This is a genomic window from Sporosarcina sp. FSL K6-1540, assembly GCF_038620285.1.
GTDB classification, from domain to species: Bacteria; Bacillota; Bacilli; order Bacillales_A; family Planococcaceae; genus Sporosarcina; species Sporosarcina psychrophila.
The window spans coordinates 230,686-288,356 of sequence record NZ_CP152018.1 but is presented as its reverse complement, the minus strand read 5'-3'; the positions used below and the strand labels follow the sequence as shown (position 1 = coordinate 288,356).

General features: G+C 42.2%; 56 protein-coding genes and 1 other annotated feature (2 of these 57 only partly in view). Of the genes, 51 read left to right on the top strand and 5 right to left on the bottom strand.

All coding sequences use genetic code 11. The annotated features are described in order from the left end of the window. The 33 genes from ftsA to MKY15_RS01210 all read left to right on the top strand — a co-directional run. Positions 1-471, top strand: the 3' end of a protein-coding gene (ftsA, locus tag MKY15_RS01370; protein ID WP_067211461.1) for a cell division protein FtsA. The gene continues 813 nt to the left of window position 1, outside the view; the window shows 471 of its 1,284 coding nt (coding positions 814-1,284); its start codon lies off the left edge, out of view; its stop codon occupies positions 469-471. 41 nt (positions 472-512) lie between these two features. Beyond that, positions 513-1,691, top strand: coding sequence for a cell division protein FtsZ (gene ftsZ, locus MKY15_RS01365; RefSeq protein WP_067211458.1), 1,179 nt, complete (start codon positions 513-515; stop codon positions 1,689-1,691). 668 nt (positions 1,692-2,359) lie between these two features. Continuing rightward, a complete protein-coding gene (locus tag MKY15_RS01360) occupies positions 2,360-3,214 on the top strand; it encodes a sigma-E processing peptidase SpoIIGA (protein WP_342538786.1) in 855 nt (284 codons plus the stop codon). Beyond that, positions 3,204-3,914, top strand: a complete 711-nt coding sequence (gene sigE / locus MKY15_RS01355) for an RNA polymerase sporulation sigma factor SigE (RefSeq protein ID WP_082786644.1) — start codon at positions 3,204-3,206, stop codon at positions 3,912-3,914. The genes MKY15_RS01360 and sigE overlap by 11 nt, the downstream gene beginning before the upstream one ends. Positions 3,915-4,008: 94 nt before the next feature. After that, complete coding sequence (gene sigG, locus MKY15_RS01350) at positions 4,009-4,788, top strand: RNA polymerase sporulation sigma factor SigG (protein ID WP_067211453.1); 780 nt, start codon at positions 4,009-4,011, stop codon at positions 4,786-4,788. Between the two features lie 82 nt (positions 4,789-4,870). After that, positions 4,871-5,116, top strand: a complete 246-nt coding sequence (locus MKY15_RS01345; RefSeq protein ID WP_067211451.1) for a YlmC/YmxH family sporulation protein — start codon at positions 4,871-4,873, stop codon at positions 5,114-5,116. A gap of 69 nt (positions 5,117-5,185) precedes the next feature. After that, positions 5,186-5,878: a YggS family pyridoxal phosphate-dependent enzyme gene (locus tag MKY15_RS01340; protein WP_067214021.1), complete on the top strand. Its 693-nt coding sequence runs from the start codon at positions 5,186-5,188 to the stop codon at positions 5,876-5,878. Then, the gene (locus tag MKY15_RS01335; protein ID WP_067211448.1) at positions 5,875-6,324 is read left to right on the top strand and encodes a cell division protein SepF; all 450 of its coding nucleotides are present in this window, start codon (positions 5,875-5,877) and stop codon (positions 6,322-6,324) included. The genes MKY15_RS01340 and MKY15_RS01335 overlap by 4 nt, the downstream gene beginning before the upstream one ends. A gap of 25 nt (positions 6,325-6,349) precedes the next feature. Further along, complete coding sequence (locus tag MKY15_RS01330) at positions 6,350-6,625, top strand: YggT family protein (protein ID WP_340740442.1); 276 nt, start codon at positions 6,350-6,352, stop codon at positions 6,623-6,625. Positions 6,626-6,679: 54 nt separating this feature from the next. Then, the gene (locus MKY15_RS01325; protein ID WP_342538785.1) at positions 6,680-7,456 is read left to right on the top strand and encodes an RNA-binding protein; all 777 of its coding nucleotides are present in this window, start codon (positions 6,680-6,682) and stop codon (positions 7,454-7,456) included. Between the two features lie 357 nt (positions 7,457-7,813). After that, on the top strand, positions 7,814-8,323 hold the full coding sequence (locus MKY15_RS01320; RefSeq protein WP_067211441.1) for a DivIVA domain-containing protein: 510 nt from the start codon (positions 7,814-7,816) through the stop codon (positions 8,321-8,323). 52 nt (positions 8,324-8,375) lie between these two features. Then, positions 8,376-8,593: a binding site (T-box leader), on the top strand. A 129-nt stretch (positions 8,594-8,722) separates the two neighbouring features. Next, the gene (gene ileS / locus MKY15_RS01315) at positions 8,723-11,485 is read left to right on the top strand and encodes an isoleucine--tRNA ligase (RefSeq protein WP_342538784.1); all 2,763 of its coding nucleotides are present in this window, start codon (positions 8,723-8,725) and stop codon (positions 11,483-11,485) included. A 368-nt stretch (positions 11,486-11,853) separates the two neighbouring features. Next, positions 11,854-12,330: a signal peptidase II gene (lspA, locus tag MKY15_RS01310; protein ID WP_067211436.1), complete on the top strand. Its 477-nt coding sequence runs from the start codon at positions 11,854-11,856 to the stop codon at positions 12,328-12,330. Continuing rightward, complete coding sequence (locus MKY15_RS01305; protein WP_067211434.1) at positions 12,330-13,256, top strand: RluA family pseudouridine synthase; 927 nt, start codon at positions 12,330-12,332, stop codon at positions 13,254-13,256. The genes lspA and MKY15_RS01305 overlap by 1 nt, the downstream gene beginning before the upstream one ends. A 429-nt stretch (positions 13,257-13,685) precedes the next feature. Beyond that, the gene (gene pyrR, locus MKY15_RS01300) at positions 13,686-14,228 is read left to right on the top strand and encodes a bifunctional pyr operon transcriptional regulator/uracil phosphoribosyltransferase PyrR (RefSeq protein WP_067211431.1); all 543 of its coding nucleotides are present in this window, start codon (positions 13,686-13,688) and stop codon (positions 14,226-14,228) included. 83 nt (positions 14,229-14,311) lie between these two features. Beyond that, a complete protein-coding gene (locus MKY15_RS01295) occupies positions 14,312-15,598 on the top strand; it encodes a solute carrier family 23 protein (protein ID WP_342538782.1) in 1,287 nt (428 codons plus the stop codon). 188 nt (positions 15,599-15,786) lie between these two features. After that, positions 15,787-16,665, top strand: coding sequence for an aspartate carbamoyltransferase catalytic subunit (locus MKY15_RS01290; RefSeq protein ID WP_342538781.1), 879 nt, complete (start codon positions 15,787-15,789; stop codon positions 16,663-16,665). A gap of 1 nt (position 16,666) precedes the next feature. Continuing rightward, on the top strand, positions 16,667-17,944 hold the full coding sequence (locus MKY15_RS01285) for a dihydroorotase (RefSeq protein WP_342538780.1): 1,278 nt from the start codon (positions 16,667-16,669) through the stop codon (positions 17,942-17,944). Beyond that, on the top strand, positions 17,944-19,044 hold the full coding sequence (locus MKY15_RS01280) for a carbamoyl phosphate synthase small subunit (RefSeq protein ID WP_067214020.1): 1,101 nt from the start codon (positions 17,944-17,946) through the stop codon (positions 19,042-19,044). The genes MKY15_RS01285 and MKY15_RS01280 overlap by 1 nt, the downstream gene beginning before the upstream one ends. Continuing rightward, entirely contained in the window at positions 19,037-22,234 is a 3,198-nt protein-coding gene (carB, locus tag MKY15_RS01275) for a carbamoyl-phosphate synthase large subunit (RefSeq protein WP_342538779.1), read from the top strand. The genes MKY15_RS01280 and carB overlap by 8 nt, the downstream gene beginning before the upstream one ends. Then, positions 22,231-23,007: a dihydroorotate dehydrogenase electron transfer subunit gene (locus MKY15_RS01270; RefSeq protein WP_342538778.1), complete on the top strand. Its 777-nt coding sequence runs from the start codon at positions 22,231-22,233 to the stop codon at positions 23,005-23,007. The genes carB and MKY15_RS01270 overlap by 4 nt, the downstream gene beginning before the upstream one ends. Continuing rightward, complete coding sequence (locus MKY15_RS01265) at positions 23,004-23,918, top strand: dihydroorotate dehydrogenase (protein WP_340767416.1); 915 nt, start codon at positions 23,004-23,006, stop codon at positions 23,916-23,918. Before MKY15_RS01270 ends, MKY15_RS01265 begins: the two co-directional genes overlap by 4 nt. Continuing rightward, positions 23,915-24,625: an orotidine-5'-phosphate decarboxylase gene (gene pyrF, locus MKY15_RS01260; protein WP_342538776.1), complete on the top strand. Its 711-nt coding sequence runs from the start codon at positions 23,915-23,917 to the stop codon at positions 24,623-24,625. Before MKY15_RS01265 ends, pyrF begins: the two co-directional genes overlap by 4 nt. 2 nt (positions 24,626-24,627) lie before the next feature. Next, positions 24,628-25,257, top strand: a complete 630-nt coding sequence (pyrE, locus tag MKY15_RS01255) for an orotate phosphoribosyltransferase (protein ID WP_342538775.1) — start codon at positions 24,628-24,630, stop codon at positions 25,255-25,257. A gap of 706 nt (positions 25,258-25,963) precedes the next feature. Then, positions 25,964-27,784: an HTH domain-containing protein gene (locus MKY15_RS01250; protein ID WP_342538773.1), complete on the top strand. Its 1,821-nt coding sequence runs from the start codon at positions 25,964-25,966 to the stop codon at positions 27,782-27,784. 14 nt (positions 27,785-27,798) lie between these two features. Then, positions 27,799-28,953: an amidohydrolase/deacetylase family metallohydrolase gene (locus tag MKY15_RS01245; protein ID WP_342538772.1), complete on the top strand. Its 1,155-nt coding sequence runs from the start codon at positions 27,799-27,801 to the stop codon at positions 28,951-28,953. Next, positions 28,910-29,248 carry a PRD domain-containing protein gene (locus MKY15_RS01240; RefSeq protein ID WP_067211395.1) on the top strand — a complete coding sequence of 113 codons (339 nt, stop codon included), beginning with the start codon at positions 28,910-28,912 and terminating at the stop codon, positions 29,246-29,248. Before MKY15_RS01245 ends, MKY15_RS01240 begins: the two co-directional genes overlap by 44 nt. Before the next feature lie 18 nt (positions 29,249-29,266). Then, positions 29,267-29,626 (top strand): SFCGS family glycine-rich protein, encoded by a 360-nt coding sequence (locus tag MKY15_RS01235; RefSeq protein ID WP_067211393.1) that lies wholly within the window; start codon positions 29,267-29,269, stop codon positions 29,624-29,626. A gap of 4 nt (positions 29,627-29,630) precedes the next feature. Continuing rightward, positions 29,631-29,981, top strand: coding sequence for a DUF4312 family protein (locus MKY15_RS01230; protein WP_342538771.1), 351 nt, complete (start codon positions 29,631-29,633; stop codon positions 29,979-29,981). A gap of 13 nt (positions 29,982-29,994) precedes the next feature. Continuing rightward, positions 29,995-30,780, top strand: coding sequence for a DUF4311 domain-containing protein (locus tag MKY15_RS01225; protein WP_067211390.1), 786 nt, complete (start codon positions 29,995-29,997; stop codon positions 30,778-30,780). A 24-nt stretch (positions 30,781-30,804) separates the two neighbouring features. Further along, a complete protein-coding gene (locus tag MKY15_RS01220; RefSeq protein ID WP_067214019.1) occupies positions 30,805-31,440 on the top strand; it encodes a DUF4310 family protein in 636 nt (211 codons plus the stop codon). Between the two features lie 10 nt (positions 31,441-31,450). After that, on the top strand, positions 31,451-32,560 hold the full coding sequence (locus MKY15_RS01215) for a DgaE family pyridoxal phosphate-dependent ammonia lyase (protein WP_342538770.1): 1,110 nt from the start codon (positions 31,451-31,453) through the stop codon (positions 32,558-32,560). Further along, a complete protein-coding gene (locus MKY15_RS01210) occupies positions 32,560-33,279 on the top strand; it encodes a KDGP aldolase (RefSeq protein ID WP_342538768.1) in 720 nt (239 codons plus the stop codon). Before MKY15_RS01215 ends, MKY15_RS01210 begins: the two co-directional genes overlap by 1 nt. Positions 33,280-33,984: 705 nt before the next feature. Here MKY15_RS01210 and MKY15_RS01205 read toward each other — a convergent pair. Both MKY15_RS01205 and MKY15_RS01200 read right to left on the bottom strand, forming a co-directional pair. Then, on the bottom strand, positions 33,985-34,662 hold the full coding sequence (locus MKY15_RS01205; RefSeq protein WP_342538767.1) for an MOSC domain-containing protein: 678 nt from the start codon (positions 34,660-34,662) through the stop codon (positions 33,985-33,987). A gap of 144 nt (positions 34,663-34,806) precedes the next feature. Then, a complete protein-coding gene (locus tag MKY15_RS01200) occupies positions 34,807-35,721 on the bottom strand; it encodes a glycine betaine ABC transporter substrate-binding protein (protein ID WP_187045430.1) in 915 nt (304 codons plus the stop codon). A 609-nt stretch (positions 35,722-36,330) separates the two neighbouring features. Between MKY15_RS01200 and MKY15_RS01195 the strand changes: the two genes are divergently transcribed. Next, positions 36,331-36,561: a hypothetical protein gene (locus MKY15_RS01195; RefSeq protein WP_342538766.1), complete on the top strand. Its 231-nt coding sequence runs from the start codon at positions 36,331-36,333 to the stop codon at positions 36,559-36,561. A gap of 725 nt (positions 36,562-37,286) precedes the next feature. Here MKY15_RS01195 and MKY15_RS01190 read toward each other — a convergent pair. Beyond that, positions 37,287-37,547: a helix-turn-helix transcriptional regulator gene (locus tag MKY15_RS01190; RefSeq protein ID WP_342538765.1), complete on the bottom strand. Its 261-nt coding sequence runs from the start codon at positions 37,545-37,547 to the stop codon at positions 37,287-37,289. 156 nt (positions 37,548-37,703) lie between these two features. Between MKY15_RS01190 and MKY15_RS01185 the strand changes: the two genes are divergently transcribed. Then, a complete protein-coding gene (locus tag MKY15_RS01185; protein WP_342538764.1) occupies positions 37,704-38,357 on the top strand; it encodes an XRE family transcriptional regulator in 654 nt (217 codons plus the stop codon). Between the two features lie 656 nt (positions 38,358-39,013). Here the strand turns inward: MKY15_RS01185 and MKY15_RS01180 are convergent. After that, positions 39,014-40,705: an NFACT RNA binding domain-containing protein gene (locus tag MKY15_RS01180; RefSeq protein ID WP_067211365.1), complete on the bottom strand. Its 1,692-nt coding sequence runs from the start codon at positions 40,703-40,705 to the stop codon at positions 39,014-39,016. 157 nt (positions 40,706-40,862) lie between these two features. Here MKY15_RS01180 and gmk point away from each other — a divergent pair, with 157 nt between their 5' ends. The 12 genes from gmk to MKY15_RS01120 all read left to right on the top strand — a co-directional run bounded on the left by gmk (position 40,863) and on the right by MKY15_RS01120 (position 53,542). Beyond that, positions 40,863-41,480: a guanylate kinase gene (gene gmk / locus MKY15_RS01175; protein WP_067211363.1), complete on the top strand. Its 618-nt coding sequence runs from the start codon at positions 40,863-40,865 to the stop codon at positions 41,478-41,480. A gap of 3 nt (positions 41,481-41,483) precedes the next feature. After that, on the top strand, positions 41,484-41,708 hold the full coding sequence (rpoZ, locus tag MKY15_RS01170) for a DNA-directed RNA polymerase subunit omega (RefSeq protein WP_067211360.1): 225 nt from the start codon (positions 41,484-41,486) through the stop codon (positions 41,706-41,708). Between the two features lie 253 nt (positions 41,709-41,961). Next, complete coding sequence (gene coaBC, locus MKY15_RS01165) at positions 41,962-43,179, top strand: bifunctional phosphopantothenoylcysteine decarboxylase/phosphopantothenate--cysteine ligase CoaBC (protein ID WP_342538763.1); 1,218 nt, start codon at positions 41,962-41,964, stop codon at positions 43,177-43,179. Next, entirely contained in the window at positions 43,169-45,580 is a 2,412-nt protein-coding gene (priA, locus tag MKY15_RS01160; protein WP_340740425.1) for a primosomal protein N', read from the top strand. The genes coaBC and priA overlap by 11 nt, the downstream gene beginning before the upstream one ends. A gap of 104 nt (positions 45,581-45,684) precedes the next feature. After that, positions 45,685-46,206 carry a peptide deformylase gene (gene def, locus MKY15_RS01155; RefSeq protein ID WP_067211352.1) on the top strand — a complete coding sequence of 174 codons (522 nt, stop codon included), beginning with the start codon at positions 45,685-45,687 and terminating at the stop codon, positions 46,204-46,206. Then, a complete protein-coding gene (gene fmt / locus MKY15_RS01150; protein ID WP_342538761.1) occupies positions 46,203-47,144 on the top strand; it encodes a methionyl-tRNA formyltransferase in 942 nt (313 codons plus the stop codon). Before def ends, fmt begins: the two co-directional genes overlap by 4 nt. After that, positions 47,141-48,505 (top strand): 16S rRNA (cytosine(967)-C(5))-methyltransferase RsmB, encoded by a 1,365-nt coding sequence (gene rsmB / locus MKY15_RS01145; protein ID WP_067211347.1) that lies wholly within the window; start codon positions 47,141-47,143, stop codon positions 48,503-48,505. The genes fmt and rsmB overlap by 4 nt, the downstream gene beginning before the upstream one ends. Positions 48,506-48,538: 33 nt before the next feature. Then, entirely contained in the window at positions 48,539-49,297 is a 759-nt protein-coding gene (locus tag MKY15_RS01140) for a Stp1/IreP family PP2C-type Ser/Thr phosphatase (RefSeq protein ID WP_067211345.1), read from the top strand. After that, positions 49,294-51,309: a Stk1 family PASTA domain-containing Ser/Thr kinase gene (pknB, locus tag MKY15_RS01135; RefSeq protein ID WP_342538759.1), complete on the top strand. Its 2,016-nt coding sequence runs from the start codon at positions 49,294-49,296 to the stop codon at positions 51,307-51,309. Before MKY15_RS01140 ends, pknB begins: the two co-directional genes overlap by 4 nt. Positions 51,310-51,337: 28 nt before the next feature. Then, positions 51,338-52,231 (top strand): ribosome small subunit-dependent GTPase A, encoded by an 894-nt coding sequence (rsgA, locus tag MKY15_RS01130; protein ID WP_187045423.1) that lies wholly within the window; start codon positions 51,338-51,340, stop codon positions 52,229-52,231. Continuing rightward, positions 52,224-52,892, top strand: coding sequence for a ribulose-phosphate 3-epimerase (gene rpe / locus MKY15_RS01125; protein WP_067214018.1), 669 nt, complete (start codon positions 52,224-52,226; stop codon positions 52,890-52,892). Before rsgA ends, rpe begins: the two co-directional genes overlap by 8 nt. Next, positions 52,889-53,542, top strand: coding sequence for a thiamine diphosphokinase (locus MKY15_RS01120; RefSeq protein ID WP_342538756.1), 654 nt, complete (start codon positions 52,889-52,891; stop codon positions 53,540-53,542). Before rpe ends, MKY15_RS01120 begins: the two co-directional genes overlap by 4 nt. Positions 53,543-53,774: 232 nt before the next feature. Here MKY15_RS01120 and rpmB read toward each other — a convergent pair whose 3' ends face one another. Continuing rightward, on the bottom strand, positions 53,775-53,963 hold the full coding sequence (rpmB, locus tag MKY15_RS01115; RefSeq protein ID WP_067211334.1) for a 50S ribosomal protein L28: 189 nt from the start codon (positions 53,961-53,963) through the stop codon (positions 53,775-53,777). 217 nt (positions 53,964-54,180) lie between these two features. Here rpmB and MKY15_RS01110 point away from each other — a divergent pair, with 217 nt between their 5' ends. From MKY15_RS01110 to sdaAA, 4 genes are all read left to right on the top strand, one after another. Beyond that, positions 54,181-54,543 (top strand): Asp23/Gls24 family envelope stress response protein, encoded by a 363-nt coding sequence (locus tag MKY15_RS01110; protein WP_067211331.1) that lies wholly within the window; start codon positions 54,181-54,183, stop codon positions 54,541-54,543. 18 nt (positions 54,544-54,561) lie between these two features. Next, positions 54,562-56,229, top strand: a complete 1,668-nt coding sequence (locus tag MKY15_RS01105) for a DAK2 domain-containing protein (RefSeq protein ID WP_338655836.1) — start codon at positions 54,562-54,564, stop codon at positions 56,227-56,229. Between the two features lie 138 nt (positions 56,230-56,367). Further along, a complete protein-coding gene (gene sdaAB, locus MKY15_RS01100) occupies positions 56,368-57,030 on the top strand; it encodes an L-serine ammonia-lyase, iron-sulfur-dependent subunit beta (protein ID WP_187045421.1) in 663 nt (220 codons plus the stop codon). 28 nt (positions 57,031-57,058) lie between these two features. Continuing rightward, positions 57,059-57,671, top strand: the 5' portion of a protein-coding gene (gene sdaAA / locus MKY15_RS01095) for an L-serine ammonia-lyase, iron-sulfur-dependent, subunit alpha (protein ID WP_067211327.1). 296 nt of this gene lie beyond the right edge of the window; 613 of the gene's 909 nt are visible here — the first part of the coding sequence; the start codon lies at positions 57,059-57,061; its stop codon lies beyond the right edge, outside the window.

Below are 57,671 nucleotides of genomic sequence, written 5' to 3'. Positions count from 1 at the left end.
TTGTTTGAAGTACCTGTCATTGGTGCTGATTCAAAAGATCAGTACAGCCAAAGATACATATCGGAAATTATCGGTGTTCGGCTTGAAGAACTTTTTGATCTCGTTCTGGAAGAGCTGTACCGCATGGGCGTACATGATTTACCAGGTGGAGTCGTATTGACCGGTGGTATAACGAAGATGGATGGTATCCTACAATTAGCAAGACATGTGTTGAAAACAAGGGTCCGTATTCATACACCAGAGTATATCGGGGTTAGAGAACCGATGTATGCAACTGCGGTAGGACTTATACGCTATGCACATATGCAAGATTCTTATTTTGGTCATGTCCCTGAGTCAGCGACAGTTTCGGCTTCTGATAATCATACGCCGGCTCCGGTCAACAAGAAAAAGTCAGTAGACCGGAACAAAGAAAAGAAACCTGGTATTTTAGATAAAGCAAAGAAAGTCTTTGACAATTTCTTCGAATGATTCAATGAACAACTGTATGAAATGGACTAGGAGGAGAGACGATGCTAGAATTCGATACGAATGTTGACGCGTTAGCAGTCATCAAAGTAATTGGTGTAGGTGGTGGCGGTAATAATGCTGTAAATAGAATGATTGAACATGGTGTGCAAGGTGTGGAATTTATCGCAGTTAATACAGATGCTCAGGCACTAAACCTTTCGACTGCTGAAGTGAAGTTACAAATAGGTGGCAAATTGACACGCGGACTTGGGGCAGGTGCGAATCCGGAAGTTGGTAAAAAAGCTGCCGAAGAAAGCAGAGAACAAATCGAAGAAGCATTGCGCGGATCTGATATGGTGTTCGTTACTGCAGGTATGGGCGGTGGAACAGGTACTGGGGCTGCTCCAGTCATCGCACAAATTGCGAAAGATTTGGGTGCACTGACTGTTGGTGTTGTTACTAGGCCGTTCACTTTTGAAGGACGAAAACGCCAGACACAGGCAATCGGCGGTATAACATCTATGAAAGAATCTGTGGATACACTAATCGTCATACCAAATGATAAATTGCTTGAAATTGTAGATAAAAATACGCCAATGCTCGAAGCTTTCCGTGAAGCCGATAATGTGCTACGTCAAGGGGTTCAAGGTATTTCCGACTTGATCGCTGTACCTGGACTTATCAACTTAGACTTTGCAGACGTTAAGACAATCATGTCCAATAAAGGCTCTGCTCTTATGGGAATCGGGATGTCTACGGGAGAAAATCGTGCGGCTGAAGCGGCGAAAAAAGCCATTTCAAGCCCACTACTCGAAACGTCAATCGACGGTGCAAAAGGTGTACTTATGAATATCACAGGCGGTTCAAACTTGAGCCTATTCGAAGTACAGGAAGCTGCAGATATCGTTGCTTCAGCTTCAGATGAAGATGTGAATATGATTTTCGGTTCTGTCATCAATGACAACTTGAAGGATGAAATTATCGTAACAGTCATTGCAACAGGCTTCAGCGAAGAGCAGCTTACCGTATCTCGTCCTGCAAGAAGCCCGGGCTTCGGTGCAAGTCGTACACAACCGCCAACGCGTGAGCAGCAACCGCCAACTCAACAGCCACCAACACGTGAGCGTAGCAGAGAGGAAGCGCCACAGTTCCAACAACCGGAACCAACACGCCAACCTCAAGGTAATCAACAAGATGACACGCTCGATATTCCGACGTTTTTACGCAATCGTCGTCGTTAATAATGATGTAAGACCAAAAGCTTTCCAAAAAGTGCAACCGCGCTTTCTGGAAAGCTTTTTTTACGTTTAGTTAGCTATGAAGTGGATTAGGTGATGTCTGATTATTGTTGGCATGCTGCCCGATTATATAACGGGCTAAGTGATCAAAAAGCATGACTGACCGATCATATAACGGGCCAAACAATCAAAAAGCGTGGCCGACCGATCATATAACAGGTCAAGCAATCAAAAAGTATGGCCGACCGATCATATAACAGGCCAAGCGATCAAAAAGCATGTCTGCTCGATCATATAACGGGCCAACCAATCAAAAAGCATGTTGACCGATCATATAACAGGCCAAGCAATCAAAAAAAATGCTAACCAATCATATAACGAGCCAAGCAATCATAAAGCATGCTGCCCGATCATATTACGAGCGAACCGATCAAAAAGCATGTCTAGCCGATCATATAACGTGCCAACCAATCAAAAAGCATGTCTAACCAATCATATAACAGGCCAACCAATCATATACCCCGATTAACCGATCATATCTCTTCATTCAACTAACTAAAACGCTCGATATCTAAAATCGAATCCTGTCGATTTCTTTTTTTTGTCTGCCCCTAGTTCCGACAAACATTTTACGCCATAGGTGCTATCGTTGTTGTCAGGGAGGGCGGCTTATGTATGGGGAACTCATTGTAGGAGTGAATATGCTATTCAATTATGCAATTCTTTCATTCGCCAACAAAGTAGGAAACGTACAAGCCGCCCGCGGACGATTATTGTTCGCCTCTTTTGCGGGTGCGATGCCTGTCGTTATTTTTCCATCATCGGTGAGTGTTTTGGTTTTATCTTTTATTTGCATGACTGTTTGCGCTTTTGGAAAGGCTTTTGAGCTGTGGAAAAAATCTGCGACAATGGTTTTGATAGGGGCGGTATTTGCTGGTGGTTTACTAACGGCTTTTCAATATCGCATCCATATGTCCAGTTCAGCGTTTACAGTTCTTGCCTATGCAGTTGTCGCATACATTTCTCTTTATTTCATGAGGAAAAAATGGCTTGATGTCAGAACTGCACGCCATGTTTCCGAGCTTCGTGCTTCTTCAGTTCTCTCTATTTGGGGTGCTGAAGTAGAGGTTGATGTATTCGTCGATTCGGGTAACGGTTGCACGGAGCCATTGTCTGGTTCTCCAGTCCATTTTGTTTCGTTAAAGGTGCTGGAAAAGCATATACCGGAAGATTTGATGAAGCCTTTGCTTGCTTGGAATCCTCAAGGAACACCTTCAATGTCGGAGTTTCCTGAGGGCTATCACAAACAAATAAGGCTGATTCGGTTAGTAACGGTGCAAGGACAGTCTTGGGCAGTTGGTTTTCGATTCAAGCAATGGGTTTTAGGAGAAGGGAACGTGCTGCAACCTGGTTATATTGTAGTGACAAAGAATGATCGTCGTTATCCGGACGGTGCGGGAGCAATCTTGCATGTATCCGCAATGGAGTCATTAAACGGGGAGAGGGGAACTGCTTATGCTGTATAAATTTAGAAAATGGATGTCGATAATCACTAGCTTTTTTAAAAGGAAAAGCGGCACATACTATATCGGAGGTCATGAGTCCCTTCCAAAGCCGTTGACCCGGGAAGAAGAAGCAATAACAATCCAAGCATTTATGGAAGGCGATATGAACGCGCGTGACAGACTAATTGAAAAAAACCTTCGTCTTGTTGTTTACATTGCACGTCGTTTTGATAACACAAATACACATATTGAAGATCTTATCAGTATAGGTGCAATCGGACTTATAAAGGCAATCGAAACTTTTAAGACCGACAAAAACATCAAGTTAGCCACATATGCATCCCGCTGTATTGAAAATGAGATTCTGATGCATCTTCGAAAAACAAACAAAACACGATCTGAGATTTCTTTTGATGAACCGTTAAATTCAGATGCGGACGGTAATGAATTACTATTATCGGATATTCTTGGCACAGATGAGCATATTATCATTGATGATGTCGAAAGAAAAATCGAGCGCCAGCATATGATTGAAGCAATTACGAGTCTCGATGAACGAGAGCGTTATATTATGGAATGCCGTTTCGGTTTGACGGGACAAGAGGAAATGACACAGAAAGAAGTAGCAGAACTGCTTGGGATTTCTCAATCCTATATTTCACGGCTCGAAAAAAAAATCATCTCGGAACTGCGTGAAAGCTTGAATCATCCGATTGCATAATGGGTGAAATTGGCGATGCGAATTTCCGCATATTCTGGACGACTGCGGACAGACTATCTTGTACAGTCATCTACAGAATGCGGAGGAAAAGCTAATGGTGCGTACAAGAGTTGAAATTTGTGGAATCGATACGTCCGAATTGCCGTTACTCACAAACGACGTGATGAAAGCAACGTTTATCAGGTTACAGAGCGGAGATCATGCAGCAAGGGAAGAGCTCGTCATTGGCAATTTGCGTCTCGTCCTAAGTCTGGTCCAAAGATTCGCATACAGGGGGGAACAAGCGGATGATTTATTTCAAGTCGGATGTATCGGCTTGCTTAAATCAATTGACAACTTCGATTTGAAACATAATGTCAGATTTTCAACATACGCAGTCCCGATGATTATTGGAGAAATTAAAAGACATCTACGTGATCATCATTCAATACGAGTATCAAGATCACTTCGAGATACCGCTTATAAGGCAATAAGAGCGAAAGAGCAGTTCATTAATGATAATCAAAGAGAACCGAGAATATCGGATTTGTCTGAAGCAACAGGTATACCCGCCGATGATATTCTCTTTGCCCTTGATGCAATTCAAGATCCAATGTCCCTTCATGAGCCTATGAACGGTGACGGCGGTGATCCAGTATTTATGATGGATCAAATACAGGACAAAACGGTTTCAGAAGAACGGTGGCTGACGTATGTATCTGTTAAAGAAACTGTATCTAGTATGGATGAAAGACAACAATCAATTCTTTCAAAACGTTTTTATTTGGGACAAACGCAGACCGAAATCGCTAAGGAACTAGGCATTTCACAAGCCCAGATTTCCCGATTGGAGAAGAGTGCAGTTCAAACCATTCGGGAAGGGATGGAACAATAATGATAAATGTAACGCAATGTGCTAACTGCATTGCGTTTTTTCTCGTGCCTATGTGCATATATTCATTGTAAGGAGGGATTTTATGAGGTTTTCAGAAATACAAAAAAAAGAAGTTATCGACGCTACTAAGGGAACGTTCCTTGGATTCGTCCAGGATGCAACAATTGACACTGTAACTGGAAAAGTTGAATCCTTGCACGTAGGTGGTGGAGAACGGAACAGTTTTTTTGATACAAAAGACAAGGATACGAAAAAGGTCAATCTTAAAGAGATTACAACAATCGGTAAAGATATTGTGCTTGTGGGCAAAAAGAATGCAGAAAAATGATTCATTATTGATATGTTCAGCCTAGGTTGGTACAATGAAGTGAAAGATTGAGGAAAAGTAGTGATTATAATGGGAAATCTACAGCAACGAATACAAAAAATCGAACAAGATATACAAGCAACTTGTGACCGAGTAGGTCGAAACAGATCTGAAATTACGGTCGTTGCTGTTACGAAGGAAGTTTCGACAGCAAGAACATCTGCGGTGCTGGAAGAAAACATCCGACATCTTGGCGAAAATCGACCTGAAGGCCTACTAGGGAAACAGGAAACGATACAAAGTGGTGCCATCTGGCATTTCATCGGTAATGTTCAAAGCAGAAAAGTGAAAGAAATCATCAATCGAATTGACTATTTACATTCTGTTGATCGAATGAGTTTGGTTAAGGAAATTCATAAGCGTTCCAATCATGTTGTTGATTGTTTCATTCAAGTGAATGTTTCTGGTGAATCAAGTAAATCAGGTGTAACACCAGCTGAACTTGATAGCTTTATTGAAGATGTGGCGGCTTATGATAAAATTCGAATTATAGGTTTAATGACAATGGCTCCTTTCACAAAGGATATGGATGAGATTCGTTCCGTATTCCGCTCGTTAAGGGAGCTTCGAGACGGCATCTCGGCAAAAAAATTGCCACATGCACCTTGTACTCAATTGTCCATGGGAATGTCAAATGATTTCATTATCGCTATTGAAGAAGGTGCAACTCATGTAAGAATCGGGACTGCACTTGTCGGAGCAGAAAGCGAGGGAGACGTATGAGCATTAAAAACAAGTTTGAGAAATGGTTTTACCTAGACGATGAAGAAAAAGAAGTACAAGAACAGCCACGCCGGGAAGAACAGCGTCCTGCGCAGGAGCAGCCACGCAGCAGAGCACCAATGAGGAAGCAAGTAGCAGGCGAACCACAACAGTCAGCAACGGTTGTCAGCTTGCAAAGTGTCCAAAAGTCTTCCAAAGTTATTCTTATTGAGCCCCGTGTCTATGCGGAGGCGCAAGACATTTCTGAACACTTGAAAAATAAGCGTGCAGTTGTTGTGAATTTACAGCGAATTGAGCGTGATCAAGGAATTCGAATTGTCGATTTCCTAAGCGGTACTGTTTATGCGCTTGGAGGAGACATCCAGCGAATAGGAACTGATATTTTCCTTTGCGTACCGGAGAATGTGGAAGTTGCTGGTGCAATCTCCGATTATTTTGAACGATAGAAATTGAATGAGGTGTACCAACAGAATGGAAAATATTTTAGGGTTAATTTATCAAGGAATAACAGGAGCAATATCGATTTACTCAATACTTCTTATTATCTATATACTAATGTCATGGATACCTGCTTCTCGTGAAACTAAGTTTGGTATAATACTTGGGAAGATTACCGAGCCTTATTTAGGGTTTTTCAGAAAATTCATTCCACCTCTTGGAATGATTGATATTTCACCAATCGTTGGTATATTTGCGTTGAGGTTTATCTCTGATGGCGTTGAAGCAATATTTATGATGTTGTTATAAAATGATTACGTCGTCCTCACTTATGTGAGGATTTTTCTATAAGGAGCCGGAGAAATGGAAACTATACTACAGCATTTCAGAAAAGATGAACAGCCTTTCATCGAAATGGCGATTGGCTGGATACGTGAAGTGGAAGATACTTATTCACCAAAACTAACAGGATTCTTGGATCCTAGGCAGCAGCGCATTGTAGAATCTCTTGCGGGCAGTTCGATGCTATTGGTCGGATTGTACGGAGCTTTTCCGGAAGCGGAAAGACGAAGAGTTCTTATCTATCCAGATTATTATGTACCAGAACCAGTCGATTATCGAATAGCTATTTTTGATGTGAAGTATGCTTCTAAGTTTTTGCAACTTGATCACAAGGACATCCTGGGCTCGATGATGTCATTAGGCATCGACCGTTCGAAATTCGGGGACATCCGAGTGGTTGGTGATCAAGTCCAGTTTGCGGTCGCAGATGAGTTAAAGGATTATATGACGGCTAATTTTTTATCGATTGGGAAAGCGAAAGTGACGGTTGAAGAAAGTAATCGTCCGGAAGACTGGATTGTCACGACAGATACATGGACAGAGGAAATGCATATCGTTAGTTCATTACGACTCGATGTAGTAACAGCGGCATTAGTAACTATTCCACGCCAAAAAGCGGCGACGCTTGTGCATGGGGAAAAAGTGAAAGTGAATTGGGCTGTTAGGGATCAGCCTGCATTTGAACTTCAAGAGTCAGATATGATATCAATTAGAGGTTCTGGCCGTTTTAAAGTGATCGCAATTGAAGGAAGAACGCGTAAAGATAAAATTCGTCTCATTGTTGGGAAATTAGAATGACTTGTCCCGCATTAACGGGCAGGCCGACTAAAATCGCCACGTCCTGTGGCAACGTCGGCATTAGTACATCCTGTACGTCATAAGCCCCCAATTTTAAGACTTATCCTTAGCGCGGAAGCGTAAGTGGGGGCAACTGCCCGTAAAAGCCCGATTGGTTCGGGCCAACAGGATGTTGGTCACTCAGATGTTGCCGCAGGACGCGGCGTTCGTAATCTGAGTTCCTTAACAATCAATGGAATGGAACTTCTCCATTGATTGAAGTTTCACTTTATCAGATTATAGTTTGAAAAAGAACTGTTATCTGATGCCTTAACATGTATAATAGAGAATGAATAAGTTAAAGGGGAGATGCTTTAAATGGCTTTATCACCACTTGATATACATAATAAAGAATTTGCCAATAAGTTTCGTGGATATGATGAAGATGAAGTAAATGAGTTTTTGGAACAAATCATGAAAGATTTTGAAAATATACTTGAAGAAAACAAAACATTGAAAAGCAATTTGAAACAATCAGAAGAACAGGTCTCCCATTTTAACTCAATCGAGCAAACGCTACAAAAATCGATTCTTATCGCTCAGGAAGCTGCGGAAGACGTTCGTCGCAACTCTATGAAAGAATCGAAATTGATTGTCAAGGAAGCAGAAAAAAATGCGGATCGAATTGTCAATGAGGCACTTTCCCGCGCGCGTAGAATTTCTGTGGAAATTGAAGATCTTAAGAAACAGTCGAAGGTTTTCCGTACACGTTTTAAAATGCTCATTGAAGCGCAACTTGATCTGATTCAGTCAGATGATTGGGACGTTTTACTTGAGTATGAAATCGATGCGGAACGTTTAGAAATGGCAGCCGACCTGGATTCATAAGGAAACTTGACTTTAGTCTTAATTCACACATATACTTATAGGCATATATTTAGAACAGGCGTTGAAAGAGAAAGTACCTTCCAAATCTGAGAATAGCGAGCCGGGGGCGGTGGAAGCCCGGTCAACGGATTGGAAATGAAAATCACTCTCGAGCTGGATTGCGGAATAATTTACGTGATCCCGGAAACACCCCGTTATGGTGTCTGAGTGGTAGCAAATTCGTTTGCTACAAGTAGGGTGGTAACGCGAGAATAATTCTTCGTCCCTTTTTAGGGGTGGGGATTTTTTTATTTTTGCCTGTGCCTTGTGTCTACAGGATGTAGGTATGGGGTCTTAGCCACAGGACGTGGCTAAGGCTGCGATCCTTTTGCGCTTTTCTATTTTAAAGGAGGAAAAAACATGGAGTACAAAGATACATTACTTATGCCGAAAACAGAATTCCCGATGAGAGGTAACTTACCTAACAAAGAGCCATTACTGCAAGAAAAATGGGCAGAGATGGACATTTATAAAAAAGTACAGGAACGAACTGCGGGTCGCCCGTTCTTCGTATTACACGATGGTCCTCCATATGCGAATGGTGATCTTCATATGGGTCACGCCATGAACAAAGTATTGAAAGATATGATTATCCGCCACAAATCAATGACAGGTTTCCACGCGCCATACGTTCCAGGCTGGGATACACATGGACTGCCGATTGAACAGGCATTAGTGAACAAAGGCGTAAAAAGAAAAGAAATGTCAGTAGCAGAATTCCGTAAAATGTGTGAGGAATATGCGCTTGGCCAGATTGACAATCAGCGTAGCCAGTTCAAACGGATTGGTGTACGTGGCGATTGGGATAATCCATATATCACGCTAAAACCAGCTTTTGAGGCGCGTCAAATTCAAGTGTTTGGTGAAATGGCTAAAAAAGGATATATCTATAAAGGATTGAAACCAGTTTATTGGTCACCATCAAGTGAATCTGCACTTGCTGAGGCGGAAATCGAGTACCAGGATAAGAAATCACCATCTATCTATGTTAGTTTCCCTGTGAAAGATGGACTTGGCGTAATTGATGAAGATGTTAACTTCTTAATCTGGACGACAACTCCATGGACGATTCCTGCAAACCTTGGGATTTCTGTCCATCCGGAATTTGAATACGTTATTGTTAAAGCGGGAGAAGAGAAATTCCTTATCGCTAAAGATTTACTTACGTTTGTCGCAGAAGAACTTGGCTGGGAAGACCATGTTGTTGAGCGTGAACTGAAAGGTTCTGAACTCGACCGTGTTGTTGCGAAGCACCCATTGTATGACCGCGATTCGCTTGTTATGCTCGGTGATCATGTTACAGCCGAAGCGGGTACTGGATGTGTCCATACAGCTCCAGGCCACGGGGAAGACGACTTCTACGTGTCTAAATCATATGGTATTGATGCCCTTTCTCCTATCGATGATCGCGGTGTTATGACTGATGAAGCGCCAGGCTTCGAAGGTCTGTTTTATGAAGATGCAAATAAAGCAGTTACAGAGGCACTCGACAAAGTGGGCGCGCTTAAGAAATTATCATTCATCACCCACTCGTATCCACACGATTGGCGCACGAAAAAACCGGTTATTTACCGCGCGACTGCACAATGGTTCGCTTCAATTGAATCGTTCCGTACCGAATTACTTGATGCTATCAAAAATACGAAATTCACACCTTCATGGGGCGAAACAAGATTGTATAACATGGTTCGAGACCGTGGTGACTGGTGTATTTCACGTCAGCGTGTATGGGGTGTTCCAATTCCAGTGTTTTACGCTGAAAACGGTGAACCAATCATTACAGATGAAACAATTGCCAACGTTTCGGAATTGTTCCGTGAAAACGGATCGAATGTCTGGTTCGAACGAGAAGCAAAAGATTTACTGCCAGAAGGTTTCACCCACGAAGGCAGTCCGAACGGAGAGTTTACAAAAGAGACGGACATCATGGACGTTTGGTTCGATTCAGGCTCAACACACCAAGGTGTGCTAGTAGAACGGGATGATCTCGTTTACCCGGCGGACCTGTATCTTGAAGGATCTGACCAATACCGTGGATGGTTTAACTCATCACTCACGACAAGCGTTGCCATCAATGGCCATGCACCATATAAAGGCTTGCTAAGCCATGGTTTCACTCTTGACGGAGAAGGACGTAAAATGAGTAAATCAATCGGGAACGTAATCATTCCCGCAAAAGTAATGAACCAGCTTGGTGCAGACATTCTTCGCCTGTGGGTATCATCTGTTGATTACACAGCGGATGTACGGGTTTCTGATTCTAACTTCAAGCAAGTTTCTGAAGTATATAGAAAAATTCGTAACACACTGCGTTTCCTACACGGCAATACATCAGATTTCAATCCGGCTACAGATGCTGTGGCATTTGAAAATCTGCGTACAGTAGACAAATTTGTCTATGTGAGACTACAGGATTTGATCAAAGAAGTGCGTGAAGCTTATGAAAACTACGAATTCGCTGGTGTTTATCATGCAGTGAATAACTTCTGTACAGGTGAATTGAGCTCGTTCTACCTAGATATCGCCAAAGACGTTGTCTACATCGAAGGTGCAGATCATCCACATCGTCGTGCGATGCAAACAGTGATGTATGAAACGCTGATTGCGCTGTTGAAATTGTTAACACCTATTGTGCCGCATACGACAGATGAAATGTGGGCATTTATCGAGCACAAGACCGAAGAAAGTATTCAGCTGACAGATATGCCAGAAGCACAAGATCTTGGACAAGAAGCACAGGCATTGCGTGAGCGTTTCGCAACATTGATGCTTGTTCGTGACGATGTTTTGAAGGCACTGGAAGAAGCGCGTAATAGTAAAATTATCGGGAAATCGCTTGAAGCGAAAGTAACGGTTGCTGTCCCTGAAAAACTGGCAGATGTATTCGCAGCGGATGATATTGACTTCGCACAATTCTTTATCGTATCGAAGTTTGCTGAAGGAGATATCGCTAACATGCCGGAAGGTACTTTGAAACTGGATGCTGTAAGTGTTCTTGTTGAAAATGCAGATGGCGAAAAATGTGAGCGTTGCTGGACGATTTCTGAAACAATCGGCTCAGACGAAACACACCCTACTCTATGTACACGTTGTGCAGAAGTTGTAAAAGTGCATTATTCGTAAAATCATCAAACTGTAAGCCGCTGCTGCTGTCTTTATATAAGACTGGTTGCAGCGGTTTTTTAAAAGGTAAGAAAGCATAAGTTTTTTTACATGGATCGGTGTCTAGACTCCAGACGCCAGCCCCTGGGCCCCCACGAAGGGGGTCATGCAGTCTTTGCGACAGGAAGTCGCGACTTTAGACTGCCTTCCTTTCGCTTCATTCTTGCTGAAAAGGCATAGTACGCCTTTATCATCAAGACTTCCAGCGCTTGTCGGGGCTAAACGGCGCCTTGCGCTTTTCTTATATTACTCATTTAGCGTTGAAACGCGCTCATATAGGTGTCGATGTGGTAAAATGGAACGTAATCTGTCGGACGGGGGTATTTGGATTGTTCATTTATTACGGATTAGCGGCATTCGTCATTATTTTGGATCAGTTTACGAAATGGCTAGTCGTTAAAAACATGGAGCTCGGCGAAAAAATTAGCATTGCAGATCCTTATTTAGGGCTTCTTTCTCATCGCAACAAGGGAGCCGCTTGGGGTATGCTTGAAGGACAAATGTGGTTATTTTATATTGTCACAGTTGCCGTTGCAATTGGTATTATTTATTTCTTCCATAAAGAAGCGAAAGGGCAACCGCTCTTTGGATTCAGTTTAATGTTTCTTCTTGGTGGTGCGATTGGTAATTTTATCGATCGTCTGTGGCGCAAGGAAGTTGTCGATTTTGTCGATGTCACAATCCCGGTTATCAACTACGATTTTCCAATCTTTAATGTTGCAGATGCAGCGTTAACGGTCGGTGTGATTATGATCATCATTCATATTATTATGGATGAAAAAAAGAACAAGAAAAAGGTGTCGTAATGGAAAAAATAGAAATTGAAATAACTGAAGAACACAAAGGAAGCCGAATAGACAAAGCTTTGTCTGCAGTCAATCCTGAATGGTCACGTACGCAAATTCAATCATGGCTGAAAGACAGCCTTGTTCTAGTAAGCGGAATTCAAGTGAAACCTAATTATAAAGTAAGACTGGGAGATATAGTGACGGTGGAAGAACCTGAACTGGAAGTGCTTGACATGGTTGCTGAGGAATTAAATCTCGATATCGTCTATGAAGATAAGGACGTACTCGTTGTCAATAAAGCGCGTGGCATGGTTGTTCATCCTGCGCCAGGTCATCCATCAGGAACGGTCGTAAATGGTCTTATGCACCACTGCACGGACCTTTCAGGTATTAACGGAGTGGTGCGCCCAGGGATTGTCCATCGTATTGATAAAGATACGTCAGGGCTTTTGATGGTCGCGAAAAATGATAAGGCACATGTATCGTTAGTAGACCAGCTTGTGAACAGGTCAGTAACGCGTGTTTATACTGCACTTGTCCATGGCCATATACCACATGATAATGGAACAATTGACGCGCCAATCGGCCGTGATCAACGGGAACGACAAAATATGGCTATCGTTGATAAAGGAAGGCATGCGGTAACGCACTTCAAAGTAATCGAACGGTTCGGGGATTATACGCTTGTCGAATGCAGATTAGAAACAGGCAGAACGCATCAAATTCGGGTGCATATGAAATATATTGGTTATCCACTTGTTGGAGATCCGAAATATGGACCGAAAAAAACACTTCAATTTAATGGACAAGTATTGCATGCAGGTACGCTCGGTTTTGATCATCCCGTAACAGGTGAGTACTTGGAATTCAACAGTCCTCTACCTGAAGACTTTAAAGACTTGGTTGATGAAGTTAGGAAAAGCGTTGACAAAACAGAAGAGTAAATTGTATACTGAACGAAGCAATTGAATAGCGATACCTTTAACATCAGTCCAGAGAGGCTGGGAAGGTTGCACGGAAGTACAGTCAAACTGCTGCGCGCAGTTTCTATGTACATTTATTTCTGCACGTATACCCTCCCGCCATCCTAGGCCGGGAGGGTTTTTTATGTCTAGCAACAGGCGCCAGACTCTCGGGTCATAAGTCAGACCAGCTACACGGCAAAGAACGCCGCTTCGCCGATCCGTCTTATGCCTGTCGCGGGCCTACAGGATGTAGGTCACGCAGACGTTGCCACACGATGTGGCGAACTTAGGCTGTGTTCACTTGACGGCGCCTTACGCTTTTCATATAGGAGAATATCCAAGCCAATCGGCTCCTGGAAGGCATTTGACCGAAAGACAGAAGTAAACAAGGAAATGGAGGATGTTGAAATGACGGAAAAAGCAAATATTCTAGATGAACAGGCAATTGGCAGGGCGGTTACCCGAATTGCACACGAAATAATTGAACGCAACAAAGGAATTGACGCTTGTATTCTTGTCGGCATCAAAACACGCGGTGCTTTCTTAGCGAAAAGACTTGCTGAAAAGATTGAACTTATCGAAGGAAAACCGATTAAAGCCGGTGAACTTGATATCACACTATATAGGGATGACCTCACGTTGAAACATAGTAACAATGAACCGCTTGTTCAGCAGGTAGACATCAAGCATGACGTGACAGATATGAAAGTAATTTTGGTAGACGACGTTCTCTATACAGGTAGAACAGTTCGGGCAGCGATGGATGCAGTTATGGACCTTGGAAGACCAGCATCAATCCAACTAGCAGTACTTGTTGACCGTGGTCACCGTGAATTGCCAATACGACCAGACTTCGTCGGTAAAAACATCCCAACTTCAAGTGATGAGCGAGTCGTCGTGAGTGTAGAAGAAACAGATGGCAAAGATAGCGTGTCGATTCATTCTAAATAGTAGCGAAGGTGCCTTATAAGGGGATTCTTTATCTCAACATAATATGAATACAAAATAAAGTAATCCGCACGGGGGTATTGGCAATGGATGAAAAAGTGTTAGATGTGCATGAAAAACCGGCACCAGCTAGGTGGATTATCCTTAGTTTACAACATATGTTTGCCATGTTTGGAGCAACAATATTAGTACCTCAGCTCGTCGGATTAAGTCCGGCAATCGCCCTTCTGACAAGTGGTATTGCAACAATCGTCTTTATCCTTGTTACACGATTCCAAGTGCCGGCGTACTTAGGCTCATCTTTCGCCTTCATTATCCCGATACAAGTCGCAACTCAAACGGGTGGAATTGGCAGTGCGATGATAGGAAGCATGTTTGTGGCACTTGTCTACGGAATTATTTCATTGCTCATTTGGAAAACGGGCTACAATTGGATCATGAAAGTTTTGCCACCGATTGTTGTAGCGCCTGTCATCATCGTAATTGGACTGGCACTTTCACCAACTGCAATCAGCATGGCAAGTACCATCCAAGTTGGAGATGAAAAGGTATATAACCTGCTTCATTTCTCGGCTGCACTTGTTACGCTAGCAGCTGCTATCATCTGCCTCATGTTTTTCAAGGGAATCATTAGCTTAATGCCAATCCTAATCGGCATCATCGTCGGTTACATTTACTCGGCTTTCATCGGGATCTTAGATTTTACAAAAGTTACGGAAGCAAAGTGGTTTGAATTTCCGGAAATGTTAATTCCAGGTGTGGATTATGATTTCGTCATTACACCTACACTGCTCTTTCTTATGGTGCCAATAGCAATTGTCACAATATCGGAGCATATCGGCCATCAACTTGTCCTTGGACGAATCGTTGGAAGAGATTACATAAAAAATCCAGGATTGAACCGCTCATTACTAGGTGATGGACTTGGAACACTCATAAGTGGTCTTGCAGGAGGTCCACCTAAAACGACATACGGTGAAAATATCGGTGTTCTTGCGCTTACTCGAGTTTACAGTGTCTATGTCATTTTAGGAGCTGCTGTTTTCGCCATAGCCTTCTCCTTCTTAGGAAAAGTGATGGCATTGATTGCGACGATTCCGACGGCAGTGCTCGGCGGGGTTTCAATTCTCTTGTTCGGAATTATTGCTTCATCTGGTTTGCGCATGCTCGTGGATCACAAAATTGATTTTGGCAGCCAGCGTAATCTTGTCATCGCCTCAGTCATTCTAGTCATTGGAATCGGGGGGGCGAGCATCGAATTTAGTGATACTTTCCAAATTGAAGGAATGGCCCTAGCGGCAATTATCGGTGTGATACTCAACTTGGTCCTGCCGGGGAGAACAAATGAAAGTCTAGTTGACGAAAAAGAATAGAAAACCTTTTAACACTGTTCCGAGAGTCAGGGAAAGGTTCGTTTGACACCCATTCTGCACAATAAGTGTAGGGTTTGGATTGTCATACCTAACGAGCCTTTCCGTTTATCGGGAAGGCTCGTTTTTCAATATGTCTAGGCTTCAGCACCCAGGCCATTAAGCTTTTCAATAAAAGGAGGACAAACCAGATGCAGCATCTTGTTTCGATGAAACACCTGACTGAAGAAGAAATTATGGCAATCCTTGATCGTGCTGATACATTCAAAAAACGTGGAGTCCGAGAATTGCCCGGGAAATATAGTGTCAGTAACTTATTTTTTGAACCGAGCACACGAACAAAAATGAGTTTTGAAATGGCACAACGGAAACTCGGACTTGATGTATTGCCATTCGAATCCAGCTTCTCTAGTACATTAAAAGGAGAAACGCTTTATGACACAGTCAAAACGCTCGAAGCAATAGGTGTCGATGCACTTGTTATCCGTCATCCCGAAGATGGTTACTATGAGCAGTTGATTGGTAGAACGTCAGTTTCTATCATTAATGGAGGAGACGGTTCAGGTCAGCATCCGACTCAATCACTGCTGGATTTATTCACAATTAAAGAAGAGTTTGGTTCATTTCAAGGATTGAACGTACTGATTACAGGGGATATCACACATAGCCGAGTTGCACGGTCCAATGCCGATGCTCTGACGAAGCTTGGCGCAAACGTGACATTCCTTTGCCCGGCTGAATGGGCAGGCGAATTCAACAGTGTGGATTCGTGGGATGAAGTGATTAAAAACAGTGATGTGGTTATGCTGCTACGGGTTCAACATGAAAGACACGAGGCAGAAATAACTTTTGCTGGTGAAAGTTATCATGAAAGATACGGCCTGACAGAAGCCCGCGAGCAGCTAATGAAAGAAAATGCAATCATCATGCATCCCGGACCATTTAACCGAGGTGTGGAAATAGCAGATACCTTAATCGAATGTCCGAAATCACGGATTTTCAAACAAATGGAAAATGGTGTATACATACGGATGGCCGTATTAGAAACAGTATTGAAAGGGAGGAATTGACATGCAGAAACTAATTCAAGGGGTTCAGATGCTAAACGGTGATGGGGAACTTGTCACAGCAGATGTAAAAGTAACGGGTGATAAAATTACGGAAATCGGTAAGCAGTTACCAGTAGAACACGCTGAAGTAATCGACGGCAAAGGACTTTTACTAGCACCGGGCTTCATAGATGTCCACGTGCATCTTCGTGAACCGGGCGGAGAGCATAAAGAGACAATCGAAAGCGGAACATTGGCAGCAGCAAAAGGCGGTTACACAACTATCTGTGCAATGCCAAATACACGGCCTGTACCGGATACAAAAGAAAATCTGACATTTGTCAATGACTTAATCGCACAGAAGTCCTTAATCCGTGTCCTTCCATACGCATCTATTACAATTCGGGAAGCCGGTAAAGAACGGACGAATCTCGCAGAACTAAAAGAACACGGAGCTTTCGCATTTACGGATGATGGTGTTGGTATACAACAGGCTGGAATGATGTATGAAGCAATGCAGGAAGCAGCTAAAATCGGTATGCCGATTGTAGCACACTGTGAAGATAATACGCTTATCTACGGTGGTGCTATGCATGAAGGCAAACGTAATAAGGAACTGGGACTTCCAGGAATTCCTTCTATAGCAGAATCGGTCCATATCGCTCGGGATATTTTATTAGCTGAAGCGGCAGGCGCTCATTATCATGTTTGCCACGTCAGCACGAAAGAGTCGGTTCGGGTGATTCGTGACGCGAAGAAAGCGGGGGTCCATGTGACTGCTGAAGTAAGTCCGCATCATCTTCTACTGTCGGAAGATGATATTCCAGGCGATGATGCCGATTGGAAAATGAATCCGCCACTTCGCGGAACAGAAGATCTCGCAGCACTACGCGAAGGATTGCTCGACGGCACACTGGATTTCATAGCAACAGATCACGCACCGCATACTGCGGAAGAGAAGGCAGTCGGTTTTGCAAAAGCACCATTCGGCATTACTGGTTTTGAAACAGCATTCCCGCTTCTTTATACGAACTTTGTTAAAAAAGGAACATGGACATTGCAGCAACTCATCGATTGGATGACGAAAAAACCAGCGGATGTATTCGGCTTACCATACGGTAAAATTGAAGTTGGAGCCACTGCGGATTTAGTATTACTTGATTTGAACAAAGAAGCAAAAATAGATCGCACAACATTTGTATCTAAAGGTAAGAACACACCATTTGACGGTTTGACATGCACAGGATGGCCAGTTAAAACGATTTTCGGTGGAAAAGTAGTTTGGGAGGATGGACAATGATGAAAAAAAGAATGCTTATTTTAGAAGACGGCACAATTTTTGAAGGAATCGCTTTTGGTTCCGACGAGGCTTCAATCGGTGAAACAGTATTCACAACTGGGATGACGGGCTATCAGGAAACCATTTCCAATCCTTCGGGAGCTGGACAAATCATTGTGATGACCTACCCGCTTATCGGTAACTATGGCATTAACCGAGACGATTACGAATCAATTGAACCAGCAGCAAGCGGCTTAGTCGTTCGTGAACTAGCGGACGAGCCATCGAACTTCCGAAGCGGCATGACGCTTTGCGAACTGTTGACGATGAAGGGCATTCCTGGAATTCAAGGAATCGATACACGTAAACTAACACGGTTGCTACGCGACAAAGGGGCACTAAAAGGGATTTTGACTGCTGCAGGAGAAGAAGTAAACGTGCAAGAAACGGTTGCGCATGTCGCTTCTTACGTCTTACCGACAGATCTTGTTGCACGCGTTTCGACACAAAAACCTTATCCAAGTCCAGGTCGCGGAGAGCGAATCATCCTTATCGACTATGGTATGAAACATGGTATTTTACGTGAATTAAATGAGAGAGATTGTGACGTTATCGTCGTTCCATATAATACAACAACGAAAGAAATTCTTTCTTTATCACCAGATGGCATTGTGTTGTCAAATGGACCGGGCAATCCGATGGATGTTGAAGGTACAGTTGAAGTGATTAAAGAGTTGCTAGGAAAAGCCCCAATGTTCGGGATAGGGCTTGGCCATCAGCTGTTTGCCCTTGCTTGTGGAGCACGCACAGTGAAATTGAAAAATAGTCATATGGGTGGCAATCATCCCGTAAAAGATTTGGCTACAGGTAGGACGGAATTAACTTCACAATGCCATGGCTACTCAGTAGATGAAGAATCACTTGCAGGTACAAATCTTGAAGTGACACACAAAGCACTTAATGACGGCTCAGTTGAAGGTGTGAAAAGCACGAAATACGAAGCTTTTTCTGTACAGTTTCATCCGGAAGCATCACCAGGACCAGAAGATTCGAAACATCTGTTTGACCGATTCATGGATATAATGAAAACAAGCAGCCGAGAGGGGAATTTCAATGCCTAAACGTACAGATATTGAAACTATATTAGTTATCGGGTCAGGCCCGATTGTCATTGGCCAGGCGGCAGAGTTCGACTATGCCGGAACACAAGCGTGTCTTTCGTTGAGAGAAGAAGGCTATCGCGTCATTCTCATTAACTCCAACCCAGCAACCATTATGACGGATACGGAAATTGCAGACAAAGTATACATTGAACCACTTACACTCGAGTTTATTAGCCGCATTATCCGAAAAGAGCGCCCGGATGCACTCCTTCCTACACTGGGTGGTCAAACGGGTCTGAACATGGCGATTGAACTGCACGAATCAGGTATTTTGGATGAACTTGGCGTTGAAATTCTTGGAACAAAGCTCAATGCAATTCACCAAGCGGAAGACCGTGACCTATTTCGCACGCTGATGAATGAACTAGGTGAACCTGTTCCAGATAGCGATATTATCCACAACCTTGAAGAGGCCTATACACTTGTCGAAAGAATCGGTTACCCAGTTATCGTTCGTCCTGCATTTACAATGGGTGGAACTGGCGGAGGAATTTGCTATAACGATAAAGACCTTGATGAAATCGTCACAGGTGGCTTGAAATACAGCCCCGTCACACAATGTCTGTTAGAAAAGTCGATTGCTGGCTACAAGGAAATTGAATATGAAGTGATACGAGATTCAGCGGACAACGCAATTATAGTTTGTAATATGGAAAACGTTGATGCTGTTGGAATCCATACAGGTGATTCAATCGTCGCGGCCCCATGTCAAACGATGACAGACCGAGAAAATCAGATGCTGAGGAATGTGTCATTGAAAATTGTTCGTGCACTGAAAATCGAAGGCGGATGTAATGTCCAACTTGCGCTCGATCCATACAGCTTTAACTATTACATCATTGAAGTGAATCCACGTGTGAGTCGGTCATCTGCACTTGCGTCGAAAGCGACGGGATATCCAATTGCAAAAATCGCTGCAAAAATAGCGGTCGGACTCACGCTTGATGAAATGATGAACCCGGTCACAGGTACAACATATGCTTGTTTCGAACCGACACTCGATTACATCGTGACGAAAATCCCGCGCTGGCCATTTGATAAATTCGAATCTGCTAAACGGAACTTGGGTACACAAATGAAAGCGACAGGCGAAGTAATGGCAATCGGTCGTACATTTGAAGAGTCCATTTTGAAAGCAGTTCGCTCACTTGAAACAGGACAATTTGGCTTATCGTTGAAAAATGGTTCGACAATGACAGACGAATGGATTGAAAAACGTATCCGTCGTGCAGGCGATGAGCGTTTGTTCTTCATCGGCGAAGCATTCCGTAGAGGCGCGACAGTTGAGACGATTCACGAATGGAGTCAAATCGACGCCTTTTTCTTACGCAAGTTCCAGAAAATCGTTCAGTTTGAACTAGTCTTAAAAGCGAATCCGTTTGACTATGAAACGTTGCGCACTGCAAAACGTATGGGCTTCTCTGACGTAACAGTTGCAGAACTATGGAGTACAGATGAGCGTGTGATTTACGATTGGCGAAAAGAGCATGGCCTTATTCCAGTCTATAAAAAGGTGGATACATGTGCAGGCGAATTTGAATCGGATACACCGTACTTTTACGGCACGTATGAAGATGAAAATGAATCCATTAAAACAGAGAAGAAAAGTGTTATCGTTCTAGGTTCTGGCCCGATTCGTATCGGACAGGGCGTCGAGTTCGACTATGCGACGGTCCACTCTGTATGGGCAATTCAAGAAGCTGGTTACGAAGCGATCATCATCAACAACAACCCTGAAACGGTGTCAACAGACTTCTCGATTTCGGACAAATTATACTTTGAACCTCTGACAATCGAAGATGTTATGCACATTGTTGACCTAGAACAGCCTGAAGGCGTTATCGTTCAATTCGGTGGACAAACAGCCATCAACCTAGCGGCTGGCCTCGAAGCGCGCGGCGTGAAAATTTTAGGAACATCTCTAGAAGATATTGACCGTGCGGAAAACCGTAATAAGTTTGAAAGTGCATTGCGTGAAATCGGAATTCCTCAGCCTTTAGGAAAAACAGCTGTTTCAGTACCAGAAGCTGTCGCGATTGCCAATGAAATCGGTTATCCTGTACTCGTTAGACCTTCTTATGTACTTGGTGGACGTGCGATGGAAATTGTCTACCATGAAGAAGAACTTCTTTATTACATGGAGCACGCAGTTGAAGCAAGCCCAGATCATCCTATACTTGTCGATCGCTACTTGACAGGAACTGAAATCGAAGTCGATGGCATATGCGATGGAGAAAATGTATTGATCCCAGGCATTATGGAACATATTGAACGTGCAGGCGTTCACTCGGGTGACTCGATTGCCGTGTTCCCTCCACAAAATTTATCGGCTTCTCAGATGGAGACAATCGCTGATTATACGACACGCCTTGCAAAAGGACTTGGAATTGTAGGTCTTCTCAATATCCAGTTCGTCATCTCAGAAGGGCAAGTCTACGTCATCGAAGTAAATCCACGATCAAGTCGTACGGTTCCATTCTTAAGTAAAATCACGAACATTCCGATGGCAAACATTGCGACAAAAGCCATTCTAGGTCAATCAATTATCGAACAAGGGTATAAAAATGGACTTGCTCAGGCACCATCAGGCGTCTACGTTAAAGTACCAGTCTTCTCATTTGCGAAATTGCGTCGAGTAGATATAACGCTTGGACCTGAAATGAAATCGACAGGAGAAGTGATGGGGAAAGATACTACGCTCGAAAAAGCATTGTATAAAGGCCTTGTTGCAGCGGGTATGGAAATAAAAGAATACGGTTCTGTGATAATGACTGTTTCTGACAAAGATAAAGAAGAGATGGTCAGCATCGCTAAACGCTTTACAGCTATTGGTTACCGCATTTTAGCGACTGGAGGCACGGCTTCTGTTCTAGAGGACGCAGGTATCCGCGTGAAGACAATCGGTAAAATTGGTTCTGAAGGGCCAACGCTTCTGGATGTTATTCAAAAAGGGGAAGCACAAATTGTTATCAATACACTGACAAAAGGAAAACAACCTGAACGTGACGGCTTTAGAATCCGTCGCGAATCAGTTGAAAATGGCATTCCTTGCTTCACTTCACTTGATACGGCAGATGCAATGCTACGCGTTATCGAATCAATGACATTCCAAACTGAGGAAATGGGGAAAGCGGAGGAAACTATATGATCATACAAGATCGAATGACGGTTACTTCACAACGGCAAATTGCCCAAAATATTTTTGAAATGAAGTTAAACGGTAAGTTGGTCGGGGAAATTACTTCCCCAGGCCAGTTTGTCCATATTCGTGTGTCAGACTCGTTTGAACCACTATTAAGACGTCCAATTTCAATCGCTTCGATTGATCAAGAGGCTGGCGAAATGACCATTATTTATCGCGCGGAAGGTCGGGGGACTACCATCCTTTCACAGAAACGTGCTGGCGATGAAGTTGATGTCCTTGGTCCGCTAGGGAATGGTTTTCCTGTTGAAGAAACGTCGCAGGGAGAAACGGCCATTTTAATTGGCGGAGGAATTGGTGTACCACCATTGTATGAGCTGTCGAAGCAATTGACGGCGAAGGGCGTGAAATGCATGCATGTCTTAGGATTCCAATCAAAGGATGTCGTGTTTTACGAAGAAGAATTTAGTAAACTCGGCGAAACACATATCGTAACTGTTGACGGTTCACAAGGAACGGCAGGTTTCGTGACTACTGTCATGGCGGAACTTGGCAATGACTTTGCAACGTATTACAGCTGCGGTCCAATGCCGATGCTTGAAGCGATTGAAAAAATGTATGCAGGGAAAAAAGGATTTCTGTCATTCGAACAACGGATGGGCTGCGGTATTGGCGCTTGTTTCGCATGTGTTTGTCAAACAACGGAAGGATCGGAAAAAGCCTATATTAAAGTATGCTCAGATGGTCCAGTATTCCCGGCAGGGGTGGTGGCAATATGAATAGGCTATCGATTGAATTACCAGGTTTATCATTAAAAAATCCAATTATGCCTGCGTCCGGCTGTTTCGGATTCGGTAAAGAATATGGTCAACTGTATGATTTGTCACTGCTTGGCGCCATTATGATCAAAGCCACAACACTTGAAACGAGGCTCGGCAATCCGACACCGCGTGTTGCAGAAACGGCATCCGGTATGCTAAATGCAATCGGCCTGCAAAATCCGGGTCTTAAAGGCGTATTGGAAGGCGAGTTGCCTTGGCTTGAGCAGTTTGATGTGCCAATTATTGCAAACGTTGCGGGTACTGAAACAGCTGACTACGTGGAAGTGGCGAAAGCCGTATCTCAAGCACCAAATGTTAAAGCGCTTGAGCTGAATATCTCTTGTCCGAACGTCAAAGCGGGAGGCATTACTTTTGGAACAGATCCTGAAATCGCCAAAGAGCTGACGAGAGCGGTAAAAGAAGTGTCTTCAGTTCCGGTGTATGTCAAACTATCTCCAAATGTCACTGACATCGTGGAAATTGCGCAGGCGGTTGAAGCAGGCGGAGCAGATGGCATTACGATGATCAACACACTGATTGGTATGCGTCTTGATCAGAAAACAGGGAGACCCGTTATTGCGAACGGCACAGGCGGTTTGTCTGGTCCGGCTGTTAAACCAGTTGCGATTCGGATGGTCTATGAAGTAAGTAAAGCGGTCAATATTCCGATTATTGGAATGGGTGGGGTGACAGAAACGGCTGACATTATCGACTTTATGTCTGCAGGTGCAAGTGCTGTCGCGGTAGGAACAGCGAACTTCGTCAATCCATTTATTTGTCCGCAAATCATTGAACAATTGCCAGCTAAGTTGGACGAGCTTGGCATTCATCATATTTCTGAACTGATAGGGAGGAGTCACCGTCTATGAAAACATCCCCGATTATAGCACTCGATTTTGATTCGGCTGAAAAGACATTCGACTTCCTGCGTGCTTTTGATGGAGACGTCAATGTCAAAGTGGGCATGCAACTTTATTATAAAGCAGGGCCCGCGATTGTGGCTCGGTTAAAAGAACAAGGTTATGATGTATTCCTAGATTTGAAATTGCATGATATTCCAAACACAGTGAAATCTGCGATGGAAGTGCTTGCGGGATTCGGTGTTGACCTTGTGAATGTTCATGCAGCTGGAGGAAAGACAATGATGGAGGCGGCTCTTGAAGGATTGGATAAAGGGACACCAACCGGATTATCACGGCCGTCACTCATCGGTGTTACACAACTGACGTCTACAGACGAGCGCCAAGTTCGTGAAGAGCAGTTGATCGGTGTTGGGCTACAAGAATCTGTCCTTCATTATGCTAAGCTGACTAAAGAAGCAGGTCTTGATGGTGTTGTTTGTTCTGTCCATGAAGCGACAGCGATCGAAGATGTTTGCGGAAAAACTTTCTTCAAAGTGACACCTGGTATACGCCTTGCAGATGGCGGAGCACATGATCAGAAACGGATTGCAACACCTGAAGAAGCGCGTCTAGCAGGATCGACACATATCGTAGTCGGACGAGCAATTACGGGGACAACGGATCCGCGAGCAGCCTACGAACACATTCAAGCACGTTGGAAGGGGACGGAATAACAATGGTGAAAAAAGAAGTTGCTGAAATCCTGTTACATGTTGGTGCAGTTGAATTAAGTCCTGAAGAACCGTTTACATGGGCATCAGGCATTGAGTCCCCAATCTACTGCGATAACCGATTGACGATGTCAGATCCGGTTGGACGGAAGAAGATTGCGGAAGGCCTAGCAGGATTGATTCGTGAAAATTATCCTGAAACAACTGTCATAGCTGGTACGGCTACAGCTGGAATCCCTCACGCAGCTTGGGTTGCGGACATTCTTGGATTACCGATGGTGTATATCCGTTCGAAAGCGAAAGAACATGGCCGAAGCCGTCAAATCGAAGGGAAAGTTGATGTCGCAGATAAAGCGGTAATTATCGAAGATTTGATCTCAACGGGCGGTAGTAGCTTGAATGCGGCAGAAGCACTGCGTTCTGAAGGAATTGACGTGACTGGTATTGTTTCTATCTTTACATATGAACTGCAAAGTGTAGATGAAACATTCGCGTCTGCAGGACTGACTTACAAAAGCCTGACTGATTTCGGTGCACTTGCTGAAGTCGCACAAGAAAAAGGGGCTATCAATGAAGAGTCAATGGCTAGTTTACTTGAGTGGCACGGGAAATTGAAGGCTGGTTTGTTGAAATAAACTACAAAAGGGCAAGCGTCTGTTATAAATGAATGCTGCCTAAATGCGGCACTTCCTGTGGCAACAAGGAGGGATGAAGTTCCAATCCCTCCCGAACTGCATGACCCATATCCTGTCGACCCCGAGCCTCTAGGCGCTGGAGTTTGGATGTGAAATCTCTATGTTACAGTTTACTCACAATGCATGATTAAATAGTTTCCTAAGCCAACAAAAAAGCTATTCCACGGTGAAATCCATGTGGAATAGCTTTTTTTAATTATCGTACCCATTAACATTTAACGCGATTAGAACAGCTTGTCGCGAATAGCGCAAACTACAGAAATCATTTATATTTGTTACGGATGAGGAGATTTTGACGTTTAGCAGCTAGTATTGTGTAGGTTGAATGTGCATGACTTACTAAGGCTCCAAAATCCTTCCCTATTAAGGCGGAAAGGATTTTGTCTTTATCTGAATTGATAAAAAGTTTAAAGTTGGGTTAGTAAAGAATTATTGATTCAAGGCCCTCTCCGGAGTCGGATCAAACGAAATTATTTTGTGTCTGGTTAGAGAGCTATAAAGTCTTGCGCTGTGGAAACCCTTTAAAAGAAGCGATTCCTCGTCTAGACTTCAGCGCTTTTGTTTCATTGTCGGTTTCTGTATTAGAAAAACCTAAATGCTCCGGAGATACAGAAGAAACCCGAACAACTATAGGGTGGTGTTGGGATTGCTTAACATAAGAGCGTTTCGGTTATTGGTGAAGCTTCTAGAAACTAGTGGTTCTGTCTATCTAAAGGATTTGTCAGAAGAATTTAATGTGAGTACACGAATGATTAAATATGACCTAGAAGATGTGAAAGGTTGGCTCAATACCCGGGAGATAGAGTTATTTTCACAGTCAAATAAAGGGATTTGGATTGATTGTAGTGAGGAAAAACGATTGGCCATCATCCATACCCTGCCGGAAATTGAGAGAAATGATGTCTATCTGAATCAGGAGGCTAGAGTAGGAAAAATGATTTTATATATGCTGGTGAACACTGACTACATAACTGCATCTACTTTTTCCGAGCGGCTTGATGTAAGTAGAAATACATCTTTGAATGATATTAAACAAATAGATGAATTGCTCCAACCTTGGAAAATAGAATTAGAAAGAAAGCACGGAACGGGTTATAAATTAATAGGAGACGAACTATCGCTAAGGTTGCTATTTGAGCATTTGATCCATGCTGATTTGACAAATAATGAAATCTATAAAATTATGAGTGGCGTAACCTGTCGAGATTTATTAATTGAAGGACCTATGCTATTTGCCGACATACTTCCTTTGTATAAAGTCGTTGAGAAGCAGATGGCTCGGTTATTTGCTTCACAACCTAAACACGTACTTCATGAATCAGATGTACTAAGGATTTTGTTTAGAATGACAATCTCGATTACTCGAATGAACGCTGGATTTACGATGAAAGACTATCGGATTATAAAGAAAGCTGATTATCCTAATTTAACGGTTCAGCTAATGGAGAAGGTGTATGAACAAATGCAGTATCCTTTGTTTGAAGAGGAATACCGCTATATTACAGGAGATAGGGATAACGCGCTTAATCAAATCGACATCGTCAAGGTCACAAAAGAAATAATCCAATATGTCAGTGATATACAAGGGATTCATTATCATAAGGATCCAAAACTATATAATAATCTTTTTGCTCACCTTTCTCTACGTTTTCAAAAAGGGGAAATCAATTTCACAGAAATTAATCCATTCACCAAAGAATTAAAGAAAAACTATTCAGTTCTATTCTCAACTATCAGAAAAGCGTGCCAAATATACCTTGCGCCTCTAAAAATTTCAGTGCCGGATTCGTTTGTATCGTTAATCGTGCTCCATTTCATTGTCTCTTTTGAAAAGAAGTTTAATCAAAAAGGTAAAATTCGTACTTTATATGTTTGTTCTACTGGAAGAGGCGTGGCGCGTCTTATTAAAAATCGAGTCGAAAGAGAAATTTATGATATTGAAATCGTTAAAAATTGTTCGATTATGGAAGTGGATGAAATTTGCATCCAGCAAAAAGTCGATTTCATTATTAGTGTCTTTCCAATTGAAACAGATCTTCCGTTAGTAATTGTGGACCCGCTGCCAAGTAAAAGGGATATCGAAACCATCAAACGTAAGGTGCAGGAGTTACTGCGTTATAAAAACTTTCAATTTAATAACTTGTTGGAAAGTACCGAGGAAACAATCGGTAGTCAAGATACTGAATTCATCAGTCAAGAAATAATCTTAAAGGGTTTTGAGATTAATCAAGAAATCCAGTTAGCTTTTACCGATGAAATAGGAGCTACCAAGAAGCAGGCACTCATGCTGCATATTTTTTTAATGGTTCATCGCTTTTATTTCGATAAACAATACGACAATTATTCAAGTTCTAGCAATCATTCTTATGACAAAGAGGATATTCAAAAGATCAAAGAAATTTTAGATGTGCATGATTTGCAAACACACAAAGCTGAAATCATTGCAATCCTGCATTATTTAAAATAGCTGGGGGTGTTTTTGTGCCAGAAGAAATCATCATAAAAAATGGTTATGTCATTGATCCGCAACAAGACACGATTGAAATAAAGGAAATTGCAATACGAAATGGATTACTCGTTGCGCCACAAGATAGTAGTTCTGAAAATGTAACATATATCAATGCAGAAGGATGCTATGTTTCACCAGGCTTCATTGATATGCATGTTCATATTTTTACTGGACACACCGAACTTGGGATCGATGCTGATTTAGTGGGCATTGAGCAAGGCGTTACAACAGTAGTCGATGCAGGTAGTGCCGGATATTCAGATTATGCGGCTTTTAAGGAGAAGGTGGTTGAACCTAGTCAAACGAAGGTTCTTTCATTCCTTAATATTGCGAGAAAAGGCTTAACTAGCGGTCTTGCTGAACTTGCAAATATGGAGGATTTAATGAGTATAGAAGAAGCAGAAGAAATTTTTAAAAAGGAACCAAGCATTGTTGGATTGAAGGCAAGAATGAGTGGGAGTGTTGTTAAAAATAGTGGGATTAAACCTCTTCAACATGCGCGTATGCTAGCGGACCGTTTAAGTGTTCCAATCATGGTCCACATTGGGAACCCACCTCCCCATTTACAAGACATTTTCCCTCTCTTAAGTAAAGGAGACATCGTGACACATGCATTTCATGGAAAAAAACATGGGATTATGAATGCAGAAGGTGAACTAATTCCAGAAGCGTTGGATGCTTTAAAGAGGGGCGTATTATTCGATGTCGGACATGGTACCTCTAGCTTTAGCTATGAAACTATGATGAAATTCAGAGAGCAATATGACGATTCGTTTACGACCAGTACCGATATATATATTAAAAACTATCAAAGCCCTGTTTGTAGCTTGATGACTACGATGACCAAGCTATTGGAACTTGGAATCCCTTTAATTGAAGTAGTGAAGTCGGTCACATTGGGAGCAGCAAATGCACTTGGGGCAAGTGATATAGGTACGCTAGCACTAGGAACCAAAGCCGATATTACGATTTTCAAGATTATTAAACAACGAACGATCTTAATAGATTCAGAGGGAGTAGAACTAGAAGCAAAGCAAATACTTAAACCATATATGGTATTGAGAAATGGGAAGGTAGTGTACCATGATGAATCAACAAATTCCAAAAGAGCGCGAGATAATCAATAAAAGTGGGAATTCAGAATTATGTATAGAAGTATTAACTTATTCAAAAAAAGTTTTAACGACTAAAAAAATTATTATGACAGAAACGCAGTGGCTTTCATTTGTTTCACACATTTCCGGTATGGTTTATCGCTCAATAAATATGGAAGCGATTCCAGCGCTTGAAAAAGAAATATTTAGTGAGGTTACACAAGATTCCATTGGAATGGCAAGTGACATTTGCAAACAACTTAGCAATTTGCATGATGATGAAAAGTATCTTTTATCAATCCACTTTGAATCTGCAAAATTAAATTGAAAATAGGGGGAATAAGTTATGAGTGAAATTATTGTTGTGATTGGCGATCGTTTAGGAAAAGGGCAAAATGTAGGAAAAGGCGTGGAGGCAGCAGGGGGCAAGGCGATCGTTATCAGTGGAATGGCTGCCGATATGAAACTGGGCGATATGATGAATGAAGTGAAGGCGGATATGGGTATCTCTTTTTGTGGTAGTGGGGGAGCAGGGGCTATTACGGCGCAGTCAAAATATGGATATTCAGCACGCTATGGCATGCGTTCCGTTGAAGAAGGACTAACAGCATTAAGAGAGGGAAAGACAGTTCTTGGTTTTGGCTTTAATGATTCGGAAGAATTGGGAAGAAGACTTACAGAAGAATTCATAAAACTAAGGAGCTGATTTCATGAAAAAAATTATTGAAACAAAGGTCCGTATTGAGGGCAAAGGGGATTCGAAAGAAAGGGCACTGAATACGGCACTAGGGAATATTCAGAAAAAAGTAATGAAAGACTATAAGGGAAATATGATTATTCGGATTGAGCCTGTAAATGTTGATGTAGTAGAAGCGATGGAAACGTCGTATATTGAGCGCTTTTTATTCGTTTTTGCACCACGCAAAAGAAGTAAATACAAGGTTGTGCTAGATGTAGATGTGGAATTATTCCTGTTGGATGTAGAAGAAATTCGATTTGAAACAGTTGAACAAGGAAACAGTTTGAAGGGTCAAATCATGGGTAATAATTTCTTGAAATAAAGGGGGATAAACTATGGAATTACTTACGATTATTTTTAAGTCTATCATCATTGGAGGATTTGTAGGTTTCGGCGTAGGCGCCGGTGCGGCTCGGATGTTTCACGCTCCCAAATCACAAGGAATGGGCGCATTTCGAACGTTGGGAGAGTTAAATGCTTGTGCAGGGGACGCAGCATCACACTTTTCATTCGGTTTAGGATTCTTCTTTAATGCATGGGCATCTTCTGTAGGCGCTGGTGCATTCACGCAAGACGTCGACCACCGGATTATTCCAAACTGGGCGGCAGCTGTGTTAATGAGAAAAGGAAAACGTCCAGAAGATACACTGCATAATCCAAAGAAAATGGCAATTGCGGGAGCAATTATCGGGGTACTTGTTGTAACATTCTTGAATTCGACGGCCTCTGCAATTCCAGAGTCATTGCAAGCAATTGCGTTAAAAGTATTGGTTCCAGCAGCAAATTTGCTCATCAATCCTGTCATGCCGGTTATCTTCTGGTTGGCAGCTTTGGATTCTGGTAAGCGATCGGGAATCTGGGGAACGATTTTCGGCGGAGCTGCACATATGGTCATGGGAAATGCCGTGCCTGGTGTCGTGCTGGGAATTTTAATCGGAAAAGGCGTAGATGACGGTGGTTGGAATAAAGTTACAAAGACACTTATGGTTTCTGTAATTTTATTGTTTATATTTAGTGGGTTTTTCCGTGGATTCGATATTCAGTTCCTTCAAGGATTTAATCTTGAAGCGCCTGAATGGTTAATCAATCTACACAAACTAATTGGATATGAGGTGAAGTAAGTGGGGGATAACAATGAAATTAATATGAAAAGTTTTTGGTATGCCGATTGGTCATTTCCGATTTTTGTAGCCCTATTGTCATCCGGAGTATTTGCGGGCACCCATATGTACTACGTTTATAAAATTGGGGCGTTTAATGATGTTGCGATTGTTGCGATGCTTGAAGTAGGAATGCAAGGTGGTGGCTATGGTGTAGCGGCAGCATTTGGGGCAAGTTTTCTATTTGCACGTATTTTGGAGGGCTCGCTTGTTGGGATTTTAGATATAGGTGGTGCAATTCAAACGGGACTTGGAATTGGTGTACCTGCTTTACTTCTGGCTTCCGGAATTACCGCACCAATTGAAAATTTTGGGTTAGCTTTGCTTACTGGCGCTATTTTAGGGCTTGCAATCGGGTATGTCGTCATTATGGTTCGTAAACTTACAGTAGGGCAATCTAACTCCACTTTTGGAGCAGATGTCATGATGGGAGCTGGGAATGCGTCAGGAAGATTCTTAGGACCATTGATTATCATTTCCGCTGCATCTGCATCTATTCCAATTGGTGTTGGTGCCGTTGTTGGAGCAGCAATTTTTTACGCGGGAAAGAAGCCTATTGTAGGCGGAGCAATTTTAGGAGCAATGCTTTTAGGGGCATTTTTCCCAATACCATTAGACTGAGGTGAACAAGATGAGTGTTTTTAAGCGATTAGGATTAAAACAAGTTATTAATGCAAGCGGAAAAATGACAGCTCTTGGTGCATCAGCCGTAAGTGAGGAAGTTGCGCAAACACTTAAAGAAGCCTCTCAAGATTATGTAGACATTGATGAAATCATGGAGCTTACAGGGACTGTTATTGCTGAAGTAACAGGTGCTGAGGATGGCTGTCCAACGAGCGGTGCAGCGGCTGGGATTGCGATTAGTACTGCAGCCGTTATCGCGGGTAAAAATCTGACACATATTGAAAGACTACCAAATTCAGATGGGTTGAAAAACCAAGTCATCGTTCAAAAAGGACAGCAAATTCATTTTGGGGCCAGCATTGCACAAATGATCAGTTTGGGCGGCGGGCAGGTGGTTGAAGTCGGTCAAGCAAACAAAGTGGAAGCACAGCATATTGAGGAAGCAATCAATGAAAATACTGCTGCACTGATGTACATTAAATCTCATCATGCTATTCAAAAAGGGATGCAACCAATTGAAACTATGATAGAAATTGCGAAGAAGCATCACATTCCATTTATTATCGATGCTGCAGCTGAAGAGGATTTCAAACTATATATTGCGATGGGTGCAGACATCGTGATATATAGTGGTGGTAAAGCATTGGAAGGGCCAACATCAGGATTCATTTGTGGGAGAAAAGAATTAATGGAAGCATGCCGGAAGCAATATAAAGGAATTGGTCGTCCGATGAAAATTGGAAAAGAAGGAATGGCCGGTTTGATCGTAGCACTTAAGCAATATGCCGATAAAGCTACAGATGTAGAGGGGCAGCTTAGTAGAATGAAGAAACTCTGTAATGATTTAAATGGTGTTTCAGGATTGACATGCTCAGTCAAACAGGATGAAGCAGGAAGGGATATTTACCGTGCAACTATTGAAGTGGATAGTAAAGAAGCGGGCATGGATGCAGAGGATTTGCTACACGCACTCGAGTCAGGAAATCCGGCTATTTTTTTACGCCATCATTATGTGAACATCGGAATATTATCTGTTGATCCAAGACCCTTACTTAAAGGGCAAGAGGAAATCATAGCAAAAACAATCAAACTAGTTCTAGCTCAAGGAGTGGAATAATGCCATTTAAACATCAAGTCGTTTTTAACGTGCTAGCCAAGGATTTGAACAATGCACTGGAGCTTGTGGAAATTGCGGGTGATCGCGTATTAGTAGGAGTCATGGTCAAGAACTTCCCGACAGAAGAGGCTGCTATCGAGTTAGTAAAAGAATTCAAGGATAATAATATCCGTGTTTCAGTGGGATTAGGTGCGGGTGATCCTAATATGTGGAGAAAAGTTGCGAATGTATCTGTGGCAACTTTACCAGATCATATTAACCAAGTATTCCCGGCATCGGGTTATACGCTTGGAAGAATGGAACAAACTACAGAAAATGTTCCCGTGATCAACTCTTTGGTCGAACCAACTGGCATGCCTGGTCAAGTGTATATTTCCACGGGTCCAGCTAGTTCGGCATACCGAGAGAAGGTATCATGTGAACTTGTGGCAGCTATGATTGCTGAGCTCGGGATTCCTTCTATCAAATTATATCCAATCGAAGGTGAAAAGGGTCTTGAGGAATTAGCAGCAATGACGCAAGCAGCAGTAAAAGCGGGCATTAAAATCATTGAACCAACAGGTGGTATTACGTTAGACAACGTCCATGTAATCGTACAAACATGTCTGGACAATGGTGCAGAAACCGTAATTCCACATTTATACACATCTATAATCGATAAAGAAACTGGCGATACCAAACCTTCTGCGATGAAGCAATTGATTGAGATGACTTGGTAACAATGCCGGCATCAATCCGAGTCTCTCTACTAGACTGGTCGAGAACACTGAAGAAGCAATCAGAAAATTATTTGATTGACATGGAGAATTGAGAGTTGGATTAATGAAATGAAAAACAGCTATTCCACGTTGGTGAAATCCAAGTGGAATAGCTGTTTTGCTAGTAACCTATATAAGAATATGCAAAAAATTTTAGACTATATATATTGAATTAAAGAATCCCACTAAATTTACTGTGGCGCTCAATAAGGAGAGAGTATTAATTCGAGGGGTGGATTGTAGAACGCTTAGCGCTTTGGGAATGCCTTACAGCTTCGGCGACCCCTTTTCCGCGCTTGCGCTAGGTTGTTTCATTATCGAGAGAAATGTGATTTTGAGATGTATATGCAGAGATTATAATGTGATTACTTTTTGATACTAATTCTATTCAAGAAAGACACACTCTAGGTTGCAGATTTCATCGTAGATAATGAAAAGCTCTTTCTCACATAGACAATCTAGCGCAGGCGCGTCTTCGTGGTAGCCGGAGCGATAAGAACAAGGAGGGATACAGTTCAATCCCTCCCAAGTGGTCTTCTTTCTGGCTTATCGCGGGAGGCATCCACAAAGCGTCGAAGCGGTATTAGTGGGAATCCTAATTCATTCCAATTACAAGGGCTTTTTCAGTGGCCTTTCAAAAGCCCTTGTAAAGCGCATACGCCGTATTCATTTGTTCAACATATATGGATTTGTTAATTGCTCCAATCGTTTGGTCAATCGCTCACGCCAATCGTGTGCCAATTCTTGAACGTCCAACACTTTTTTGATGCCTTCAATATCCTTTGGATGATGAAAATAAATCTGGTTCGCAAAAAGGATGGACACTTGTTTTGGATGAGATTCTACTAATGTAATTGTCGAATCTTTTCGTACAGAGCCTTCTTCTAAAACACGACATAAATAACCTGTGAACCCGGTTTCCACCATTCTTTTAAGAAGGGGAGGCATATCGGTTCTCTTTGTAATCGTGCTACATGGAATTCTGCCTTGCGTTATTTGAATAACAGCATCTCCAAGACGGAAAATGTCACCAATATGAACTTTTTGCTCCAACATATTGGTGACTGTTATATTCTCCCCGAAAGCCGAACTTGGTAGGGGCTTGTTAAACTCCTGTTCCCAGAGCGAATAATGCTCATGCGGATAGACACAAACTGCGCGGTCAAGCCCCCCATGATGTCGAAGGTCTGCTACACCATCTCCTCTAAAGCCATCTTTTGTTAAAAAGACCTCCTCAATCGTTTCTTTGCAGATGCCAGTATCCATTTCTTTATCAGTACCATATTTCATTTTTTTCGGTAATCCGATTGATAAGTTTTTTAATTCAGCACTAAAAGTTGTCATTTAGGTATATACCTACTTTCTACAAGGAGTGAAAACAAGTTTAATTGCCCATCTATTCTACAATCAAACCACAGCAAAAATCAGTTGTCAAAACATTTTATGAAAACAGCCCATCGCTAAAAGCAATGGGCTGTTTTTCTGGAATTATTTCTTTAAATCATCAATGGAATTGATATCTTCCATATAGGTTGGTACAGCTAGTCCCTGTTTGACGTTCACCATATTAATACCAACATCTTCGAATTTACCATCAAATTTATCTAGATAGGTTTTATGGGTGATAGGTAACCAAGCAGCGAATGTTGCATCTGCACTTCCATCAGCGATAGCTGAGAACATTGGACCTGGTTCTACCATCGATAATTCGACTTTATAACCCTTATCTTCAAGAACAAGTTTCATCATATTATGACTTGCGATTTCACTATCCCAGGGCGCATAGACGAGCTTGAGGGTATCTCCATCCACGTTAGCCACGCCATCTGTCCACTCTGCTACTTTGTCTTGATTGTCGTCAATCCATGTTTGGGCTGCTTCTTCAGGCTTTACCCCATCTTCAATCGCGACCATAATTTCGCTCATATCCTCTATGTCCCAGTTGAAGCGTTGGAAAATCGTGTAAGCTTCAGGGAAGTCATCTTTCATTCCCATTCGAGTAATTGAATGAATTTCTTCAGAATCACCATAGACTAGTTTAGGATCCTCTAAATATTTTAAGTCGAATTTTAGAAACATCCAGTGCGGACTCCAAGCTGTTATGATAATTGGTTCTTCTTTATCATAAGCTCTTTTCAAAGCAGCTGTCATCGCGGCACCAGAGCCCGAAGTGAGATTCCAATCTGTCAGATCATATTCTTTAAGTGCTCTCGCCGTTAATTCCATATGTCCTGAACCGGGATCAATCCCTGTAATTGTGTGGTCAACAGAGTCACCGGCCGTTGTTTTTGTTCCTGATGTTTGCTCATCGTCGTTTTTTGCATCATCACTGTTGCATGCTGCAAGTCCGAATGCCAAAAGTGCAGCTGTTCCAAATCCAGTTATCTTTTTTAAAAGTGTCATGTTCTTAGTTCCTCCTCAATTTTTCCGATTATCCGGATTAAAAATGAATAGGGCATAAATAAGCACAATGGATATATGTATGAATAGCCAGAAGTGGGGGGCGTTACGCCCTTATTAAAGAAGAATGACAGAGAAAGCAATTCTTTATAAAAGCATAGGATAAAGAATTCGCTAGTATATGGGGAATTTTACTAGAGTCTGATGATGTTTGCTTCATTCAATTTAATCACTGTCATATAAGCCCGCATTTCATGTCCGATAAATCTATAACTCCTCTCATATCAGGTAGTTTATACTGCTTAGTAATTGGTCTATTTATAGTTAGTGATGACCCTCCCAGTAAAATAGAAATATGTATAGACCGCAGATATATGTAAGTGCTGACCTTCCCTAATGATCTGGACTGTTTATCATCAGCCATTTAGTACCCAAATTAAGTGTAACATAGTTTTGTGTACACTTTTTTGAAAATTACCTTTCTGCCGTTGAAGAATAGGTGCGAAAGGAAATGGTTAGGCTAGATTTTTAGAGTGAAAAGAGAATCTTAACAGTAAATTGATTGGTCTATTTGAGGACTAAAGCACTTACGCATATTAGGAGGTAAATGGCATGCAAGAATTCAAAATAACCTACTTCTTTGATGAAGAGCATTATATCAGAAGGTTTATTTATATGGAGTCCCAAGAAAGAGCAGAAGAACTAATCCAAAGCGAGCGAGATCGCTACATTTCGTTCCGGGATAGCAGAGGGATTTACCACGAGTTGAATACCCGCGATGTTCGAGTGATTCAACTGTCTGATTACAACCGAATCGATAAAAGTAAAAAAGCACCAGAGTAAACTGGTGGGAGTTCTTATGGGGGATTACCCCAGAAAAAATATGTGTTGATTAACCAAAGTTAGCCTGAAATGTACAAGTGCAAATTTAGATTGGTATGTTTTTCTTACAGGTGCTTCGTGTAAGAAAATGGTTAATCAATAGTCGTGCCGAAAAGTAGTCGTCTATAATATAAAAGATGCTATTCCGTGATGGATGTCACCATCGTGGAATAGCATCTTTTACATAGGTCTATAACTAAGACATCATCTGGATTAATTAAAAGCATTGTTCTATTTTGATAGCAAGTCTTGGCAATTCAAGACTTACTTATACGTATATTATTTGCGTTTATATCTTTCGCAAGTAGGACAATATTAATTAAGGATTTAGTACGTTGGTTGAATTCTCGTCTATGAATTTTCTTTTCTTTATGTAATTTTTCTAATACATAATAAATAGAGGAGACATTTTTCAGAATAGAATCTTCTAATTTATCTTCATTTAATAACGTCTGGAAATCCTTTAAAGTCGTTTGAAACGACTTTGATTGGTCGGACGAAATTTTTGAAATGACTAACTCAATGTCAAGTGTAGAATCTAAATTGGTCATCCTATCAGAACAACACCTCTCTGAAATGTGTAACGATTTTTGTATTCAATGAAAACTAGTATAAAGTAACTTCTTTTACAGTTATCTTTGAACATAGGACAATGGAATATGTTACAGTTGGTAATATAATTTGCTTTACTTTCTATTCGTTCTTTCAGGATTACTTAAAGTTATATCTTTACCGAAATAAATATACTTCGAGGGCATTTGAAATACTTCTTCTAGCTTCAACATATGATTAAACGAGATGGCAGAAGAATCTCTTTCCCACTCTTCGTATGTAGTTAGGCTGACTCCTATTCTTTCGGCGAGATCAATAGAATTCATCCCATATTTCAATCGTAAAGAATGAAGTGTTTGGATGAGGTAAAATGGCACTCCATTTTCAGATATCACATAATTCACCCCTTATTCACATAATTATATATTACTAAAAGTGATATAACAAGAGAACTTGCATGGGGATAGTTACCACATGCTTTTTTTGTATTAAAACAGATTACTTCCGAAATGATGTACAATCAGTATGAGAAGTAAATGGAGGTTCTATTCATGACCAATCTGGTACAAGGCTTATTTTCCAGACGTTTGAAGCGATTGAGGGAAAGAAATAAAATAACGATGGTGGAACTTGCCGAAGCGATTGGGATGAGCCAAGCAACAATCTCAGAATGGGAAAAGGGAAATAAATTTCCAAGGGCTGGGGCTTTACAACAATTGGCGCATTACTTTGATGTCCCAATGGAATATTTCTTTAAAGAAAACGCTTATCCTATTGCAGAGACGGTAAATATTCCGTGCTTACCAAGCATTTCGGCAGGTGTTCTCTCACTTACAGATGGTATCGAATGTGATGAGATTGAATTTATAAAGCTACCTGTCAGTTTCTTAGGGGAGCACTCGAAAGACGAAGATCTAATAGCATTTAAAGTAAATGGAGAAAGTATGAATTTGTTATTTCCTGATGGGTCTCCCATCGTTGCTTTACAAATTGGACGAGATAAACTGGAAAATGGTGATATAGCCGTTTACTGTTTTGGGAATGAATATGCCGTCAGGCGCTATAGAAGAATTGAACAGCAACAAGTGATTGTATTGAGTCCGGAATCAACAAATAAAAGCTTTCATGATTGTATAGTCCCTTTCAAAGCGGAGAGTGGCTTAGAGATAATTGCTGAAATAATTTGGTATGGTGTATCCGTTTAGTGTGGATGCAATTTTTTAAAAGAATACTAGAAAAGTGCTAGAGACTAGAAAATACATAATGTTGAAAAACGTATACTTACTTAATTTGGGTATAATAAAAAGTTGAAATAACTTTCTTGAAACAAAAAAATGCTATTCCACAATTATGATATCCATGTGGAATAGCATTTTATATTAGAGGGGCATCTACCTGGATAAAAGCCGCCAAAGATACAATTTTGGCGGCTGAAACATTCTTTAGGGTTTCTCTTTTTACTAGTAAAGAAGTGCCGCTTTCTATAAGGTATCACATGATTACATGCATACTCTTTGCTAAAGGTAAGCAAGGAATGCATTGTACATAGTACAAGAGTGCCCGAGATTGCATCTTCGGGCACTTACAATTTCTATAGAAAGTCATCTATTCATTTCATTTAAACCTAACTGCATTTTTCACTTGAACATTGTAGGGACGCGACAGGCAACTATTCCCAATAGGATTACCGAAAAAAGTGTGGCTAGAAGTGACGGATTGTCGTGATTAGTTCGCCGAAATCGAACCGAAAATGATCCAGTGAAAACGGGTTTTCCAAAGCCTTACTCACCCGTATTTCATGTGAATAAATGGATAATCAACAGAAGTCTGCTGGATTTTAAGCAAGAGGTGCCGTTAGAAGTTATTTTCGTAGTTTCATAACAATATCCTCATCTGGCGTAACTAATATAGTCCTTTGTTCAAAATAAATAACAAATCCAGGCTTAGATCCGTTCGGCTTTTTCACATGCCTGACTTCTGTGTAGTCAACAGGTACTGCTGATGATCCGCGGGCTTTGCTGAAATAAGCAGAAAGGATAGCCGCTTCACGAATTGTCTCTTCGTCTGGATCCGCCTCGTGTATGACAACGTGTGATCCAGGGATATCCTTAGTATGGAGCCAAGTTTGTTCCCGGGATGCAATTTTAAATGTTAAATAGTCATTTTGCTTATTGTTCTTGCCCACTGAAATTTTCACACCAGTAGATGATACATATGTTTCAGGTACTGGTTTTTTCGGTTTCAGTTTCTTTTTCGACTTGCGGGCCTTCAGAAAACCAAGTTCCGCCAACTCTTCACGTATTTCTGCGATGTCTATAGGGGATGCTTGTAACACTTGCTGTTTAATCATTTCAAAGTAGGCGATATCTTCTGCCGTTTTTTCAAGCTGTTCAGCAATCATGATAAGTGCTGTTTTCGCTTTGGAATACCTAGAATAAAACCGTTGCGCGTTATCAATTGGTGATTTTCTAGGATCAAGCGGTATGGTTACAGTTGTCCCTTCCTCGTAATAGTTGGCGACAATTGCTTCCGTTGCACCTTTTTCAATGGCATAACTATTGGCAGTAAGTAATTCTCCATAAAGTTGGAATGTATCTAGCTTTCCAGCGGCTTCTCTTTCTTTTACGAGTTTCTTCACTTTCAAATTCAGTTTAGCAACTTCATTGTCGAGCCAACGCTCTAAGTCCGCGGCTTGTGACTTCACACGTTCTCTTTCAGCACGAGCGAAATACACTTTATCCAGCAAATCACCCAGCGTCTTGTATTCCGCAATCGTCTTATCGGAATGTGTTAGCGCTGTCGCTGAAAATACGGTTTTTGTACCAATTTCCGAAATATTTGGTGTGCTAGCTATTCCTTTGAATGATCCAAGGAGTGATGTGAAAACGATGAATTTATTCGCTTCTGGAGCATTTTTTAAGCGGTATAATAATTCCTCCGCATTAACTGGTGAAAAGCCTGAAAATCGTTGGACGACTTCACGGGCACTTTCTAACTCTGGTAGCAACCCGTTAAATTGTTCTTCAGTTACCGCAAATGGATCTGTTTTATCCTGCGGAGGAGCTGGTATGAAAGGTTGACCCGGTAATATTGTTCGGTAACTATTTACCGATGGTGGCAAGTGTTTCATACTATCAACGATGATGTCGCGGTCGGGATCTACAAGCAGCAAGTTACTGTGCCTGCCCATGATTTCGACATACAATCGTCTGTTAATATCATCACCAATTTCATTTTTCGCCTTCACGTCAATCGTGATAATCCTATCCGTCCCGAATTGGCCGATGGAAGTAATCGACCCACCTTCTAAGTGTTTACGAAGAACCATGCAAAACATAGGCGGTTCAGAAGGATTTGTAATCGCTTCTTCTGTCAACTGAATACGTGAATACGCCGAGTGAATTGAAATAAGTAGTTTTTGATTTTTACCGTCTGCACGGATTAGAAATACGACTTCTTGTGCGTTCGGCTGATGGATTTTGGAGATACGTCCATTTTTCAAGACTTGTAGCTCCTGCACCATAGCCGTTGTGAATAAACCATCAAATGCCATTAGGATTCCTCTTTCAAATCGTTTTTCCCTATTTTAGCACTACAACAAGCATATATGGTATAATATGAACAGATTGTTTCGATCGATAACGATCGGAGCCGGCATGATTGTGCTGAAGCTCCACTGTAAAATTAGATTAGATAAGAAGAGGGATTGCATGTACAAACAACGTGGGCTTCTAATTGTTCTATCTGGACCTTCGGGTGTGGGCAAAGGGACGGTTCGAAAAGAGCTTTTTACACAACCTGATACGAATTATGAATACTCGATTTCAATGACGACGAGAAGTCCACGCGAAGGTGAAGTGGATGGCTCCGATTATTTTTTCAAATCGCGGGCTGAATTCGAACAGTTGGTTGAAGAAGATAGACTTCTTGAATATGCTGAATACGTAGGCAATTATTACGGTACTCCGCTTGATTATGTTAATGCAACGCTTGACGCTGGGAGAGACGTATTCCTCGAAATCGAGGTTGTCGGAGCGGCACAAGTGCGTGCCAAAGTTCCAGACGGATTATTCATTTTCCTTGCACCGCCAAGTTTATCTGAACTCGAAGACAGACTTGTAGGAAGAGGAACTGAAGAAGCGGATGTCATTGCAACACGTATTTTGAAAGCGCGTGAAGAACTTGAAATGATGAACTTGTACGATTATGTCGTAGAAAACGACGAAGTGACAAACGCTTGCGATCGCATCAATGCCATTGTCACTGCCGAACATTGCCGCAGAGAACGTGTAGAAAAAATCTATCTAGGTATGCTGAAAGGGGAATAATCAATGTTAACTCCATCAATCGATTCTCTAAAAGAAAAAATCGACTCGAAATACACACTTGTAACACTCGCTTCAAAACGTGCGCGTCAAATGCAAGAAGAGGGCAATAAGCTTCTTACTTCTTATGTCTCTAACAAGAATGTCGGTAAAGCACTTGAAGAAGTGGCAGCCGGTGTACTTTCTAAAAAGAAATCGGACGATTCAATCGTCTACGAAGACGAAGTTTAATAAGTCCAGCTATCTTTGTACTTAATAGACAGTGGGATTTTCGATTCGAAATGGTGTCTAGGCTTCAGTCGCCAGACGCTCGGGACATAAGTCAGCCCAGCTACGCGGCAAATTACGCCGCTTCGCCGGTCCGTCTTATGCCTGTCGCATCTAACCGGCTCCTTACGCTTTTCATATCATAATAAATAAACGTGATACTCCCTTAGAAACGAGTTTTTCTTTGGGAGTTTGTCATTTTAGAAGGGATGAGATCATGTTGTTGAATAAAAAAATCCTCCTTTGTGTAACTGGCGGAATCGCGGTCTATAAAGCTGTTGCACTTGTAAGTAAGTTGTCTCAGGCAGGAGCGGACGTAAAGGTCATTATGACTGAATCGGCAAAGGAATTTGTCACACCACTTACATTTCAAGCGATGTCACGAAACGATGTTTTTTTCGATACGTTCGATGAAAAAAATTCCCGTGTGATTGCACATATTGATTTGGCAGATTGGGCTGATCTTGTCGTAGTTGCTCCAGCCACAGCAAATGTAATTGGTAAACTCGCGAATGGGATTGCTGACGATATGGTAACGACTACACTCTTAGCTACTCAGGCTGAGGTCTGGATTGCACCTGCAATGAATGTCCATATGTATGAGAATAAAGCAGTTATACGAAATATTACTATGCTACACGAAGATGGCTATAAATTCATTGAGCCCTCTGAAGGCTTTTTGGCATGCGGTTATGTAGGAAAAGGTCGATTGGAAGAACCCGAAAAGATTGTAGAACTGATAACAGAACGGTTCACAACGTCCAAACATCTTCCGCTTTCTGGAAAGAAAGTTGTGATCACGGCAGGTCCGACGCGTGAACGGATTGATCCGGTACGATATGTATCGAATTTTTCAAGTGGCAAGATGGGCTATGCGATGGCAGAAGCAGCAGCCAAACTCGGCGCAGACACTGTCCTTATTTCGGGGCCAGTTGGATTGGACAAGCCAGCGGAAGTAACTGTCATTGATATTGAAAGTGCGGCAGAGATGTTTGAAGCCGTCCGAACACAATTCGATGATGCGGCAATCGTTATCAAAGCAGCTGCTGTAGCGGATTATCGCCCGAGAGAGATTCAGCCCCAAAAGATGAAGAAACAAGTAGGGGACTCTGTTATTGAACTTGAACGAACAACTGATATCTTGAAAACAATCGGTTCTATGAAAACGAAACAAATCCTTGTTGGCTTTGCTGCTGAAACTGAAAATGCAGTTGGTTATGGCATAGGCAAACTAGAAAGTAAAAACCTTGATTATATTATCGTCAATGACGTGACTGATCCGGATGCTGGATTCGGGAAGGATACAAACGTTGTCACACTTCTTTCGAAAAACGGAACACATAAGCCATTCCGAGCAATGCCGAAAAAAGAACTCGCCATTCTATTGCTGGAAACAATTATTAAAGAAGAAAGTGATCAACTAAATGATCGCTGAAGTCATTGTAGATGTAGCGGCTTATCCAATCGACAGGCCGTTTGATTACCTCGTTCCAGAAGCATTGGAATCTGTGATTGAGCCTGGAACCAGAGTGAAAGTTCCGTTTGGACCCAGGAAAGTGCTTGGTTACGTAACAATGTTGAAGGACGAAAGTGAGCTTGCACTCGGCAAAATTAAACCGATTGATGAACTTATTGATTTGGATCCGGTCATTTCTAGTGAACTGCTCGAATTATCGCGCTGGCTCGCGGTTGAGACGTTGTCATATGAAATTGATGCCCTCCAAGTGATGTTACCTGCTGCGATGCGTGCAAAATATGAAAAGTTCATCATTGTCGAAGAACCGGAACGAATTGAAGACGCTGATTTTAAAGCTTTTCTTGCGGGCAGGAAACGGATTCAGTTGAAAGAAGTAGATTCAGCAGAATTGATGAAAATGTTAAAAAAGTATGTTTCAGAAGGAATTGTCACGGTCGATACGGCCGTAGGGCAGCAAACTGCTGTGAAAAAAGTGCGGATGATTCGAATGGCAGATGAGGTAACACTGCAAACTTTGCTTGACTCTAGTCACTCCAATGCGAAAAAACAAGCTGAATTACTTCGCTGGATGTTGGAGCATGCAGGGAAAACGATCAGTGCAAAACAACTGATGGAACAGTCGGGAATTCAACCGGCTGTGCTGAAAACTGTCATTGAAAGAGGCGCAGCCTTCGAAGAACTTGCTGAAGTGTACCGTGAACCTGATGCGCCTCAATTGAAAGATACAGCGATACCCGAGATCTTGACAGACGAACAGCAAATTGCACTTGATCATATAGCAATATCCGAAGACAATCAAAAAGCAGAAACATTCCTACTTCATGGCGTTACAGGAAGTGGAAAAACAGAAGTGTATTTACGTGCCATTAAACGCGTTTTGGATAAAGGCAAAGAAGCAATCGTCCTTGTCCCAGAGATATCATTAACCCCGCAAATGACGTCGCGCTTCAAAGAGCGTTTTGGTTCGCTCGTTGCAGTTATGCACAGCGCCTTGTCTGCCGGTGAGAAATACGATGAATGGCGGAAGATAAAACGGGGGGAAGTAAAAGTCGTCATTGGTGCAAGGTCGGCGATATTTGCCCCGTTTGAAAATATTGGTATTATCATTCTCGATGAAGAGCATGAATCGACGTACAAGCAAGATGATACACCGCGCTATCATGCAAGGGACGTTGCGATTAAACGCGCGGAGTATTACAATTGTCCTGTTATTTTAGGAAGTGCAACGCCGTCACTGGAATCATATGCACGTGCATCAAAAGGTGTATATACCATGCTTACACTAACGAAACGACCAAAAGATCAGGCCCTGCCAACAGTAACAGTCGTTGATATGCGAGAGGAATTGAAAACCGGAAATCGTTCGATGTTTTCATTGCCGCTTGCGGAAGCGGTCCGTATCCGATTGGAAAAAAGAGAGCAAATCGTGCTGTTTCTGAATAAGCGAGGCTTTTCATCTTTTGTACTCTGCCGGGATTGCGGTACTGTCGTTGAATGCCCAAATTGTGATATTTCGTTGACCTATCATCGTGCACACGAACAGTTAAAATGCCATTATTGCGGTCATGAAGAACGAGTGCCGCTCGTTTGTCCGGAATGTAAAAGTGAACATATCCGGTTTTTCGGAACAGGGACCCAAAAAGCGCAAGAAGAAATTGCGAAACTGTTTCCTACAGCACGTGTCCTTCGAATGGATGTCGATACAACGAGGCAAAAAGGTTCACACGAGCGGCTTCTTAGACAGTTCAGTGAAGGACAGGCGGATATCCTACTCGGGACGCAAATGATTGCGAAAGGGCTAGATTTCCCGAATATTACACTTGTCGGTGTGCTTGCCGCAGATACAACACTCCATTTAGCTGATTTCCGTGCCGCTGAAAAAACCTTTCAACTAATGACGCAAGTAAGTGGACGAGCTGGACGTCACGAATTGCCTGGAGAGGTTTTCATCCAGACTTATTCCCCTGAACATTACGCAATCGAATTAGCGAAAGCACAGCATTATGAGCCTTTTTATACGATGGAAATGGCGGCCAGAAGACAATATGGCTATCCCCCCTTCTATTTCGTCACGCTTGTCCAGTTTACGCACGAGGATTTATTGAAAGTAGCTGACTTTGCAGAAAAGGGAGCACGCTACTTAAAACAGAACTTATCTGCAGGCACAGTCGTCATCGGACCAACTGCTTCCGCTATCAGTCGAGTGAACAATAGATATCGCTACCAATGTTTGATAAAATACAAAAAAGAGCCGAAGTTGACAGAAACGCTGCAGCAGCTCATTAAGTATTACCGGACGGACTGGATTAAATCAGGACTGATAATGACCGTTGATGTAGAACCGGCGTCAATATACTAAACAAAAGCGCTGGAGTCTGGACGTGAAATATCCATGTCAGCCCCCAATCCGCAGTACAAGGTTAAATTACATCTTAGATAACAAGACAGAAAAGAGGAATAGATTTGGCAATACGTGAAATTGTGAAGCATCCGGCTCCGGTTCTTCAACAACAATGTAAAGAAGTAGTGAAATTTGATAAGAAGCTTTCAAAACTGCTAGATGATATGTACGACACAATGGTGGCGGCGGATGGCATAGGAATCGCTGCACCACAAATTGGCGAAGCAGTGCGTGTCGCGATTGTCGATATGGGCGAAGGGCAAGACGTTATTGAGATGGTCAATCCTGTTGTAACAGCAACCGGAGGATCCGAAATAGAAGTAGAAGGTTGTCTAAGTTTTCCGGATTTATTCGGCGAAGTAGAAAGACCATTTTTCGTACGCATTGAAGCGCAAGAACGCAATGGCGCACTTTATGAATTAGAAGCAGAAGATTATGAAGCACGTGCGATTCTTCATGAAATCGATCATTTAAATGGCGTATTATTTGATTCGAAAATCATTCGTGTTGTTGATCCGTCTGAATTAGAAGAAACAGAAGAAGCAGAGATAGTAGGGGAAAGCGGTGGAGGTGAGCTGAAATGACGAAGATTGTCTTTATGGGAACACCAGAGTTTTCGGTATCTGTCCTAACAATGCTCTTTGATGAAGGGCATACTATCGTGGCAGTTGTCACTCAGCCGGACAGACCAGTCGGGCGAAAGAGGGTCTTAACACCACCTCCAGTAAAAGTTGAAGCACTACGGCTTGGACTGCCGATTATTCAACCTGAAAAACTGAGAGGTTCTGCTGAACTTGAGGAAATTATTGCGCTTAAACCAGATTTAATCGTGACTGCAGCATTTGGCCAGATTTTACCGAAGGAACTGCTAGAAGTCCCTCGGCTCGGTTGCATTAATGTACACGCATCCTTACTACCTAAATATCGCGGTGGTGCGCCGATTCACCAGGCAATCATGGATGGCGAAACAGAAACGGGCGTCACAATCATGTATATGGTCGAAAAACTTGATGCAGGCGATATTATTTCACAAGTGATTGTGCCTATTTTTGATACGGATCACACAGGAAGTATGTTCACTGCGTTATCTGTGGCAGGGACGGCACTACTGAAAGAGACATTGCCTTCTATTTTAAACGAAACAAATAAACAAACAGTTCAAGACGAATCACTCGTGACGTTCGCGCGTAACATCTCCCGTGAACAAGAACGGATTGACTGGTCTAAAGGTGGAAAGGCAATCTACGATAAAATCCGTGGACTTCATCCTTGGCCAGTTGCATACACCGCATTCCAAGGTGAAAACGTCAAGATTTGGTGGAGTGAGAAAATCCATACAACTGACAGTGCGTTACCAGGAACGATTATTGCAATCGATAGTGATCGTATTATTGTAAAAGCGGGCGATGACATCGCTGTTGCACTTACGGATCTTCAACCAGCCGGGAAAAAACGGATGCCGGCGGGTGAATTTATTCGCGGAACCGGATCTAAATGGAGTAAGGGGGACCGTTTTGAATGAATATAAATACTAGACCGAAAAAGAAAATATGGAATGGCAACGTCCGAGACGCTGCTCTTTCAATATTGATGGAAATAAATGATCATCAAGCTTATAGCAATCTATTGCTGCATAGAACAATTGAAAAGTATGGTATAGAAACGAAAGATCGTGGCTTGTTAACGGAATTGACGTATGGCACACTTCAACACCGCATGACACTCGATTATTATCTTGAGCCGTTTGTCCGTGGTAAATTGGATGGCTGGGTTCGAGAGCTTCTTCGGTTATCGTTATATCAAATCGTTTATTTAACAAAAATCCCACCGCATGCTGTTGTTCACGAAGCAGTTGAAATTGCGAAAAGACGCGGTCATAAACGGATAGCACCAACTGTAAATGGTATTCTTCGCTCCGTGTTGCGTAAAGGTGTCCGTTCACTTGATGAAATGCAAGATGGTACGTTGAAAACTTCTATCGAAACGAGTCATCCGGAATGGTTGATTAAGCGTTGGAATGAACAATTTGGTGAAGAAGACGCGGCCATTATGGCACATGAAAATAATCATCCAGCAGCGATGACAATTCGTGTCAATACAGCAAAAACAACGCCAGACGAAGTCATTGCTTTACTCGAATCAGAAGGTGTTGAAGTAAGAAAAGGCGAAGTTGTACCGGAGTGCATCATTTCAGATAGTGGCAATCCTGCAAATACGCAAGCCTATAAAAAAGGACTTATCACTATTCAAGACGAAAGTTCGATGCTACCTGTTCTTGCTCTTGATTTATCGCCAGGTATGAAAGTACTCGATATGTGTGCGGCACCTGGTGGGAAAACAACCCACATCGCTGAAAAAATGAACGATAAAGGTGAAGTTTTTGCACATGATTTACATGAACATAAACTGAAACTTATTGAAGCAAATGCGACTCGCCTTGGCTTAACGTCAATCAAAGCATTGAGTGGAGACAGCAGGAAATTGACTGAGCTATACGAGTTGTCCTCATTCGATCGTATTCTTGTCGACGCACCTTGTAGCGGTCTTGGTGTCATCCGTAGAAAGCCTGAAATTAAGTACAATAAAACACAAGCTGATTTCGATGCGTTGACGTCGATACAATCAGACCTTCTAGATACTGCTCGTGAATTGATTAAATCTGACGGGGTTATTGTCTATAGTACGTGTACAGTGGAGTATGCCGAAAACCAGGGAATGGTTGAACGATTCCTTGTGCGTCATACGGATATGGAGAAAATCCCTTTACCGCAACTAACTGGAAACGAGAAATTGGCGATTGAAGATAACACGCTTCAAGTACTTCCGCAACACTTTGGCAGCGATGGCTTTTTTGTTGCTGCTTTCCGGAAAAAAAGTAAGTGAGCTAAGAATTCGAGGCAAAAGGTGGGATGGACGTTGCAATTTGAAGTCTTGACGGATATCGGCAAGAAACGAACGGTCAACGAAGACAGTGCGGCTGTATACACACTTCCAAAGGGCGTTATGCTTGCCGTGATAGCGGACGGTATGGGTGGCCACCTTGGGGGGGATTACGCGAGTTCGACAGCAGTCAGAGTAATTGGCGAGCAATTCATGAAACTTGATAGTTCGACGTTTGAAGCAGAAGATAAGTTGGCGCAGTGGCTGCAGGAAGCGGTCATTCTCGCAAATGACATACTTTACAAACATGCAAACGAAAATGAAGCGTATAAGGGAATGGGAACGACGCTTGAAGTAGCTCTCATTCGTGGACGTTCTTGTCTTATTTCGCATACTGGTGATAGCCGTGTCTACGCAATCGATGGGAAAGGTGTGCGGCAAGTAACACGAGACCATTCCTACGTAAATGCACTTCTTGACAGTGGGGAAATTACCTTGGAAGAGGCAGCAGTTCATCCACAACGAAACTGGATTATGAAAGCAGTTGGTTCTGAAAAAACGATTGTACCCGATCTTTATTCGCTTGAGTTAGAAGAGGGCATGTATATGCTTATTTGTACGGACGGTCTGAGCAATAAAGTAAGTCAACAATCGATGAGTGAAATAGTTCTATCAAACGCTACGTTGCATGAAAAGACGGAAGAACTTGTGGATTTAGCGAACAAGATGGGCGGGGAAGACAATATCTCCGTAATTCTAATCGACTCGACTGAAGTGGAGGCGACTAATCCATGATTGGATCAAGAATAGGTGGACGTTATGAAATTGTAAGGAATATTGGTGACGGCGGCATGTCAAAAGTATATCTAGCACATGACGTCATCCTGGACCGCGATGTTGCCATTAAGGTTCTTAATTATGATTTTGCGAATGAAGAGGCATTGAAAAGAAGGTTTAAACGAGAAGCACTTTCCGCAACGAGTCTGACGCACCCGCACATTGTTGATATATTCGATGTGGGCGAAGAGGGTGAACTGCATTACCTGGTGATGGAATATATCGAAGGACAAACCTTGAAGAAGTTTATCCAAGATAATGGGGCCTTGACGCCTAAGCAAGCTTTGCCGATTATGCAACAGATTGTATCTGCAATTGCGAATGCTCATCATAATGGAATCGTCCATCGTGATGTTAAACCGCAGAATATTTTAATGGATTCGGATGAGAATGTTAAAATTACTGATTTTGGTATCGCGATGGCACTTAGTGCAACAGCACATACAAAAACGAATTCAGTCATTGGGACGGTTCACTACTTGTCACCCGAACAAGCACGTGGCGGAATGGCGACAAAAAAGTCTGATATCTATTCATTAGGCATCGTACTTTACGAATTACTGTCAGGTGAATTGCCATTTACAGCGGATACTGCAGTTGCGATTGCATTGAAGCATTTACAAGAAGAGACGCCCTCAGTAAGAATGGTATTCCCTTCAATTCCACAAAGTTTAGAAAATGTTATTTTGAAGGCGACTATGAAAGATGCTACATATCGATATGATTCAGCAGATGAAATGTATGATGATTTGCTAACTGTACTGTCACCCGAACGGGCAAATGAGAAGAGATTCGCAATTGTGTTCGATGATGACCGCACGCGCGCGATACCAATCGTTAGTGAAACTACAAAATTTGATAGCGTTGAAGCGACTAAGAAGATCGAACCAGTAACAATTGAACAATCCCCGCCGCCAACACCACCGAAAAAACGCAAGAAATGGCCATTCATTGTTGGTGGAATTGCTGGCATTGCAATCCTGATACTTTTGTTGTCCCTTATTCCAGGTATATTTGGCCCTAAAAAGGCTGTTATTCCGACTGTGGCTGGAATGGAAGAAACGGAGGCTAGGGATGTGCTCTCTGGCACAGGCTTTAATACGGTTGTAACTGAGGGACAGCAATCCGATGATGTTGATGAAGGGGAAGCCATTAAAACGATACCCGAGGCAGGGAAGAAACGGGGTGTTGACTCCGAGATCACCTTGTATATTAGTACCGGTAAAGAAAAAAGCACCTTAGCCGATTATATTGGCGAAAATGCCGATAAAGTTATGGCTTCTTTAGACGATACACTTTTTAAGTCGATTGATTCTATAGAAGAGTTTTCTGATAAACCAGAGGGTACAATCATTGGACAAGAACCAGATTCAGGGGAAGTAATTCTCAGTGAAACCGATTTACTGTTTACTGTTAGTAAAGGCCAAGAAAAGCAAATTCTTGACGATCTAAGAGGATATGACAAGGACCGGCTGGAAGATTATGAAGAGTCATCAGGTTTAACTATAAATACAGTGAGAGAAGATTATTCTTCAACAGTGCCTAAAGGTAGTGTCATTTCGCAAACACCAAATGGGAAAACAGAAATTGTAAAAGGTGGGAAAGTCGAAGTCGTCGTATCAAAAGGTCCAGAGAAAAAACCCGATAAGTTCGTTGTCAAAAAGGTGACAATTGAGTATGTACCTGAAGTGATTGAGCCTAGCCCTAGTCCTAGCGATGAAGATGGTGACGAAGGTGATGGAGAGGATGATGGAGACAACTCGGGAGTAGTGGAACAGCCTGCTCCAGTCCCACAACTTATTAAAATTTACATTCAAGACAAAAATAATAAGATAACGGATGTTTTTGATGAGTTTTCAATCACAGAAACGACGGAAAGATCAATTTCATTTAACTTGGAAGAAGGACAGACTGGGTCATATAAGGTTACGCGCGATTCAAAACCTATCATTGCAGAATTGGTCAATTAGAGTGACTCTAATTAGAAGGGGTGAAAGAATGCCAGAAGGACAAATCAGAAAAGCAATCAGCGGGTATTATTATGTAGAAAATGACGGAGAAATCATTCAATGTCGAGGACGTGGAGTATTTAGAAACCGTGGTATTCATCCGCTGGTTGGAGATTTCGTGACCTATGTACGTGTTGAAGATAATGATGCAACAGTCACTGAAGTCCATGAGCGGTTCAATGAACTTGTCCGTCCGCCAATCTCGAATGTTCACCAGGCGTTGCTTGTATTCTCCATAGTGGAACCGGCATTCAGCCTTTATCTATTAGACAGGTTTTTGGTTGTCGTCGAATCGTTCGACGTAAAACCAATTATCTGCCTAACGAAAAAGGATCTTGCGAATGCTGATGAACTGAAAATGGTAGCTGAATCAGCGGCGTATTATAAGAAAATCGGTTATGATGTTATAGAGACTTTTATTGACGATCCTCAACTGACTGACTTATTGAAACCTTATTTTGAAGGCAAGACTACAGTTCTTGCCGGGCAATCAGGTGTTGGTAAATCAACGTTGTTGAACACGGTATTGCCTGTGCTTGAATTGAAAACAGGGGTAATATCAGAAGCGCTTGGACGCGGAAAACATACAACGCGACATGTTGAGTTGCTTGAGATATCAGGTGGTCTTGTCGCGGATACCCCAGGCTTCAGCTCTCTCGAATTCGATCATATCGAAAAAGAAGAATTGTCTCATTACTTTGTAGATATGGATGAAGTTGCGCCAAACTGTAGATTCAGAGGTTGCTTGCACTTGAAAGAACCAAAGTGTGCAGTAAAAGAGTTGGTAGAGACTGGAGAAATTCCACGTCATCGCTATGATCACTACTTGCAGTTCATGCAAGAAATACTTGACCGAAAGCCGAGGTATGAAAAACATGATTAAAATTGCACCTTCAATTTTAGCAGCAGACTTTTCAAAGCTTGCCGAAGAAGTAAAAGAAGTGGAAGCAGCGGGCGCTGCACTAATCCATATCGATGTCATGGACGGACATTTCGTTCCGAACATTACAATGGGAGCGATTGTTGTTGAGGCACTTCGACCAGTAACGAAGTTGCCGCTGGATGTCCATTTAATGATTGAAAATCCAAACCTGTATATTGAACAATTTGCAAAAGCCGGAGCTGATTATATTACGGTTCATGTAGAGGCATGCCCTCATTTGCACGGCACATTGCAACTGATTAAGTCTCACGGGGTGAAATCGGGCGTTGTTTTGAATCCGCATACACCGATTGAAACGATTCTTCATGTTCTAGATGAAATTGACTTAGTCCTAATCATGACAATCAATCCCGGATTCGGTGGCCAGAAGTTTCTTCATTCAGTCGTTCCGAAAGTGAAACAGCTAGCCGATATTATTCGTGAGCGAGGACTTCCGATTGAAATTGAAATCGATGGCGGCATTAATGAAGAAACGATTATCCCGTGTGTGGAAGCGGGTGCTACAATCTTAGTTGCAGGATCAGCTATCTACAATGCACCTGATCGTGCAGAAGCTTTACGCCGGATAAAAGCTGCTGGTGAAGGTGCGCTAAGAAAATGAAGTATGCAGTCGTTTGTGCGGGCGGGCCCGATTCAGAAATAGCTGACTTGACGGAATTTCATCATAAAGATACGGTATTCATTGGGGCGGATAGAGGTGCACTTCACTTGTTGCAAAGAGGTATTGTTCCTCTTGAAGCAGTGGGGGATTTTGATTCGGTTTCGAAAAGTGAATACGATGAGATAGCCGCCGCAGTCCGCATAATAGGACGATTTCGTTCGGAAAAAAATGAGACTGATACGGAACTTGCAGTAGATCGTGCTCTTTCCTACGGGCCAGAGTGTGTCATTTTGACGGGAGTTACAGGAGGGAGGCTGGATCATATGGAATCAGCCCTTCATCTTCTGTACCGGCTTCAACTAGCTCATAACGATACGTCATTCTCGATTCGTAATGGGACGAATGAACTTTTTATACTTACACCTGGAAGTTATCAAGTGACGTCGGATGATCGTTTTAAATACATATCATTTTTTTCATTCAATGGGGTAGTTAGTGGACTTACACTTACCGGTTTCAAATTCGAAATGGTAGATGCTACGCTCGAAACTGGCATGACGTTATTTACAAGTAATGAACTGGCTGAAGAAGTCTGTACTATATCGTTCCATGAGGGCATATGCTTAATGGTAAGGAGTTCAGATTCCTGAAAGGAGTGGGGAATTGCGAGTTTATACTTTCACAATGCCGAAATTTGTGAGTGGAGTTGTAAGGAAGTGTATGGTTGTTTTCCAGAAGGATGATTCACCGAAAGCTACTGCGAGCAACACCAAGAATAAAAAAAGGAAAAAAGAAAAAACGTCGGGCTGAAGAAATTCAGCCCGGCGTTTTATTTTCTTTAAAGTTTAAATACCAAGGCGCTTAAACTTTAATTACAGTCCTTTACACACGTTGAACTTTACCTGATTTAAGGGCTCTAGCAGAGACCCATACACGTTTAGGTTTACCGTTAACGAGAATTCGGACTTTTTGAAGGTTCGCACCCCATGAACGACGAGTTGCGTTCATTGCGTGGGAGCGTGCATTGCCTGTACGGGCTTTGCGTCCTGTAATAACACATTCTTTAGACATAATAGTACCTCCTTGCGAATGTTGATTAAGTGATTTACTTCTTTATTCGCATACCATAATAATGTATCATATGCGTAAACGTGTTGCAACCTTTTTTGTGACATCTTTCAAGGTAAAAGCCTTTACACGTTTAAAAGTCATAGAATCGCTTTCTTTTATTATTATAACAGGTATAGTACAATGGGGTTAGTGAAAAAGGATCCAGGGGGTATTACACATGTCAATCGAAGTAAAGAATGAATACGGCAAAATCGATATTACGAATGACGTCATTACCCAAGTGGTTGGTGAGGCGGCTATCGAGTGTTATGGGATTGTCGGAATGGCTTCAAGGCATCAGATAAGAGATGGCCTTACTGAAATCCTAGGGAAAGAAAATTTCACGCGGGGAGTCATCGTTCGTAATCTTGGCGATGATACGCATATCGATATGTATATCATTGTTGGATATGGTACTAAAATTTCAGAAGTCGCCTACCAAGTACAATCAAAAGTGAAGTATACATTGAAAAAGACAGTCGGCATGACTGTGAAATCTGTTAATATTTTTGTCCAGGGAGTCCGAGTGACGAACCTGTAAGAGGAGGAAATAATTTCTATGAAGACCATAGATGGTTTGAAATTTGCGGAAATGATAAAGTTGGGTGCACATCATCTTTATCAAAATGCCGATTATGTCGATTCACTAAATGTTTTTCCGGTACCTGATGGTGATACAGGTACGAATATGAATTTATCGATGACTTCAGGAGCGAAGGAAACTGAAGAAAATGCGGTTGCCCATATCGGTCAAACTGCACAAGCGTTATCGAAAGGATTGCTGATGGGCGCGCGCGGTAATTCCGGCGTTATTCTTTCACAGTTATTCCGTGGTTTCGGGAAAGCGATTGAAAATGAAGCGACTGTCAATGGAGGACAATTTGCAGGTGCCTTGAAGTATGGCGTTGAAACGGCCTATAAAGCGGTTATGAAACCTGTTGAAGGAACAATTTTAACCGTCGCAAAAGATGCCTCTACTATTGGAGTAGAAAAAGCTGCGACTACAGATGACATTATTGAAGTAATGGAAGCTATAGTGAAAGAAGCACAAGCATCACTTGAGCGGACACCGGATTTATTAGCTGTATTGAAGGAAGTTGGAGTTGTTGATAGTGGTGGACAAGGTCTCGTTTATGTATACGAAGGCTTCTTGGCATGCTTAAAAGGTGAAGAACTACCAGCAAGAACTATCGTCGATTCCATGGACGACTTAGTGAGTGCGGAACATCATCGCAGCGTCCAAGGGTTCATGAATACGGCAGACATTGAATTCGGATATTGCACGGAATTCATGGTGAAGTTCGAGGATGATAAACTGCAAACGAGTCCATACGATGAATCCGAATTCCGCCAAGGATTGAGTCAATTCGGTGATTCTTTACTTGTTATTTCTGATGATGAAGTTGCGAAAGTACATATCCATACAGAAGAACCGGGTGACGCACTTAGTTACGGGCAGAAATTCGGTTCCCTTATTAAAATTAAAATTGAAAATATGCGTCAGCAGCATCTCGAAATCGTCGGAGAAAATTATTCGGTACAAAATGCGGCGAAAAAAGAAGTTGTAAAACATCCATACGCGGTCGTAACAGTTGCTATGGGAGCAGGTATTTCTGAATTACTGAAAAGCGTAGGTGCCTCTGCCATTATTGAAGGCGGGCAGACGATGAATCCATCGACAGAAGATATTGTCAAGGCAATTGAGGCAGTCGGTGCTGAACGAGTGCTCATTTTACCTAACAACAAAAACATCATTATGGCAGCACAGCAAGCGGCCGATGTGATCGGGATTGAAGCAGCTGTCGTTCCTACAAAAACAGTACCCGAAGGACTTGCTGCTATACTTGCATTCAATCCGGAAGCAGAAGTGAGTGTAAACGTCGCAGCGATGACAGAGGCTGCATCGTTCGTGAAAACGGGACAAGTTACACATGCAGTAAGAGATACATCGATTGACGGGGTTGAAATTACAAAAGACGACTTCATGGGTATTTCAGGTGGTAAGATTATTACATCTGCACCTTCACTTGAAAATGTCATGAAAACACTATTGAACTCAATCATTGATGAAGATGATGAAATTGTTACAATTATTTATGGTGAAGACATTAGCGAGAAAGATGCTTCTGCAATCGTAAGTTATGTAGAGGATAACTTTGATCACGCAGAAGTTGAACTTTATAACGGAAAACAACCATTGTATCCATATATCATTTCAGTTGAATAAACTAGTAACGAGCAGTGCGCCTGTAAAAAGCCGCACTGCTTTTTACTTGCGTCGACAAGGAACAACATCTTTTGTCTTTAGAGCAAAACTCATGTAAAATGAATAACAGTACGTGCTTATTAAGAGGGGGTAGCGTTTATGAAATTCAGATCAGTTTTCGATATAATTGGACCAGTTATGATAGGGCCATCATCTTCACATACTGCCGGCGCTGCAAGAATCGGCCGTGTCGCACGAACACTGTTTGGCAGACAGCCGGAATGGGCTCGGGTTCATCTTTATGGTTCTTTTGCAGAAACGTATAAAGGACACGGTACGGATGTAGCAATTATTGGTGGATTATTAGATTATGATACATTCGATGAGCGTATAAAGTCTGCGTTTGCTGATGCAGAGAAACTTGGATTGACTTTTGAATTTATTCCTGAAGAGGAAGAGGCGGTACATCCGAACACGGCCCGTCTTGTAATTGGGGACAGTGAGGGAGTTATGGAACTGACTGGAATTTCTATAGGTGGCGGAACGATGGAAGTTGTTGAACTTAACGGATTCCCGCTTCGATTATCGGGGCATTACCCAGCACTTCTCATCGTTCATAATGACCGTTCAGGTGTTATTGCAAGCGTTTCCAACGCAATTGCAAAACTAAATATAAATATTGCACATATGGAAGTTGACCGAAAAGAAAAAGGGGATATGGCCCTTATGGTGATTGAAGTTGATCAAATGATCGACGCAGCACTGATAAATGAGTTGGAATCATTGCCGAATGTAACGCAAGTTTCGACATTGGCAAACTAAAGAACTGTAAAATAGGAGGCAAACATAGATGGACGTTTTATTTAGTAACGTTAAAGAGCTCGTTGCACTTGCAGAGTCGCAGAACAAGCCTATTTCAGAAATCATGATTGAACAAGAAATTCTTATAACAAAACGTACAAGAGAAGAAATCATCGCGCAGATGGACAATAACTTAACGGTGATGGAGAAGGCGGTAGAAAGAGGATTGCAGGGGGTGCATTCAGCATCCGGTCTTACGGGTGGCGATGCGGTTCTTATTCAAAAGTATATGGCATCAGGAAAATCTCTTTGCGGCGATGTGGTCATGGATGCTGTCAGTAAGGCAGTCGCTACGAATGAAGTAAACGCAGCAATGGGGACGATTTGTGCAACGCCAACAGCGGGTGCAGCAGGAATTGTACCTGGTACTTTGTTTGCGGTGAAAAATAAATTGAATCCTTCACGGGAACAAATGATTAATTATTTATTTACGTCTGGTGCTTTCGGATTTGTCGTTGCGAATAATGCATCGATATCAGGCGCAGCAGGTGGATGCCAAGCGGAAACGGGTTCAGCAGGTTCAATGGCGGCCGCTGCAATTGTTGAAATGGCGGGTGGGACTCCACAACAAAGTGCAGAAGCATTTTCTATCGTTATGAAGA

Bases quoted from the DNA above. Each gene is read 5' to 3' on its own strand.
- MKY15_RS01305 (WP_067211434.1), top strand. From the start codon at position 12,330: ATGGAAAAAATAGAAATTGAAATAACTGAAGAACACAAAGGAAGCCGA.
- MKY15_RS01210 (WP_342538768.1), top strand. From the start codon at position 32,560: ATGCCATTTAAACATCAAGTCGTTTTTAACGTGCTAGCCAAGGATTTG.
- MKY15_RS01215 (WP_342538770.1), top strand. From the start codon at position 31,451: ATGAGTGTTTTTAAGCGATTAGGATTAAAACAAGTTATTAATGCAAGC.
- rpoZ (WP_067211360.1), top strand. From the start codon at position 41,484: ATGTTAACTCCATCAATCGATTCTCTAAAAGAAAAAATCGACTCGAAA.
- MKY15_RS01345 (WP_067211451.1), top strand. From the start codon at position 4,871: ATGAGGTTTTCAGAAATACAAAAAAAAGAAGTTATCGACGCTACTAAG.
- pyrR (WP_067211431.1), top strand. From the start codon at position 13,686: ATGACGGAAAAAGCAAATATTCTAGATGAACAGGCAATTGGCAGGGCG.
- MKY15_RS01330 (WP_340740442.1), top strand. From the start codon at position 6,350: ATGGAAAATATTTTAGGGTTAATTTATCAAGGAATAACAGGAGCAATA.
- rpmB (WP_067211334.1), bottom strand. From the start codon at position 53,963: ATGTCTAAAGAATGTGTTATTACAGGACGCAAAGCCCGTACAGGCAAT.
- MKY15_RS01225 (WP_067211390.1), top strand. From the start codon at position 29,995: ATGGAATTACTTACGATTATTTTTAAGTCTATCATCATTGGAGGATTT.
- MKY15_RS01230 (WP_342538771.1), top strand. From the start codon at position 29,631: ATGAAAAAAATTATTGAAACAAAGGTCCGTATTGAGGGCAAAGGGGAT.
- sigE (WP_082786644.1), top strand. From the start codon at position 3,204: ATGCTGTATAAATTTAGAAAATGGATGTCGATAATCACTAGCTTTTTT.
- MKY15_RS01320 (WP_067211441.1), top strand. From the start codon at position 7,814: ATGGCTTTATCACCACTTGATATACATAATAAAGAATTTGCCAATAAG.
- MKY15_RS01295 (WP_342538782.1), top strand. From the start codon at position 14,312: ATGGATGAAAAAGTGTTAGATGTGCATGAAAAACCGGCACCAGCTAGG.
- fmt (WP_342538761.1), top strand. From the start codon at position 46,203: ATGACGAAGATTGTCTTTATGGGAACACCAGAGTTTTCGGTATCTGTC.
- priA (WP_340740425.1), top strand. From the start codon at position 43,169: ATGATCGCTGAAGTCATTGTAGATGTAGCGGCTTATCCAATCGACAGG.
- MKY15_RS01265 (WP_340767416.1), top strand. From the start codon at position 23,004: ATGAATAGGCTATCGATTGAATTACCAGGTTTATCATTAAAAAATCCA.
- MKY15_RS01105 (WP_338655836.1), top strand. From the start codon at position 54,562: ATGAAGACCATAGATGGTTTGAAATTTGCGGAAATGATAAAGTTGGGT.
- MKY15_RS01180 (WP_067211365.1), bottom strand. From the start codon at position 40,705: ATGGCATTTGATGGTTTATTCACAACGGCTATGGTGCAGGAGCTACAA.
- MKY15_RS01270 (WP_342538778.1), top strand. From the start codon at position 22,231: ATGATCATACAAGATCGAATGACGGTTACTTCACAACGGCAAATTGCC.
- MKY15_RS01235 (WP_067211393.1), top strand. From the start codon at position 29,267: ATGAGTGAAATTATTGTTGTGATTGGCGATCGTTTAGGAAAAGGGCAA.
- MKY15_RS01280 (WP_067214020.1), top strand. From the start codon at position 17,944: ATGAAAAAAAGAATGCTTATTTTAGAAGACGGCACAATTTTTGAAGGA.
- MKY15_RS01200 (WP_187045430.1), bottom strand. From the start codon at position 35,721: ATGACACTTTTAAAAAAGATAACTGGATTTGGAACAGCTGCACTTTTG.
- carB (WP_342538779.1), top strand. From the start codon at position 19,037: ATGCCTAAACGTACAGATATTGAAACTATATTAGTTATCGGGTCAGGC.
- MKY15_RS01110 (WP_067211331.1), top strand. From the start codon at position 54,181: ATGTCAATCGAAGTAAAGAATGAATACGGCAAAATCGATATTACGAAT.
- pknB (WP_342538759.1), top strand. From the start codon at position 49,294: ATGATTGGATCAAGAATAGGTGGACGTTATGAAATTGTAAGGAATATT.
- MKY15_RS01325 (WP_342538785.1), top strand. From the start codon at position 6,680: ATGGAAACTATACTACAGCATTTCAGAAAAGATGAACAGCCTTTCATC.
- MKY15_RS01220 (WP_067214019.1), top strand. From the start codon at position 30,805: ATGAAAAGTTTTTGGTATGCCGATTGGTCATTTCCGATTTTTGTAGCC.
- MKY15_RS01340 (WP_067214021.1), top strand. From the start codon at position 5,186: ATGGGAAATCTACAGCAACGAATACAAAAAATCGAACAAGATATACAA.
- MKY15_RS01185 (WP_342538764.1), top strand. From the start codon at position 37,704: ATGACCAATCTGGTACAAGGCTTATTTTCCAGACGTTTGAAGCGATTG.
- rsgA (WP_187045423.1), top strand. From the start codon at position 51,338: ATGCCAGAAGGACAAATCAGAAAAGCAATCAGCGGGTATTATTATGTA.
- ftsZ (WP_067211458.1), top strand. From the start codon at position 513: ATGCTAGAATTCGATACGAATGTTGACGCGTTAGCAGTCATCAAAGTA.
- MKY15_RS01195 (WP_342538766.1), top strand. From the start codon at position 36,331: ATGCAAGAATTCAAAATAACCTACTTCTTTGATGAAGAGCATTATATC.
- ileS (WP_342538784.1), top strand. From the start codon at position 8,723: ATGGAGTACAAAGATACATTACTTATGCCGAAAACAGAATTCCCGATG.
- coaBC (WP_342538763.1), top strand. From the start codon at position 41,962: ATGTTGTTGAATAAAAAAATCCTCCTTTGTGTAACTGGCGGAATCGCG.
- MKY15_RS01335 (WP_067211448.1), top strand. From the start codon at position 5,875: ATGAGCATTAAAAACAAGTTTGAGAAATGGTTTTACCTAGACGATGAA.
- rsmB (WP_067211347.1), top strand. From the start codon at position 47,141: ATGAATATAAATACTAGACCGAAAAAGAAAATATGGAATGGCAACGTC.
- MKY15_RS01240 (WP_067211395.1), top strand. From the start codon at position 28,910: ATGATGAATCAACAAATTCCAAAAGAGCGCGAGATAATCAATAAAAGT.
- pyrF (WP_342538776.1), top strand. From the start codon at position 23,915: ATGAAAACATCCCCGATTATAGCACTCGATTTTGATTCGGCTGAAAAG.
- pyrE (WP_342538775.1), top strand. From the start codon at position 24,628: ATGGTGAAAAAAGAAGTTGCTGAAATCCTGTTACATGTTGGTGCAGTT.
- MKY15_RS01120 (WP_342538756.1), top strand. From the start codon at position 52,889: ATGAAGTATGCAGTCGTTTGTGCGGGCGGGCCCGATTCAGAAATAGCT.
- MKY15_RS01290 (WP_342538781.1), top strand. From the start codon at position 15,787: ATGCAGCATCTTGTTTCGATGAAACACCTGACTGAAGAAGAAATTATG.
- sigG (WP_067211453.1), top strand. From the start codon at position 4,009: ATGGTGCGTACAAGAGTTGAAATTTGTGGAATCGATACGTCCGAATTG.
- MKY15_RS01205 (WP_342538767.1), bottom strand. From the start codon at position 34,662: ATGACAACTTTTAGTGCTGAATTAAAAAACTTATCAATCGGATTACCG.
- MKY15_RS01360 (WP_342538786.1), top strand. From the start codon at position 2,360: ATGTATGGGGAACTCATTGTAGGAGTGAATATGCTATTCAATTATGCA.
- MKY15_RS01285 (WP_342538780.1), top strand. From the start codon at position 16,667: ATGCAGAAACTAATTCAAGGGGTTCAGATGCTAAACGGTGATGGGGAA.
- gmk (WP_067211363.1), top strand. From the start codon at position 40,863: ATGTACAAACAACGTGGGCTTCTAATTGTTCTATCTGGACCTTCGGGT.
- rpe (WP_067214018.1), top strand. From the start codon at position 52,224: ATGATTAAAATTGCACCTTCAATTTTAGCAGCAGACTTTTCAAAGCTT.
- sdaAB (WP_187045421.1), top strand. From the start codon at position 56,368: ATGAAATTCAGATCAGTTTTCGATATAATTGGACCAGTTATGATAGGG.